The sequence below is a fragment of the Streptomyces sp. NPDC033131 genome (assembly GCF_055578365.1).
The window spans coordinates 140,264-196,437 of record NZ_JBVIPA010000009.1 but is presented as its reverse complement, the minus strand read 5'-3'; the positions used below and the strand labels follow the sequence as shown (position 1 = coordinate 196,437).

47 protein-coding genes and 1 pseudogene are annotated in these 56,174 nt (G+C 71.8%); 27 read left to right on the top strand and 21 right to left on the bottom strand.

All coding sequences use genetic code 11. The features are described 5' to 3' along the window. Positions 1–16: 16 nt before the first annotated feature. The 3 genes from ACZ5XS_RS14730 to ACZ5XS_RS14720 form a co-directional block, all read right to left on the bottom strand. Entirely contained in the window at positions 17–187 is a 171-nt protein-coding gene (locus tag ACZ5XS_RS14730; RefSeq protein WP_053747436.1) for a hypothetical protein, read from the bottom strand. Between the two features lie 42 nt (positions 188–229). Beyond that, positions 230–1,051, bottom strand: coding sequence for a methyltransferase domain-containing protein (locus ACZ5XS_RS14725; RefSeq protein ID WP_468651195.1), 822 nt, complete (start codon positions 1,049–1,051; stop codon positions 230–232). Between the two features lie 97 nt (positions 1,052–1,148). Next, positions 1,149–2,642: a phosphatase PAP2 family protein gene (locus ACZ5XS_RS14720; protein WP_468651194.1), complete on the bottom strand. Its 1,494-nt coding sequence runs from the start codon at positions 2,640–2,642 to the stop codon at positions 1,149–1,151. A gap of 66 nt (positions 2,643–2,708) precedes the next feature. Between ACZ5XS_RS14720 and ACZ5XS_RS14715 the strand changes: the two genes are divergently transcribed. Both ACZ5XS_RS14715 and ACZ5XS_RS14710 read left to right on the top strand, forming a co-directional pair. Next, on the top strand, positions 2,709–3,362 hold the full coding sequence (locus ACZ5XS_RS14715) for a histidine phosphatase family protein (RefSeq protein ID WP_468651192.1): 654 nt from the start codon (positions 2,709–2,711) through the stop codon (positions 3,360–3,362). A 50-nt stretch (positions 3,363–3,412) separates the two neighbouring features. Next, positions 3,413–5,032, top strand: coding sequence for an ABC-F family ATP-binding cassette domain-containing protein (locus ACZ5XS_RS14710; RefSeq protein WP_468651190.1), 1,620 nt, complete (start codon positions 3,413–3,415; stop codon positions 5,030–5,032). A gap of 122 nt (positions 5,033–5,154) precedes the next feature. Here the strand turns inward: ACZ5XS_RS14710 and ACZ5XS_RS14705 are convergent, their stop codons facing one another. Further along, positions 5,155–6,303: a baeRF2 domain-containing protein gene (locus ACZ5XS_RS14705; RefSeq protein WP_468651188.1), complete on the bottom strand. Its 1,149-nt coding sequence runs from the start codon at positions 6,301–6,303 to the stop codon at positions 5,155–5,157. A gap of 56 nt (positions 6,304–6,359) precedes the next feature. Here ACZ5XS_RS14705 and ACZ5XS_RS14700 point away from each other — a divergent pair, with 56 nt between their 5' ends. Then, the gene (locus ACZ5XS_RS14700; protein ID WP_468651186.1) at positions 6,360–6,638 is read left to right on the top strand and encodes a DUF6158 family protein; all 279 of its coding nucleotides are present in this window, start codon (positions 6,360–6,362) and stop codon (positions 6,636–6,638) included. Between the two features lie 130 nt (positions 6,639–6,768). On the opposite strand, the gene ACZ5XS_RS14695 is transcribed toward ACZ5XS_RS14700, so the two are convergent. From ACZ5XS_RS14695 to ACZ5XS_RS14685, 3 genes are all read right to left on the bottom strand, one after another. Further along, the gene (locus ACZ5XS_RS14695; protein WP_468651184.1) at positions 6,769–7,311 is read right to left on the bottom strand and encodes a type 1 glutamine amidotransferase domain-containing protein; all 543 of its coding nucleotides are present in this window, start codon (positions 7,309–7,311) and stop codon (positions 6,769–6,771) included. A gap of 230 nt (positions 7,312–7,541) precedes the next feature. Then, complete coding sequence (locus tag ACZ5XS_RS14690) at positions 7,542–7,967, bottom strand: CBS domain-containing protein (protein ID WP_468651277.1); 426 nt, start codon at positions 7,965–7,967, stop codon at positions 7,542–7,544. Between the two features lie 26 nt (positions 7,968–7,993). Beyond that, positions 7,994–8,377: a DUF2795 domain-containing protein gene (locus tag ACZ5XS_RS14685; RefSeq protein ID WP_468651183.1), complete on the bottom strand. Its 384-nt coding sequence runs from the start codon at positions 8,375–8,377 to the stop codon at positions 7,994–7,996. A 132-nt stretch (positions 8,378–8,509) separates the two neighbouring features. Here ACZ5XS_RS14685 and ACZ5XS_RS14680 point away from each other — a divergent pair, with 132 nt between their 5' ends. Beyond that, positions 8,510–8,698: a hypothetical protein gene (locus ACZ5XS_RS14680; protein ID WP_468651181.1), complete on the top strand. Its 189-nt coding sequence runs from the start codon at positions 8,510–8,512 to the stop codon at positions 8,696–8,698. On the opposite strand, the gene ACZ5XS_RS14675 is transcribed toward ACZ5XS_RS14680, so the two are convergent. Beyond that, complete coding sequence (locus tag ACZ5XS_RS14675) at positions 8,652–10,448, bottom strand: thiamine pyrophosphate-requiring protein (protein WP_468651179.1); 1,797 nt, start codon at positions 10,446–10,448, stop codon at positions 8,652–8,654. The two genes, ACZ5XS_RS14680 and ACZ5XS_RS14675, sit on opposite strands and share 47 nt — an antisense overlap. Before the next feature lie 247 nt (positions 10,449–10,695). Here ACZ5XS_RS14675 and ACZ5XS_RS14670 point away from each other — a divergent pair, with 247 nt between their 5' ends. The 4 genes from ACZ5XS_RS14670 (at position 10,696) to ACZ5XS_RS14655 (ending at position 14,836) form a co-directional block, all read left to right on the top strand. Then, positions 10,696–11,490, top strand: a complete 795-nt coding sequence (locus ACZ5XS_RS14670) for an RNA polymerase sigma factor SigF (RefSeq protein WP_468651177.1) — start codon at positions 10,696–10,698, stop codon at positions 11,488–11,490. Positions 11,491–11,649: 159 nt separating this feature from the next. Further along, positions 11,650–12,354, top strand: a complete 705-nt coding sequence (locus tag ACZ5XS_RS14665) for a hypothetical protein (RefSeq protein ID WP_468651175.1) — start codon at positions 11,650–11,652, stop codon at positions 12,352–12,354. 176 nt (positions 12,355–12,530) lie between these two features. Beyond that, entirely contained in the window at positions 12,531–13,778 is a 1,248-nt protein-coding gene (locus ACZ5XS_RS14660) for an aminotransferase class I/II-fold pyridoxal phosphate-dependent enzyme (protein WP_468651174.1), read from the top strand. After that, on the top strand, positions 13,775–14,836 hold the full coding sequence (locus ACZ5XS_RS14655; RefSeq protein WP_468651172.1) for an MBL fold metallo-hydrolase: 1,062 nt from the start codon (positions 13,775–13,777) through the stop codon (positions 14,834–14,836). Before ACZ5XS_RS14660 ends, ACZ5XS_RS14655 begins: the two co-directional genes overlap by 4 nt. Positions 14,837–15,217: 381 nt before the next feature. Here the strand turns inward: ACZ5XS_RS14655 and ACZ5XS_RS14650 are convergent, their stop codons facing one another. After that, a complete protein-coding gene (locus tag ACZ5XS_RS14650; RefSeq protein WP_468651171.1) occupies positions 15,218–15,847 on the bottom strand; it encodes a DedA family protein in 630 nt (209 codons plus the stop codon). After that, positions 15,844–16,617 carry an MBL fold metallo-hydrolase gene (locus ACZ5XS_RS14645; RefSeq protein WP_468651169.1) on the bottom strand — a complete coding sequence of 258 codons (774 nt, stop codon included), beginning with the start codon at positions 16,615–16,617 and terminating at the stop codon, positions 15,844–15,846. The genes ACZ5XS_RS14650 and ACZ5XS_RS14645 overlap by 4 nt, the downstream gene beginning before the upstream one ends. An 83-nt stretch (positions 16,618–16,700) precedes the next feature. Here ACZ5XS_RS14645 and ACZ5XS_RS14640 point away from each other — a divergent pair, with 83 nt between their 5' ends. The 8 genes from ACZ5XS_RS14640 (at position 16,701) to dnaK (ending at position 27,108) form a co-directional block, all read left to right on the top strand. Next, a complete protein-coding gene (locus ACZ5XS_RS14640) occupies positions 16,701–17,132 on the top strand; it encodes a hypothetical protein (RefSeq protein WP_217239106.1) in 432 nt (143 codons plus the stop codon). Positions 17,133–17,229: 97 nt separating this feature from the next. Next, the gene (locus ACZ5XS_RS14635; protein ID WP_468651167.1) at positions 17,230–19,332 is read left to right on the top strand and encodes a phage holin family protein; all 2,103 of its coding nucleotides are present in this window, start codon (positions 17,230–17,232) and stop codon (positions 19,330–19,332) included. A 135-nt stretch (positions 19,333–19,467) separates the two neighbouring features. Further along, the gene (locus tag ACZ5XS_RS14630) at positions 19,468–20,529 is read left to right on the top strand and encodes an ATP-binding protein (protein ID WP_468651165.1); all 1,062 of its coding nucleotides are present in this window, start codon (positions 19,468–19,470) and stop codon (positions 20,527–20,529) included. Then, positions 20,526–22,325 (top strand): vWA domain-containing protein, encoded by a 1,800-nt coding sequence (locus tag ACZ5XS_RS14625; RefSeq protein WP_468651163.1) that lies wholly within the window; start codon positions 20,526–20,528, stop codon positions 22,323–22,325. Before ACZ5XS_RS14630 ends, ACZ5XS_RS14625 begins: the two co-directional genes overlap by 4 nt. Before the next feature lie 61 nt (positions 22,326–22,386). Further along, positions 22,387–22,815 carry an OsmC family protein gene (locus tag ACZ5XS_RS14620; protein WP_217239109.1) on the top strand — a complete coding sequence of 143 codons (429 nt, stop codon included), beginning with the start codon at positions 22,387–22,389 and terminating at the stop codon, positions 22,813–22,815. 118 nt (positions 22,816–22,933) lie between these two features. After that, positions 22,934–24,343: a hypothetical protein gene (locus tag ACZ5XS_RS14615; protein ID WP_468651161.1), complete on the top strand. Its 1,410-nt coding sequence runs from the start codon at positions 22,934–22,936 to the stop codon at positions 24,341–24,343. A 33-nt stretch (positions 24,344–24,376) separates the two neighbouring features. Then, complete coding sequence (locus tag ACZ5XS_RS14610; RefSeq protein WP_468651159.1) at positions 24,377–25,135, top strand: glycerophosphodiester phosphodiesterase family protein; 759 nt, start codon at positions 24,377–24,379, stop codon at positions 25,133–25,135. Between the two features lie 92 nt (positions 25,136–25,227). Further along, the gene (gene dnaK / locus ACZ5XS_RS14605; protein ID WP_468651157.1) at positions 25,228–27,108 is read left to right on the top strand and encodes a molecular chaperone DnaK; all 1,881 of its coding nucleotides are present in this window, start codon (positions 25,228–25,230) and stop codon (positions 27,106–27,108) included. 191 nt (positions 27,109–27,299) lie between these two features. Here dnaK and ACZ5XS_RS14600 read toward each other — a convergent pair. Both ACZ5XS_RS14600 and ACZ5XS_RS14595 read right to left on the bottom strand, forming a co-directional pair. Beyond that, a pseudogene (locus tag ACZ5XS_RS14600) lies at positions 27,300–28,109 on the bottom strand (SAM-dependent methyltransferase); the annotation flags it as partial. A gap of 104 nt (positions 28,110–28,213) precedes the next feature. After that, positions 28,214–29,077, bottom strand: coding sequence for a helix-turn-helix domain-containing protein (locus ACZ5XS_RS14595; protein WP_468651156.1), 864 nt, complete (start codon positions 29,075–29,077; stop codon positions 28,214–28,216). Positions 29,078–29,501: 424 nt separating this feature from the next. Here ACZ5XS_RS14595 and ACZ5XS_RS14590 point away from each other — a divergent pair, with 424 nt between their 5' ends. After that, positions 29,502–29,927, top strand: a complete 426-nt coding sequence (locus ACZ5XS_RS14590) for a hypothetical protein (protein ID WP_468651154.1) — start codon at positions 29,502–29,504, stop codon at positions 29,925–29,927. Here ACZ5XS_RS14590 and ACZ5XS_RS14585 read toward each other — a convergent pair. Next, positions 29,909–30,748 (bottom strand): helix-turn-helix domain-containing protein, encoded by an 840-nt coding sequence (locus ACZ5XS_RS14585; RefSeq protein WP_468651152.1) that lies wholly within the window; start codon positions 30,746–30,748, stop codon positions 29,909–29,911. The genes ACZ5XS_RS14590 and ACZ5XS_RS14585 overlap by 19 nt on opposite strands. A gap of 158 nt (positions 30,749–30,906) precedes the next feature. On the opposite strand from ACZ5XS_RS14585, the gene ACZ5XS_RS14580 reads away from it, so the two are divergent. The 3 genes from ACZ5XS_RS14580 (at position 30,907) to ACZ5XS_RS14570 (ending at position 33,137) form a co-directional block, all read left to right on the top strand. Then, on the top strand, positions 30,907–31,995 hold the full coding sequence (locus tag ACZ5XS_RS14580) for an ADP-ribosylglycohydrolase family protein (protein ID WP_468651151.1): 1,089 nt from the start codon (positions 30,907–30,909) through the stop codon (positions 31,993–31,995). Positions 31,996–32,082: 87 nt separating this feature from the next. Further along, a complete protein-coding gene (locus ACZ5XS_RS14575) occupies positions 32,083–32,388 on the top strand; it encodes a 4a-hydroxytetrahydrobiopterin dehydratase (RefSeq protein ID WP_468651149.1) in 306 nt (101 codons plus the stop codon). Between the two features lie 5 nt (positions 32,389–32,393). Next, positions 32,394–33,137, top strand: coding sequence for a class I SAM-dependent methyltransferase (locus tag ACZ5XS_RS14570; protein ID WP_468651147.1), 744 nt, complete (start codon positions 32,394–32,396; stop codon positions 33,135–33,137). Here ACZ5XS_RS14570 and ACZ5XS_RS14565 read toward each other — a convergent pair. Continuing rightward, positions 33,106–33,582 (bottom strand): hypothetical protein, encoded by a 477-nt coding sequence (locus ACZ5XS_RS14565; protein WP_468651145.1) that lies wholly within the window; start codon positions 33,580–33,582, stop codon positions 33,106–33,108. The genes ACZ5XS_RS14570 and ACZ5XS_RS14565 overlap by 32 nt on opposite strands. Next, entirely contained in the window at positions 33,582–34,058 is a 477-nt protein-coding gene (locus tag ACZ5XS_RS14560; RefSeq protein ID WP_468651143.1) for a hypothetical protein, read from the bottom strand. The genes ACZ5XS_RS14565 and ACZ5XS_RS14560 overlap by 1 nt, the downstream gene beginning before the upstream one ends. A gap of 39 nt (positions 34,059–34,097) precedes the next feature. Between ACZ5XS_RS14560 and ACZ5XS_RS14555 the strand changes: the two genes are divergently transcribed. Continuing rightward, complete coding sequence (locus ACZ5XS_RS14555; protein WP_468651142.1) at positions 34,098–35,054, top strand: helix-turn-helix transcriptional regulator; 957 nt, start codon at positions 34,098–34,100, stop codon at positions 35,052–35,054. A 41-nt stretch (positions 35,055–35,095) separates the two neighbouring features. After that, positions 35,096–37,024, top strand: a complete 1,929-nt coding sequence (locus ACZ5XS_RS14550) for a rhamnogalacturonan lyase (protein WP_468651140.1) — start codon at positions 35,096–35,098, stop codon at positions 37,022–37,024. 75 nt (positions 37,025–37,099) lie between these two features. Here the strand turns inward: ACZ5XS_RS14550 and ACZ5XS_RS14545 are convergent, their stop codons facing one another. From ACZ5XS_RS14545 to ACZ5XS_RS14535, 3 genes are all read right to left on the bottom strand, one after another. Continuing rightward, positions 37,100–37,711 carry an MmpS family transport accessory protein gene (locus ACZ5XS_RS14545; protein ID WP_468651138.1) on the bottom strand — a complete coding sequence of 204 codons (612 nt, stop codon included), beginning with the start codon at positions 37,709–37,711 and terminating at the stop codon, positions 37,100–37,102. Between the two features lie 149 nt (positions 37,712–37,860). Further along, positions 37,861–40,518: a cellulose binding domain-containing protein gene (locus ACZ5XS_RS14540; protein ID WP_468651136.1), complete on the bottom strand. Its 2,658-nt coding sequence runs from the start codon at positions 40,516–40,518 to the stop codon at positions 37,861–37,863. A 283-nt stretch (positions 40,519–40,801) separates the two neighbouring features. Continuing rightward, positions 40,802–43,720 carry a glycoside hydrolase family 48 protein gene (locus ACZ5XS_RS14535; RefSeq protein ID WP_468651135.1) on the bottom strand — a complete coding sequence of 973 codons (2,919 nt, stop codon included), beginning with the start codon at positions 43,718–43,720 and terminating at the stop codon, positions 40,802–40,804. Positions 43,721–43,971: 251 nt separating this feature from the next. Between ACZ5XS_RS14535 and ACZ5XS_RS14530 the strand changes: the two genes are divergently transcribed. Next, positions 43,972–45,453, top strand: coding sequence for a cellulase family glycosylhydrolase (locus ACZ5XS_RS14530; RefSeq protein WP_468651133.1), 1,482 nt, complete (start codon positions 43,972–43,974; stop codon positions 45,451–45,453). Between the two features lie 107 nt (positions 45,454–45,560). After that, complete coding sequence (locus tag ACZ5XS_RS14525) at positions 45,561–47,270, top strand: glycoside hydrolase family 6 protein (protein WP_468651131.1); 1,710 nt, start codon at positions 45,561–45,563, stop codon at positions 47,268–47,270. A gap of 75 nt (positions 47,271–47,345) precedes the next feature. On the opposite strand, the gene ACZ5XS_RS14520 is transcribed toward ACZ5XS_RS14525, so the two are convergent. Next, complete coding sequence (locus tag ACZ5XS_RS14520; protein WP_468651129.1) at positions 47,346–48,116, bottom strand: phytanoyl-CoA dioxygenase family protein; 771 nt, start codon at positions 48,114–48,116, stop codon at positions 47,346–47,348. Between the two features lie 174 nt (positions 48,117–48,290). Between ACZ5XS_RS14520 and ACZ5XS_RS14515 the strand changes: the two genes are divergently transcribed. Further along, positions 48,291–49,226, top strand: a complete 936-nt coding sequence (locus tag ACZ5XS_RS14515) for a class I SAM-dependent methyltransferase (RefSeq protein WP_468651127.1) — start codon at positions 48,291–48,293, stop codon at positions 49,224–49,226. A gap of 117 nt (positions 49,227–49,343) precedes the next feature. Here the strand turns inward: ACZ5XS_RS14515 and ACZ5XS_RS14510 are convergent, their stop codons facing one another. Beyond that, positions 49,344–50,759 carry a glycosyltransferase family 39 protein gene (locus tag ACZ5XS_RS14510; protein WP_468651125.1) on the bottom strand — a complete coding sequence of 472 codons (1,416 nt, stop codon included), beginning with the start codon at positions 50,757–50,759 and terminating at the stop codon, positions 49,344–49,346. A 243-nt stretch (positions 50,760–51,002) separates the two neighbouring features. On the opposite strand from ACZ5XS_RS14510, the gene ACZ5XS_RS14505 reads away from it, so the two are divergent. Both ACZ5XS_RS14505 and ACZ5XS_RS14500 read left to right on the top strand, forming a co-directional pair. Beyond that, positions 51,003–54,395 (top strand): nSTAND1 domain-containing NTPase, encoded by a 3,393-nt coding sequence (locus ACZ5XS_RS14505; protein WP_468651123.1) that lies wholly within the window; start codon positions 51,003–51,005, stop codon positions 54,393–54,395. 129 nt (positions 54,396–54,524) lie between these two features. Beyond that, positions 54,525–55,226 carry an SDR family oxidoreductase gene (locus ACZ5XS_RS14500; RefSeq protein ID WP_468651121.1) on the top strand — a complete coding sequence of 234 codons (702 nt, stop codon included), beginning with the start codon at positions 54,525–54,527 and terminating at the stop codon, positions 55,224–55,226. Between the two features lie 13 nt (positions 55,227–55,239). Here ACZ5XS_RS14500 and ACZ5XS_RS14495 read toward each other — a convergent pair whose 3' ends face one another. After that, a complete protein-coding gene (locus ACZ5XS_RS14495) occupies positions 55,240–55,941 on the bottom strand; it encodes a glycoside hydrolase family 75 protein (protein ID WP_468651119.1) in 702 nt (233 codons plus the stop codon). Positions 55,942–56,174 lie beyond the last annotated feature (233 nt).

Below are 56,174 nucleotides of genomic sequence, written 5' to 3'. Positions count from 1 at the left end.
CATTCCCGGGGTCAGCTCACCACCTGTACCAGCGGCCCCTGCCTCCACCCGCGGTTGTGCTCCGCATCAGGAAGCCCAGAAGCCATAGCACCAGAACAGCCAGCGCAATCCACCAGAGAATCTTCACTGCGAATCCGGCACCGAAAAGGATCAGTACCAGAAGCAGTACCAGCAGGATGGGAACCATAGTGTGAACCTCCTGCATTCCGTGTTTCCCGGAAATGGGGATTCAGGCTTCCTTTCGGCACAGAATCTCTGCGTGCAGCACACTGAACCAGCCGTCCTCCTGCTGCCCCCATTCCCGCCAGGCCGCGGAGACCGCCCGCAGCTCCTCGTGACTCGCGTGCCCGCCCTCCACGGCCCGCTCGGCGTACGCCGAGGCCAGGGTGCGGTCGGCCCACAGGCCGCTCCACCACTCCCGCTCCTCGGCGGTGGCGAAGGTCCAGGTGCCGGAGGTCGCCGTGATGTCCGTCAGGCCCGCGCGCAGCGCCCAGGACTTCAGCCGGCGCCCGGCGTCCGGCTCGCCGCCGTTGGCGCGGGCGACCCGCCGGTACAGGTCCAGCCAGGCGTCCATGCCGGGCGTCTCGGGGTGCCAGGTCATCGCCGCGTAGTCCGAGTCCCGGACGGCGATCAACCCGCCCGGGGCGGTGACCCGCCTCATCTCGCGCAGCGCCTGCACCGGATCGCCGACGTGCTGCAGCACCTGGTGGGCGTGGACCACGCAGAACGTGTCGTCCGGGAAGTCCAGGGCGTGCACGTCCGCGACCGCGAAGCCGACGTTGGTCAGGCCCCGTCCGGCGGCGGTGGCCCGGGCCTGGTCCAGGATGCCCGGCGCGTGGTCGACGCCGGTGACGTGTCCGTCGGGGACCAGCGCGGCCAGGTCGGCGGTGATCGTGCCGGGCCCGCAGCCGATGTCCAGGACGTTCATGTGCGGCTTCAGTGAACCGAGGAGGTAGGCCGCCGAGTTGGCGGCGGTGCGCCAGGTGTGCGAACGCAGCACCGACTCGTGGTGTCCGTGCGTGTAGACGGCGGTCTCCTGCGGCTTCGACATGGACGGCTCCCTGTTCGGCGTCTCCTCGGTACGCCTCACGGTACGCGCGCATGTCGAATAATGAGATACGCGTTTTGCCATATGGACTGGCGGATGATCAGGCGGCGGGCAGCGGGCGGTACACGGTGAGCGCCCTGGGCAGCTTCTCCAGCGTCACCTCGCCCTCCACCTCGGTGACCTCACCGTCGTAGGCGAGGAGCGTGCCCGGGGCGACTCCGGACAGGTGCAGCCGGCCCACCTGGACCGCCGCGTGCGCGGGGGAGCGGGTCAGCGGACCGGCGACGGCGGCCGCCAGCAGGCGCAGCGCCGGCCGGCGCCCGCCGTGCACCACCCGTACATCGAGCCGCCCGTCCGCGAGGTCGCGGCGCCGACCGGGCGTGAGACCCATCCGGTGGTAGGTGCCGTTGCCGGCGAACAGCAGCCACAGCGGCCGTGCCTCGCCGCGGAACCCGGCCTCCAGCGGGTGCCCGCCCGCCCGCGCCACGCGCAGCGCCGCGAGGACTCCGGCCGGCCAGCCGCCGATCCGGTGCGACCAGCGCTCCCGCTCGCGCACCAGCTCCGGATACACGCCCAGGCTGCACGTGTTGACGAAGATGCCCTGCCGCTCCCCGCAGCTGAAGCTGCCCACGTCCGCCAGCATCCCCTCGCCCTGCCGGACGGCCCGGCTCAGATCGCGGACCCCCTCCACGCCCAGGTCGTACGCGAAGTGGTTCAGCGTGCCGCCGGGCAGCACCGCGAGCGGCAGGCCGTGCCGCAGGGCGATCCCGGCGGCGGTGTTGACCGTGCCGTCGCCGCCGCACACACCGAGCACCCGGGCGCGGGCCGCCGCCTTCTCCAGCTCGGCCGGGACATCGGCCGGTTCGCACTCGACGACCTCGGCCGCGGGCAGCGCGTCCCGCAGGGCGCGCACCCGGTCGGCGGTGCCCGAGGCGGTGTTGGCGACCACGACCAGGCCCTCGCCGTCCGGCAGCGCGGGAACGTCCGCGCGGGTCCGGGCCGGCGGCACGCCCTGGGCGCGGGTGGGCACCAGGCTCCGTACGACGAACGCGGCGCCCGCGCCCAGCGCCGCGCCCGCAAGTACGTCGCTCGGGAAGTGGACGCCGGTGTAGACGCGGGACATGGCCACCGAGAAGGCGACCGGCGCCACGACCGCGCCCCAGGACGGCGACTCCAGGGCCACCCCCGCCGCGAACGCCGCCGCCGACGCCGAGTGGCCGGACGGGAAGGACGTGGTGATCGGCTGCCGCTTCAGCTGCCGCACCAGCGGAACCGGGTCCAGGACGGGCCGCGGGCGGCGCACCGAGCGCTTGCCGAGGGTGTTGATGGTCAGGGAGGCCAGGCTGAGCGAGGCGAGACCCCGCACGGCCGCCCGGCGGGCGCGGGGGGTGCGGCTCGCGGCCATCGCGGCCGCCGTCGCGAACCACAGCACTCCGTGGTTCGCGCTTCGGCTCAGCCGCGGCAGGACCGGTTCGGCGGCGGGCCAGTCCCGCCCGGCGGCGAACTCGAACAACCGGCAGTCCAAGGACAGCAGCCGGTCACGCAGGGCATGGGGGCCGGGCTTCAGGACGGTGAGGTCGACGTCTGGGCTCATGCACTCCCGGATACCCTGAAGGGGCCGTTTCTTGTCCGGCGGGCCGTGTACCTGGAGGAACCCCGCATGCGTCTGCTGCTCATCCGTCACGGCCAGACCCCCACCAACGTGCGCTTCCTGATGGACACCGCCGTCCCGGGCCCCGGCCTGACCGAACTCGGCGAGCGCCAGGCCGCCGCACTGCCGCAGGCCCTCGCCGACGAGGACATCGAGGCCCTGTACGCCTCCACCCTCGTCCGCACGCAGCTCACCGCCGCGCCCCTGGCCGCCGCCCGCGGCCTCGATGTGCGGGTCCGGGACGGCATCCGGGAGCTGTCCGCGGGAGACCTGGAGATGCTGCCGGGACACTCGGAGCACGGCCGGACGTACATGGAGACCGTGTTCGCCTGGGCGGCCGGCGACACGGGGCTGCGGATGCCGGGCGGGGAGAGCGGAGCCGAGGCGCTGGCGCGGTACGACGCCGTGGTCGCCGAGGCCGCCGCGAGCGGGGCCTCGGCGGTCGCCATGGTCAGTCACGGGGCGGCGATCAGGATGTGGACGGCGGCCCGCGCGGACAACGTCGACGTGGCCTTCGCGGCCGCCCGCCCGCTGGACAACACCGGCGTGGTGATCCTGGAGGGATCGCCGTCCGACGGCTGGAAGGCCCTGTCGTGGGCGGGCGCGGTCGTCATCCCCGCGGGCGAGGGCGGTCCCGCGGGGCGGCCGGTCGACCCGGCCTGAGCGTTTACCGGTTTGCCCGTCCTCACCGGTGGCCCGCACAATGCGGCCTCATGGGACATCTGGAAGCAGCACACCTCGAGTACTACCTCCCCGACGGGAGGGCCCTGCTCGGCGACGTGTCCTTCCGGGTGGGCGAAGGGGCCGTCGTGGCCCTCGTCGGGCCCAACGGCGCCGGCAAGACCACCCTGCTCCGGCTCATCTCCGGCGAGCTCAGACCACACGGCGGGACCGTCACCGTCAGCGGCGGCCTGGGGGTGATGCGCCAGTTCGTCGGCTCGGTACGGGACGAGACGACCGTACGGGACCTGCTCGCGTCGGTGGCGCCGCCCCGTATCCGGGAGGCCGCCCGGGCCGTCGACAAGGCCGAGCACGCCATGATGACCGTCGACGACGAGGCCGCCCAGCTCCAGTACGCGCAGGCCCTGTCCGACTGGGCGGAGGCGCGCGGCTACGAGTCCGAGACGCTGTGGGACATGTGCACCATGGCCGCGCTCGGCGTGCCCTACGAGAAGGCGCAGTTCCGGGAGGTGCGCACGCTCTCCGGCGGTGAGCAGAAGCGGCTGGTCCTGGAGGCGCTGCTGCGCGGCACCGACGAGGTGCTGCTGCTCGACGAGCCCGACAACTACCTCGACGTGCCCGGCAAGCGCTGGCTGGAGGAGCGTCTGAAGGAGACCCGCAAGACGGTCCTGTTCGTCTCCCACGACCGCGAGCTGCTGGCCCGCGCCGCGCAGAAGATCGTCTCCGTCGAGCCCTCGCCCGCGGGCGCGGACGCCTGGGTGCACGGCGGCGGTTTCGCCACCTACCACGAGGCCCGGCGCGAGCGCTTCGCCCGCTTCGAGGAACTGCGCAGGCGCTGGGACGAGAAGCACGCCCAGCTGAGGAAGCTGGTCCTGAACCTCCGTCAGGCGGCGTCCATCAGCCACGAGCTGGCCTCCCGCTACCAGGCCGCCCAGACCCGGCTGCGCAAGTTCGAGGAGGCGGGACCGCCGCCGGAGCCGCCGCGCGAGCAGGACATCAGGATGCGGCTCAAGGGCGGTCGTACCGGCGTCAGGGCCGTCACCTGCAAGGGACTTGAACTCACCGGCCTGATGAAGCCCTTCGACCTGGAGGTCTTCTACGGCGAACGGGTCGCCGTCCTCGGCTCCAACGGCTCCGGCAAGTCGCACTTCCTGCGGCTGCTGGCCGGTGAGGAGGTGGCGCACTCGGGCGAGTGGAAGCTCGGGGCCCGCGTGGTGCCCGGGCACTTCGCCCAGACGCACGCCCACCCCGAACTGGAGGGCCGCACCCTCCTGGACATCCTGTGGAAGGAGCACGCCCAGGACCGGGGCGCCGCCATGTCCCGGCTGCGCCGCTACGAACTCACCGGCCAGGCCGAACAGCGCTTCGAACGGCTCTCCGGCGGCCAGCAGGCCCGCTTCCAGATCCTCCTGCTGGAGCTCCAGGGCGTCACGGCCCTGCTCCTGGACGAGCCGACCGACAACCTCGACCTGGAGTCCGCCGAAGCCCTTCAGGAGGGGCTGGAGGCCTTCGACGGCACGGTCCTCGCGGTCACCCACGACCGCTGGTTCGCCCGCTCCTTCGACCGCTACCTCGTCTTCGGCAGCGACGGCCGGGTCCGGGAGACGACGGAGCCGGTGTGGGACGAGCGGAGGGTGGAGCGCGCCCGCTGAGACGGCCGGGGCCGGATCTCGAAGGCACCCGGATGGCATGAAGGGGCCCGGTGACCCACAGGTCACCGGGCCCGCTTCGCACACGGCTCAGTCACACGGCGGCTCTCGGCCGCCCGGCCCGCTCACGTCCAGCGCAACAGCGCCCCCAGGCCGCCCACCGGGACCTCCCGCTCGGCCTCCTCGGCCTGGCCGGGACCGGCCTGGACGCTCTGCCCCGTCGCCGGTGTCACCGAGATCGCCGGGGCACCCGTCGCGACCGCAGAGCGGATCAGCGCGTCGTCCGCGCGGGCCGACCAGGAGTTCTGCTCGCCGAGGATCTTGAGGTCCGTACGGCGTACCGCCAGCTGGTCGGGATCCTCACCGATCCACACCTCACGGTGCGCGTCGGGACCGTCCGGACGGATCAGCAGCTCGTCGATACGGTGCTCGCGCGCCGCCTCGACCAGCGCCGGCACGCCCTCGACCGCCCCGGCTCGCCCGTCGTCGCCCGGACTGCGGGCCGCGAGGAACCGTTCCAGTTCCCGCTCGGCCCGCTGCCGCACATGCGTGGCGCGCGCCTGCTCCACGTCCTCGTCGAGCAGCCTGCTCCCGGTGCCGTGCGGAGCCTCCACCGCCAGCTCGTGCAGCCGCTTCGGCAGCCGCTCGTGCACGGTCCGCCGCTCCCGGTCGTCACCGACGAGGATCAGCAGATCGGCCTGGGTCTCCTCCTGGCAGACCGCGAGCGCGTCCGCGATCTCGGCCGCGTTGTGCTCCCAGGTGTTCTCCACCCTGAGCTGGAAGTGCCGCTCCGACCAGTCGGTCGTCCGCGTACGGTGTATCGGATACTGCCGGCCGGTGACCGTCCCCGCGTCCCGTCGGCCCAGACCGCTGCGCAGTTCGAAGTCGGCGCCCTTGCGGTCGACGTACGCCACGATGCACACGGGATCCTCACCGGCCAGCTCCAGCAGGGGCGCGGCGTGCGGCAGCGGCGCCCAGTGCGCGCTGTTGCCGGCCGGCGCCCTGGCCAGCGGCGGATCCAGGACCACCTCGCCGGCCCGCGCGAACAGGGCCCGCCCGTGGGGCTCGGAGGAGTGCCGCAGCTCCTCCACCGCGTCCAGCACCGCCCGGCACGTCTCCTCGTCGGCGCCCTGCCCGGCCAGTTCGCGGGACAGCGCTATCGCGGTCAGATGCCGTTCGTGGGGGGTGTCCTCCGTGTGCCGGGAGGTGTCGACGTAGACGGAGGCCCAGGGGCCCGATTGTTCGTAGAGTGGATGCAGAAAGGCGAGATCCATGGCTCCCTCCCGGGTGCCGCTTGGGGGTAGTGCTCTCGGGCGGGTACCCGAAGGGCATGAACGAACACGACGAGCGGAACATGACCATGACTGGAGTCGACGCCGACCGGCTGGACGACCAGCAGCTCATGAAAGAGCTGGAGACCATCCACCGCACGCGCCACGACACACTGCTGTACGCCTCGAACGACGCCCTGCGGGCCCACAACGACCGGATGGCCCAGCTCGAGGGCGAGTACCTGCGCCGCAACCCGCACCGCCCGGTCGCCGCGGGCCGCACGCGCGAGGGAGCCCGGGAACGCGGAAGCGGGGAGTCGGCGACTCCCCGCTCCTGAACGCCTGGACCGTCAGTGACGCGCAGACGGCCGGTGCCGATGCGCGCCGGCCGTCTCCACCGGCGCCCGGGCGAACCCCTCGCTCGCGACGCCCGGCGAGGTGTCCGTCACCACGGCCGTCACCACGGCCTCACGCGGCCTCCTGGGCGAACACGTCGAGGTACGCCTCGCTGAACGCCTTCAGGTCGTCCGGCCTGCGACTGGTGACCAGCTTGTTGTTTCCGTGGTCGCAGACCTTCACCTGCTCGTCCACCCAGCTGCCGCCCGCGTTGCGGATGTCGGTCTGAAGGCTCGGCCAGGAGGTCAGCACCCTGCCGCGTACGACGTCCGCCTCGACGAGCGTCCACGGGGCGTGGCAGATCGCGGCGACCGGACGGCCCTGCTCGAAGAAGTCCCGTACGAACGCGACGGCCTTCTCGTCCATCCGCAGGAAGTCCGGGTTGGCCACGCCGCCCGGCAGGACCAGCCCGCCGAAGGAGTCGGCCGACGTCTCGCCCACGACCTCGTCCACGGGGAACGTGTCCGCCTTGTCGAGGTGGTTGAACGCCTGGATCTGCCCGGACTTCGTCGACACGAGGACGGGTTCGTGCCCGGCGTCCTTCGCCGCCTGCCACGGATCGGTGAGTTCGACCTGCTCCACGCCCTCGGGCGCGGTCAGAAACGCGATGCGCATGATGGTTCAACGACCTTTCCTGGAAAGCTTCCTGGCGCGCGGCGAGGGCGGGGGCCCATGGGCCTCGTCGCTCCCCGCGCGCTTCTTCCTTGCTCCGGGCTCCGGCCGCGCCGGCAGCGCAGCGGCTCGCTCCTCGCCGGACGGCGGGAGCACGCGGGCGCCGGTCGCGGAGACGGCGGCCGTCCGCACGTCCCGCGGCGTGTTCGGCGCGGCCCGGTGGCGGCCCGGACTCACAGGGGGTCGAGGCCGCCGGCGCTGCGTGCGTCGTCCGGCAGGGCCCGGCTGATGTCGGCGAGCGCCGACTCCGGGTCCTCGGCCTCGGCGAGGTCCCCGAGAGTCACCATGCCGACCGGCAGCCCGTCCTCGATGACCGGCAGACGGCGTACGGCGTGCTCACGCATGAGCGCCGCCGCCGTCGACACCGTGTCCCCCGGGGCGACCACCACGGGATCCGGCGTGCACACCGTCCGGGCGCTCACCGTCATCGGGTCGGTGCCGTCGGCCACGGCACGCACGGTGATGTCCCGGTCGGTGAGCATGCCGACGACGTGCTGTCCGTCGGCCACCAGGACGTCGCCGATGTCCTGCGTGCGCATCAGCTGCGCCGCCTCGACCAGCGAGGCGTCCGGGCGTACGGCGACCACGCCCGGGGTCATGACGTCCTTCACGAAGTCGGCCGCCACTAGGCGCCCTCCCTCCTGGTCAGCGTCCGCGCCAGTTCCTGCACGGTGGCGTAGGACTCGTTGCGGGGCAGTCGCTCCACGGCCTCGACGAGGACGTCGGGAGCGTTCTTGCGGCGCAGGGTGCCTGCCAGTTCCACGGAAGTGCCCGGGAAGGAACTGCGGCCCAGGATCCTGGCCAGTTCCAGCCGGACCGTCTCCAGCGAAGCCCCGGCCCGGCCCGGTGCCACGGGCCCGCCCCAGACCGCCGGATCGTCGTCGGCGGTCGGCTCCGGGTCGTGCCACTCCTCGCTGCGCGTGGGGTGGCCGGACCTGAGCAGACCCTGCAGTTCGTGCTTCATCTCGTCATCGCGGTGACGGCTCAGCCGGTCGCTGCCTCGTTGCATGTCTCCCTCCAAGAACTTCGGGGTGGGCACCCGCGTACCCGAGGACCGGACACCGACACGGGGTTTGCCCCGCCGATGGCGGGAGACCCGGTCCCGCACCCCCCGCGCACATTCCTGGAAAAAGGACAGGCCATGGCGCTGCTCGCTGTGATCATCCCGCTCCTCATGCTCGGCGTGGTGCTGGCGCTGGGCCGCTACGAGGAACTGCTGCTGCCCGAGGACGGCGCCGACCGGTACGAACCCGTCGGCGCCCCCTCCCCGGCCGTCGCCGCGGCTACTTCTTCTCGCGGCCCGGCAGGAACTCCTGCATCTTCGCCTTGAACCCCCGCTTGACCACGGACCCGCGGTCCGCGTCCCCCTTGAGGATCGACGCGGCCGTGGCCTCCATCTGCTCCCAGGTGGCGTGCGGCGGGATCGGCGGCACGGCCGGGTCGGTGAGGAACTCGATCACCGCGGGGCCGTCCGCGTCCAGGCCGGCCCGCCAGCCCGCCTCGACGTCCTCCGGCTTCTCCACGCGGATCCCGGTCAGGCCGAGCGAGCGGGCGAACGCCGCGTACTGCACGTCCGGCAACGCTTGCGAGGGCAGGAAGGACGGGGCGCCCTCCATGGCCCGCATCTCCCACGTGACCTGATTGAGGTCGTGGTTGTTCCAGACGGCGACGACCAGCCGCGGGTCCTCCCACAGCTCGCGGTACTTCGCCGCGGTGATCATCTCGGCCAGGCCGTTCATCTGCATCGCCCCGTCCCCGACCAGCGCGATCACCGGCCGGTCCGGGTGCGCGAACTTCGCGCCGATCGCGTACGGCACACCACAGCCCATCGTCGCGAGCGTCCCGGACAGCGAGCCGCGCATCCCGGAGCGCATCGTCAGGTGCCGCGCGTACCAGTTCGCCGTCGACCCGGAGTCGGAGGTGACGATCGCGTCGGACGGCAGCAGCGGATCCAGGGTGCGGGCCACGTACTCGGGGTTGATCGGGTCGGCCGACAGCTGGGCCCGCCGCTCCATCACCTCGCGCCAGTGCGACACGTTGTCACGCACCGTGTCGGACCACTCGCGCCCGCCACGGTCCGTGTCCAGCATCGGGATCAGCCGCTGGAGCGTGGACTTCGCGTCGCCGACGAGATTCACCTCGTACGGATACCGCATCCCGACCATGTGCGGGTCGATGTCGATCTGCACGCCCCGCGCCTTGCCGAAGTCCGGCAGGAACTGCGTGTACGGGAAGGACGACCCGATGGTCAGCAAGGTGTCGCAGTCCCGCATCAGCTCATAGGAGGGACGCGTCCCGAGCAGCCCGATCGAGCCGGTGACGTACGGCAGTTCGTCGCTCAGCGCGTCCTTGCCGAGCAGCGCCTTCGCGACGCCCGCGCCGAGCAGTTCCGCGATCCGCTCCACCTCGGCCCGCGCACCGGCCGCGCCCTGACCGACCAGGATCGCCGGCTTGTCACCGGCGTTGAGGATGTCCGCCGCCCGCCGCAGGGACTCGTCGGACGGAACCGACGTCCAGGAACTGAGGTCCAGGCTGGAGGGCACCATCTTGAACTCGTGCGTGGGCGGCGAGTAGTCCAGCTCCTGCACGTCGCCCGGGATGATGACCGCCGTCGGACAGCGGCGGGCGTACGCGGTACGGATCGCCCGGTCCAGCACGTTCGGCAGCTGCTCGGGGACCGTCACCGTCTCCACGAACTCGGAGGCGACGTCCTTGAACAGGGAGTGCAGATCCACCTCCTGCTGGTAGGAGCCGCCCATCGCGGTGCGGTGCGTCTGGCCGACGATCGCCAGCACCGGGACGTGGTCGAGCTTGGCGTCGTACAGGCCGTTCAGCAGGTGGATCGCGCCGGGCCCCGAAGTCGCCGCGCACACCCCGACGCGACCGCTGAACTTGGCGTAGCCGACCGCCTGGAAAGCGGACATCTCCTCGTGCCGGGACTGGATGAAACGGGGCCGGTTGTCGGCCCGCCCCCAGGCGGCGAGCAGGCCGTTGATGCCGTCGCCGGGATAGCCGAAGACGTGCTCCACCCCCCACTCCCGCAAGCGCTCCAGGACGTGGTCGGAGACCTTGGTGCTCATGTACGGACCTCCCGGCATAGGCGACGCAGGCAGCAGCCCTACGAGTCACCCCGCGCGCCTGCGGAAAACCTGCCCGGGTTTGCGCCCGGGGGCCGGGGGCAGGCGCACTTCCAGTGCTTCGGACCGGAGGCACGTCCGTGGGAGCGGCCAGGCGCCGCCACGGCCGCGTCTGTCCGCACCGCAGACGCCCCCTCCCCACGGTGACCGTCCATCCCAGAGCACCCCTCCCAGGGAGTTGCGACGCACCATGGCGACCAAAGTGAGCGCGAAGCACCCGCACGACGACGCACCCGACACGGCGGAGGCGTTCCGCACGCTCGCCGGGCTTGCCCCCGGCCCGCGGCGCGACACTCTCCGCGGACAGATCGTCGAGGCCTGGCTGCCCATGGCCGACCGGCTCGCCGGCCGCTTCCGCAGCCGCGGCGAAAGCCTCGACGACCTGCGCCAGGTCGCGGCCCTCGGACTGGTCAAGGCCGTCGACCGGTACGACCCCGAGCGCGGCAACGCCTTCGAGAGCTACGCCGTGCCCACCATCACCGGCGAGATCAAGCGGCACTTCCGCGACCACATGTGGACCCTGCACGTGCCGCGCCGTGTCCAGGACCTGCGCAACCGGGTCCGCTTCGCCGGCCAGGACCTGTCCCAGACCATTTCGGGCCGCCGGCCCACCGTCGCGGAGATCGCCGAGTACGCCGACCTCAGCGAGGAGGACGTCCGGGCCGGCCTCGAGGCCCTGGAGAGCTTCACCGCGCTGTCCCTGGACGCGGAGCTGCCCGGCAGCGAGGACGGCTACTCGCTCAGCGACGCGCTGGGCTCGGCCGACCCCGCCCTGGACACGGTCGTGGACCGCGAGGCGGTCAAGCCCCGGCTCGCCGCCCTGCCCGAGCGCGAACGGGCGATCCTGTACATGCGGTTCTTCGGGGACATGACACAGAGTCGGATCGCGGAACAGCTGGGCATCTCGCAGATGCACGTGTCCCGGCTGATCAGCCGCTGCTGCGGGCGGATGAGGGAACAGATCATGCGGGACACCGCCGCCTGACACCGCGAGGGCGAGGAGGTTTCGCGGTGTCACCCGCTCGGCGGTTCCCGTCCCGCGAATGGTGTCCGGCCGCGCGCGGCCCCGCCGAGGGCGGGCTGTGATGGGGGCGGGGGCACGGCGGTCGTGCCCCCGCAGCCGTCGGCCGAAGGAGCCCTCCCCATGCGCCGCAGCGCCCGCGCCCTGTCCGCCGCCGCCCTGGCCGGTGCCGTCCTGGGCATCGCCGTACCGGCCGCTCTCGCGGAGCCGGCCGCCGAGGTCGCACCGAGCAGTGTCTCCCCGGGCGGCAGCGTCACCGTCTCCGTCACCTGCGACCCGACCGGCGGCCCACCGCCCGACACGATCGACGCCACCTCGGAGGCCTTCGAGGAGGGCACCGTCCCGCTGCGGCTGGTCGCCGGCGACGACGACGAACTCTCCGGCCCCGTCTACAGCGCCACCGCCACGATCGCCCCCGCGGAAAGCCTCGAGGGCGGTGCCGACGGGGCCGGCCAGGACACCGCGTGGACCGTCGACGGCACCTGCCCCACGGCACCCGGCGGGAAGGGCGCCCAGTGGAGCGTCACCCTCACGGTGTCCCACGGGAGCGGCACGCCGTGCGGCACCGGATCCCACGGTGACACCTGCGCCCCCGCCGAACCCTGCGCCGACTCGCACACCGGCTCCTGCGCCCCGACCCCCGCCTGCGTTGAGTCGCACACCGACGCCTGCGGCGGCGCGGTGGTCCCGCGCGGGGTGCGGGCCGGCGAGGGCGGCACCTTCACCGACTCGGTGCCCGCCCTGGTCGCCGGCGGCCTGCTGATCGCGGGGGCCTGCGGCGGCGCCGTGTACCGGCTGCGCCGGAAGGGGCCCGCCACCGAGGACTGACAGCGCCGGAGCCGCCGTGGCCGCCCTGTGACCGGCGCAACCCGGATCGGCGCCCATGGCAGGGCGCCTGCCGGGGTAGTCAGAGGCCGAGGGCACCACCCGCACCGCACGAGCCACCCGGCACACCCGGGCGACGACCACTGCACAAGAGAAAAGCCCCCACCCCGGAGGTACGCATGGAGCGGACGGACCCGGAAGGCCACGGCCCCGTCCGGTTCGGGCCGCCGCTTCCCGAGGACGGGCTGCCCGTGCTGCCCGAGCTGTCCGCCGTACTGGCCGCGGCCGCGGGCCGCGCCGGCAGCGAACCGGTCGGCGGCGGAAGGGCCCTCCTGGAGGCGGCGTGCGGCTACTGGGACCGGCGCGGTCTGCCCACCGAACCCGGCCGCGTGGTCGCCGCCCCCGGTTCCCCGTCCCTGCTCCTCGCGCTGACCGCCGCCCTCGGCGGCGACGTCCTCGTGCCGCGGCCCTGCGCCGCCTGGTGGGCGCCGTACGCACGCCTGCTGGGCAGACCCGCCTTCCATGTCGCGACACCGGCGGAGTGCGGCGGGATCCCGGACTCGTACGCCCTCCTGGAGACCGTCCGCCGGGTCCGTGAGGAGGGCGGGGATCCGCGGCTGCTCGTGCTGTCCGTCGCCGACGACCCGACCGCCACCGTGGCCCCGCCCGAACTGCTGCACGAGGCGCTGGAGGCCGCCGTGGGGGAGGGGCTGCACCTGGTCAGCGACGAGACCTGGCGCGACACCCTGCACGTCCCGCACGACACCGTCCTGGTCAGCCCGGCCGAGATGCTGCCCGGGAAGGTCACCGTCGTCACCGACCTGGCCGGCGCCCTGCTGCCCACCGGCTGGCCGGCCGCCGTCGCCCGCTTCCCCGGGGGCGAGGCCGGCGACGCCCTCCGCGCGCGCGTCCTCGACGTGCTCACCGCGCTCGGCGCCCGTGTCGCCGGCCCGGTCGCCGCCGCCGCCACGTACGCCCTGACGGAACCCGAGCCGGTGACCGCCCGCGTCGAAGCCGCCGTACGCCTGCACGCGCGCGTGGCCGCCGCCGCGCACACGGCCGTCGTCACGGCGGGCGCCCTGGCCCTGCCTCCGCAGTCCGGCCGGCACCTCTACGTCGACCTCGATCCGCTGCGGACCGCGCTCAGTGGGCACGGGGTCGGCGACGCCCAGGAACTGGAGGACTTCCTCACCGCCCGGCTCGGCATGCCCGCGCCCGGCGGCCACCGCTTCGGCGACGACCTCGGGGCGCTGCGCGTGCGGCTGTCCACGGGTTCGCTGCTGGGCGGCACGGACGAGGAGAACGCGCACTGCCTCGGTTCACCCTCGCCGTTGGAACTGCCACACGCGCAACGCGCGTTGACCCTCCTGGAATCGGTCTTCGACGATCTCCGCGACGACGCTCAGCGATGGGAGCCTCCTCGATGACGCAGCAGTCCGAGTCGACCACGAGCACGCCCGGCCCCGGCACCCACGCTCAGCCGGCCCCGTCCTCCCGCACGCCTCCCTCTCCCTTCACGCCCCTCACAGCCCCGAGGCCGCTCGGCGAACGCCGGGTGTGGCCGCGTTCCTTCCACGACCGGCTGACCTCCCCGCTGCCCGACCTGAAGTCCATGGCCCGCTTCGCCCGCGAGGGTTCCATCCGCCCCGGCCGCGAAGGCCTCGCGGACATCCCGCGCCTGCCCTTCGAACCGGCCCCGCTGCCCCGCGTCGACGCGCGCACGGTCGCCGTCTCCTGGGCGGGTCACGCCAGTTGGGTCGTGCGGATCGGCGGGCTGACCGTCCTCACCGACCCGGTCTGGTCCCGCCGCATCCTCGGCACCCCCGCCCGCATCACCCCCGTCGGTATCGCCTGGAGCGACCTGCCGCGCATCGACGCCGTCGTCATCAGCCACAACCACTACGACCACCTGGACGCCCCCACGCTGCGCCGACTCCCGCGCGAGACCCCGGTGTTCGCGCCGGCCGGGCTCGCCCGCTGGTTCCACCGCCGCCGCTTCACCAACGTCACGGAGCTGGACTGGTGGGAGGCGGCCGAACTGGACGGCGTCCGCTTCGACTTCGTGCCCGCCCACCACTGGTCCAAGCGCTCCCTCACCGACACCTGCCGCACCCTGTGGGGCGGCTGGGTGCTCACCGATCCCGACGGACAGCGCGTCTACTTCGCGGGCGACACGGGATACGGCCACTGGTTCTCCCGCATCGGACAGCGCTACCCCGGCATCGACCTCGCCCTGCTGCCCATCGGCGCCTACGACCCCCGCTGGTGGCTCAGCGACGTCCATTGCGACCCGGAGGAGGCGGTGCGCGCCGCGCGGGACCTCGGGGCACGCCGCATGGCCCCCATGCACTGGGCGACGTTCGTCCTGTCCGCGGAGCCCGTGCTGGAGCCGCTCACCCGGGTCCGGGCGGCCTGGGAGCAGGCGGGCCTGGACCGCGAGAACCTGTGGGACCTGCCGGTGGGAGGCTCCCGGATCCTCGACTAGGGCCTGTGCAGGGGGCGTCCCGCTCTCCCGGGAACGTCCGGGAGGGAAAGCCGTGCCTCAAACCTCAATGAGATCCGGCAACGATGTCATCCGGCTCGACCGCATTCTTGCGGCGCCGAACATGTCGTGAGAACTCCACCGCGCCGGTTACCGCGAACGCGAGGCCGACGCCGACGCCGACGCCGACGCCGACGGCGACGGCGACGGCAAGGAGCGTGTTCTCCTGGAAGAAGACGCCACCGAGGTATCCCCACAGTGCGGAGATGGCGTCCCACCGGAATGAATCGCGTGGAGACGAACGAGCGGGCCACCTGGCTGTGGCGGGCGTAGCCCGTTGACGCCCGGCCGGTACCCGGCCGGTACCCGGCCGGGCGAGCCGTGTCAGCCTTGCTCGGCGGGCCGGCGGACCCGCTTCCACACACTCGGCGCCACGCTGATCACCACGGTCAGCGCGACCGCCGCGAGCACGCCCTGCCAGGGCTCGCTGAACAGCGATCCCCCCAGGATCCCGATCAGCTGGTACGTCACCGCCCAGGCCAGGCAGGCCGGCAGGTTGCCGCGGGCGAAGCGGCGCATCGGCCACTCGGCCATCAGACAGGCCAGCATGACCGGTATCCGGCCGGCCGGCACCAGCCGTGACAGCACCAGGACCGCCACGCCATGACCGGCCAGTTTCCCCTGCGCCTGCGTGAGCCGGTCCTCGGGCGCACGCGAGCGGATCGCCTCCAGCCAGCGCGAGCCGTTCTTCGACCCCATGCCGCGCCGCCCCAGCCAGTACAGGGTCATGTCACCGAGGAACGCGGCCGCCGAGGCCGTCACGAAGACCAGCGCCAGCGCGAACGGCGCCGTCTGGTGAAAGGCCACCACGGCCGCCGAACTCACCAGCGCCCCCGTCGGCACCACCGGCACCAGCGCCCCGAGCAGCACCAGCACGAACAGCGTCGGATACCCGATCGCATGCTGCGTGGACTCCGGTGTCACCCCGGTCGAGACGGCCGCCAGCCATGTCACCGCGCGACCTCCAGCCGCACGCTCTCCCCGTGCCCGAGCCGGTGCACCGACACCCCCGGCGCCCGCTCGGCCGCGAGGCGCACGAACTCGTCACCCGGCGTGTGGAACTCGTGCGGGCGCACCGCGTCCAACCCGATCGGCCAGTACGTGCCGTAGTGCACGGGCACCGCACTGCGCGGCGCCAGCCGGGCCAGCGCCTCCGCGGCCCGCCCCGCGTCCAGGTGTCCCTCGCCGAGGTACGGGCCCCAGCCGCCCACCGGCAGCAACGCCACGTCGACCGGGCCGACCTCCTTCGCCATCTCGTCGAACAGGCCGGTGTCCCCGGCGAAGTAGGTACGGCCCTCGCCCTCCACGACGAAGCCGAGCGCGGGGGAGTGGTGCGGCCCGAGCGGCAGCCGTCTGCCGTCGTGCCGGGCCGGCACGACCCGGACCAGCAGATCACCGATCCTCGTCTCGTCCCCGGGCGCGACCTCGCTCACCCTCAGATGCGCGAGCCGGCGCAGCCCCGGCACCGACCGTGGTGCGCCCCGGGGCACGAGCAGGCGCGTGCCCGGAGCCAGCCGCGCCAGCGAGGGCACGTGCAGGTGGTCGGCGTGCAGATGGGACACCAGCGCGACGTCCGCGCGCCGGGCACCGGGCGGCGGCAACGCTCCGCGACGGCGCCGCAGATGAGCCAGGCGGCGGGCGAACAGAGGGTCGGTGAGCACACGTACGTCCGAATCGGTGACCGTGCAGGTGGCGTGACCCCACCAGGTGATCTCCACCGGCACCTCTTTGCCTCCTTCGCGCGACTCCCCGAAGCCTACGGGCAGGAGTAGGGTCGGCGGCGAAACCCGGAGGTGAGGGGGGCTCCATGGGAGAGGTTCGCGGTGCCTCGGGCACGCGCCCGCCGTTGCGTGTCACGGCGATCGCCAGCCTGACGCCCCTGGAGGCGCTCGACGACGACCCCTTCCTGGTGGACTCCCGCAGCCAGCACGCGATGTGCGCCCGCTGGGCCGTCGAGCGCGGCTACGTCGTCACCCGGGAACTCCTGGTGTGCGGGCTTCGGCCCGACCACGGCGTCCTGTGGGAGGGCGTCCGGCCCGGCCGCGACGTCTTCGTCGCCCCGAGCCTGCGCGTCCTGCGAAGCGCCCTGTCATCGGTCGACGAGTTCACCGCCGAGTGCGCACGCCGCGGGGTACGGGTCGAGACGGTCGGACGCGCCGAACCGTCGTACGACGCCCAGATGAAGGCCCGGGTGCACCGGAGACTGTCCATGCCGACCGCCGGGTACGACGGGCGCTAGGCCCGCCGGCAGCGGCCTGCCCGGACGGACCCGTATGACAGGCTTGCCCCAGGCCCGCACCGAGGACGGGCCGGGCCGGACGTGAGGTGTGCTGGGCGTGCGTGGAGGGCGTTGGCGGCGGGTCGCCAGTCAGGTCGGGCGGAGCGTCGCCGTATGGGCCGTCTCCACCCTCACGATGCTCGTCCTGGCAGGCATCCTGCCGGACTTCCGGCTCCAGTCCCCCGACGGCGACAGCGCCACCCGGATCGCCGTCACCGCCGCGTTCGGGGCGGGCGCCTTCGGTCTGCTGTCGGCCCTGGTCTGGCCCCTTCTGGTACGCCTGCTGCTGCTCGTGCCCGCGCTCGTGCTCGGGCTGCTGGTCTTCTTCCTCAACGGCGCGCTGCTGCTGCTCGCCCTGCGCCTGAACCCGGCCGAGCAGGGGGACGCCGCCCCGGAGACCGCGGTCGTCGTCGCCGCCGTGATGTCCGCCGTCGCCTCCGCCACCGGCGCCACGCTCGCCGTGCGCGACGACGACGCCTACCGGCGCCGCCTGTACCGCCTCGCCGACCGCCGCCGCAGAGGCGGCGCCCCGGCCTGCCCCGCCGGCCCCGGCACCGTCTTCATACAGCTCGACGGCGTCGGCCACGACATCCTGCTCGACGCCGTCCGCCAGAGCCTGATGCCCACCGTCGCCCGCTGGCTCTCCGCCGACGACAGCGCCGGCCCCGGCGGCGGCCGGCGCCGGCCCACCCACCGGCTCACCCCATGGCGCACCGACTGGTCCAGCCAGACCGGCGCCAGCCAGCTCGGCATCCTGCACGGCAGCAACCACGACGTGCCCGCCTTCCGCTGGTACGAGAAGGACCGCGGCGAGGTCATGGTCTGCAACCGCCCCACCAGCGCCGCCGAACTCCAGCGCCGCGCCGTCGAGGCCACCGGCGACGGCGGACTGCTCGGCGCCGACGGCGCCAGCCGCGGCAACCTCTTCTCCGGCGGCGCCGACGAACAGGCCCTCGTGCTGTCCATCGCGACCCGCCGCCGCAGCCGCGAGAACCGCTCCCGGGCGGGCTACTTCGCCTACTTCTCCGACCCGGCCAACGCCGTGCGCACCGCCATGTCCTTCGTCGCCGAGGCCGGCCGCGAGATCGGCCAGTCCACCCGGGCCCGCACCCGCAAGGTCCGCCCACGCGTGGGACGCGGCGGCCTCTACCCCTTCATCCGTGCCTTCGCGACCGTCGTCGAACGCGACGTCGTCGTCGCCGCGGTGACCGGCGACATGCTCGCCGGCCGCACCGCCGTCTACGCCGACCTCGTCGCCTACGACGAAGTGGCCCACCACTCCGGGCCGACGAGCCGCGACGCCCTCAAGGTCCTCGAACGCCTCGACCGCTCCCTCGCCCTGATCGAGAACGTCACCGAGCACGCCCCGCGCCCGTACCGCATCGTCGTCCTGTCCGACCACGGCCAGAGCCCCGGCGAAACCTTCCGCACCCGCTACGGCCTCACCCTCGGCGACCTGGTCCGGGCCGGCTGCGGGCTGCCCGTGCCCCGCAGGGCCCGGCGCACCCACAGCGGCGCCGAGGCCCGCGCGGCCGTACGGACCGCACTGCACCGGCCCGTCGAGGAGGGCGGCGAACAGTACCGCCCCTCCGGCCCCCGCTCGGAGCCCATCGTGCTGGCCTCCGGAAACCTCGGCCTGATCTCCTTCCCGGACGTACCGCACCGGATGAGCAAGGAGGAGATCGACGCCCGCCACCCCGCCCTGCTGACGACCCTCGCCAACCACCCCGGCATCGGCTTCCTGCTGGTGCGCAGCGAGGAACACGGCGGCGTCGTCCTCGGCCCGTTCGGCACCGAGATCCCCCTGGACGAACTCGACGACAACCCCGGCCCGCTCGCCGACTTCGGACCCGGCGCCGCCGACGCCGTCCGCCGCACCCACTCCTTCCCGCACACCGCCGACATCATGGTCAACTCCTGGTACGACCCCGCCGACGGCGAAGTCCTCGCCTTCGAGGAACAGATCGGCTCGCACGGCGGCCTCGGCGGCGCCCAGACCAAGGCCTTCCTGCTGTCACCGCTCGCCCTGTCCGCACCCGCCGAGGACGGCACGCACCTCGCCGGAGCCGAACACATCCACCGTGTGCTGCGCCGCTGGCTGCGCGAGACGGACGGCCCGCAAGTACCGCTGGCGGCGCGCGAGGACCGACGCGCCGCCTGACCTGCCACTCCCGCCGCTCCATTCCACGGCGGCCCCCGGAAAATGGGCTGCGCCCGCCGGCCACCGCACCCACACTGTTCGTACCGGACGCCGCACACCGGCGCGCCCTTCTCGAACATCCCCAGGAGCCGCTCCTTGCAGCCAGCCGTCACCGTCACGCCCTCCCGCCTCCCCGAGCTGCTGCTCGGCCTGGCCACCGTGCGGCCGGTGTTCGTCTGGGGCGCGCCCGGCATCGGAAAGTCCTCCCTGGTACGGGACTTCGCCGACTCACTGGGCCTGGAGTGCGTGAGCCTGCTCGGCACCCAGCTCGCACCCGAGGACCTCATCGGCGTCCCCCAGATCCGCGACGGCCGCTCGGTGTTCTGCCCGCCCGAGACCATCGCCCGCGACCAGCCGTACTGCCTGTTCCTGGACGAGCTGAACGCGGCCACCCCGGACGTGCAGAAGGCGTTCTACTCGCTGATCCTGGACCGCCGTATCGGCACCTACGAACTCCCCCACGGCTCCATCGTCATCGGCGCCGGCAACCGCGCCACCGACAACGCCCTCGCCCGCCCGATCGCCTCCGCCCTCGTCAACCGCCTCACCCACGTCCACCTGGAGGCGTCCCCCAGGGACTGGCTGGCCTGGGCCGCGGGCAACGGCATCCACCCCTGGATCGTCGACCACCTCACCGACCGGCCCGACCACCTGTGGTCCAAGCCGCCGAAGACCGAGGAACCCTTCTCCACGCCCCGCTCCTGGCACATGCTCTCCGACGCCCTGCACTCCTTCGGCCAGGGCCTCGACGAGGACACCCTGAAGGTGCTGGCCCACGGCACGCTGACCCCCGCGCACGCGACCGCGTTCTGCGGCTACGTCAAGATCGTGCGCAGCCGGTTCGGCATCGAGGCGATCCTCAAGGGCGACGCCCGCTGGCCGAACCGCATCGAGGACCGCGACCTGCTCTACTACCTCGCCGAGTCCTTCCGCGGCCGCCTGATCAAGGAACTCCCGGCCGGCAAGGAGCACATGTCGGCGAACGGGCGGCAGACCGCCCACCGCGCCAAGTCACTGCTCGTACAGCTCGCGGAGATCTCCGTGGAGGTCGCCCAGAGCGTCATCGCCTCCGATCCCGACGGCAACCCCCTGCTGCCCGCCTGGTTCCTCATCGAGGCGGCCCGTGACATGCCCCGGCTGGTGGAGGCACGCCGGTGAGCCGAGGCGGCAAGCGGGACCGGCCCAAGAAGGACCCGGCCGCCGAGGCGTGCGAGGAGGGCCTGCGCCTGGTGCGGTCGAACCCCGCGCTGGCCGCGATCGACGCCACGACGTGCCGCGACAAGGACTGCGAACTGGCCCCCCGGGACGGCCTCGCCCGCGTCACCTCCAACGGCCGCGTGCATCTGCACCCCACCCGCCTCGCGGAACCCGAGGACTGGGCCTGGGCCATCGCCCACGCCCTGATCCACCTCGGCTTCGGCCACGTCCCCGCCGCGCACGGCGAGCGCGTCCAGCCCGACCGCCACGACCTCGCCGCCCGCTGCACGGTCGTCAACCGCTTCCTGCTGACCTGTCCCGTCGGCCGGGCGCCGGACCATCTGCCGCCGTCCTACCCCGGCGGTGACGAGGAACAACTGGCCGCCGGCTGGCGCCGAGCGGGCATCCCGGACGCGTACGAGCACTGCGGTACGGCGGGCGGAGAGGCCGACCAGCTCCTCCTGCCCTGGAGCAAGTGGGACCCGCACGTGCCGGACTGGCAGGCGGCGTTCGCGACCGCCCTCACCCGCAGCATGTCCACCGCCCTCGACCTGGCGGGCGGCCGCCGCGACGCCATGACGGGCGGCCCCACCCGGCTGCGCCCCTGGGAACGGGCCCTGAGCTGGTTCGTGTCCTCCTATCCGCTGCTGGGCGGCGTCGCGGCCGGCATCCGACTCGTCGCCGACGCCGAACTCGCCCGCGCCCACGGCATCTCCGTCGCCGCGGTGAACGCCGAGGCGGGCGAGATCTACCTCAACCCCCTGCGCGAACTCGACGACGAGGAATGGCGGTTCGTCCTCGCGCACGAGATGCTGCACGCGGCGCTGCGGCACGGCGACCGCTGCGGCACCCGCGACCCTTACCTCTTCAACGTCGCCTGCGACTACGTCATCAACGGCTGGCTGACCGAGATGCAGGTCGGCACCATGCCGGCGGGCCTGCTGCACGACCCGGAACTGACCGGCCTGTCCGCGGAGGAGGCCTACGACCGCATCGCCGTCGACCTGCGGCGGACGCGCCGCCTGTCCACCCTGCGAGGCAAGGGCCGCGGCGACATCCTGGGCGGCCCGATCCGCCCGCCCGGCGCCCCGGTCGACCTCGACGAGTTCTACCGGCGCGGCCTCGCCCACGGCCTCGACCTGCACCAAGGGCAGGACCGCGGTTTCCTGCCCGGCGGCCTGGTCGAGGAGATCCGCGCGCTCAGCCACCCCCCGCTGCCCTGGGACGCCCGACTCGCCCGCTGGTTCGACGAGTTCGTACCCCGTCCGGAGCCCGTGCGGTCGTTCGCGCGCCCCTCCCGCCGCCAGGCGGCCACCCCCGACATCCCGCGCGCGGGACGCTACCTCCCGCCCGAGGAGATCGCCCGCTGCACGTTCGGCGTCGTCCTCGACACCTCCGGCTCCATGGACCGGACCCTGCTCGGCAAGGCGCTGGGCGCGATCGCCTCGTACGCCGAGGCCCGCGACGTACCGGCCGCCCGGGTCGTGTTCTGCGACGCCGCCCCGCACGACGCCGGCTATCTGCCCGTCACGGACATCGCGGGCCGGGTACGGGTGCACGGCCGCGGCGGCACCGTGCTGCAACCCGGCATCGACCTGCTGCACCGCGCGGACGACTTCCCGCCCGCCGCACCGATCATGGTGATCACCGACGGCTGGTGCGACGTCCTGCGGGTGCGCCGCGAGCACGCCTACCTCATCCCGCAGGGGGCGCGGCTCCCGTTCAGCGCCCGTGGACCGGTCTTCCGCGTGAGCTGAGCCGGAGTGTGATCGTATGGAGTCCGCAACCCGGTTCCGGGACCATAGGAAAGGAATGACCGTGGCTACCACGCGCTCCGCACACACCGTCTGGGAAGGCAACCTGCTCGAGGGCAACGGAGTCGTCACCTTCGACTCCTCGGGCGCCATCGACCAGCAGCCGGTGACGTGGGCTGCCCGCACGCAGGAGGCGAACGGCAAGACCAGCCCCGAGGAGCTGATCGCGGCCGCCCACTCCAGCTGCTTCTCCATGGCGTTCTCGCACGCCCTGGCCGGGGCGGGCACCCCGCCCACCAAGCTCGTCACCTCCGCCGACGTCACCTTCCAGCCGGGAGAGGGCATCACCGGCATCCACCTCACCGTCGAGGGCACCGTGCCGGGCCTGGACGAGGACGGCTTCGTCGCCGCGGCCGAGGACGCCAAGGTGAACTGCCCCGTCAGCCAGGCCCTGAAGGCCGTACCGATCACCCTGTCCGCGAAGCTCGCCTGACCGGACCGGCACACCACGACCGTCGCGCGGGCGGCGGCCCCACCCGGGGCGGCCCGCGCGACGGTCGGTTCGCACCCCGGGGCGGGGGTGTCAAGATGACGGTGTCGAAAGGGACGTGATGGGGCCGGGAACATCCAGCGGGTCGACGGCACTCGACTCCGCCACACGTCAACTCACCCGCGCGGTACTGCTGTTCAGCCTGGCCGGCCGGATACGCCCGGGCGACTCCCCGCCGGGCGGCGCCCTCGTCGACCGCTACGACTTCGGCCGCTTCGAACCGCACCTGAGGTCCAGCGAGAAGGTGCTCCCCGTACCCGTCCTGGCCGTCCCCGCCGCCCCGGACGACCTCCACCTGCCGCACGGCAGCCACGGCCTGCCCCTCGCCACCGCCGAGATCATGGTCGTCGCCACCCCACGCGGCGACGTGACCCTGCTCCTGGACTGCGGCTTCGCCGCCGACACCGAGCCCGCCGCGCTCGCCGCCTGGCTCGCGGACACCTGCTTCCACCGCGAACACATCCGCCTGGGCGGCAGACCGCTGCTGGACGTGCTGAACGAGCGGCTCGCCCTGCCGGCACCGCTCGCCCACGGCCAGAACGTGCACCAACTCGTCTTCCCCGGCGGACGGTTACTGCACGACCTGCTCGCCGACGGCGACAGCGGCAGCGACCGCGGGGACCCTGCCCGCCGGCCGGCCCTGCTCAACGAGATCGTCTACCGCGGCCGGATGCCGGCGACCCACACCCCCGACCCCGACGCCACCACGCCGCCCAACCTGCGCCACCACGGCGTCACCCTCTCCTCCCACGGCCGCGGGGTCTCCGTCCAGGCCGGCTGGGCCCCGCACGTGGAGAACGGCCTGACCCTGGTCGCGCTCGGCATGATCTCCGCGCTCGCCGTCCTCCAACGCACCCGCCTCGCCGCCTTCGAGACGATGCGGGCCAACGAACGGGCCCTGACGGACTCGCCGTACGAGGTCCGCTCCCTCATCTCCCGCCTCTCCGCCGGCGTCAACGAACTGCAACTGGACCTGGCCTTCGGCGTCGAGGCCTACGTCGACAGCCTGCTGATCCCCGAAATGCTCATGGAGAGCTTCCAGTCCTCGCTGCGCGACGCCCTCGGCATCCGCGACAGCCTCGACAACTCGGCCCGCATGGTCGAGCGCCTCACCTCCGTGATCAGCGCCCGCTCCGCCGCCCTGGACGCCGAACTCGCCGAACGCGACGACCGCCGCGACCGCACCGTCTCCGGCCTCGCCGCCGCGGCCACCCTCATCGCGCTGCCGCCGACCCTGCTGCTCACGTTCTTCGGGATCAACGGCACGAACGTCGACGCCGGCCGCTCCATCCTCGACCTGCGCGAGTACGGCACGGCGTACGCGCTCGCCTGGCTTCCCTTCGTGGTCCTCGTCCTGATCGGCTACGTCCTGCTCAGGCGGGTCAGCCGACGCTCCGGCACCCTCCTGTCACCGCCCGACGGCCGGCCGCCCGCCCCGGTGCCCCCGCCCCGGTCCGCCTCCGGGAGCTGACTCGACCATGCGCCTGCCGAAGGTGACCTGACCATGCCGCCACGACCCGCCGTATCGGCCCACCGGGGAGGATCCGAACGCGCCGCCGCCGCCACCTGGGCGGCCTACGAGGACGCCATCGCGTCCGGCGCGGAGTACGTCGAGTTCGACATCCGGCGTACCGCCGACAACGTCTTCGTCGTCTACCACGACCCCCGGGTCGCGCACACCGGCCCGCTGCTGTCCCGGATCACGCACGCCGAGCTGAGCGAGCGCGCCGGCTACGCCGTGCCGGCCGTCGACGACGTCATGGCCCTGATCGCCGGGAAGCTCGTGGGGCACCTGGACCTGAAGGAAGTGGGCCACGAGCGCGAACTGATCGACCGGGCCATCGCCCTGCTCGGCATGGACGGCTTCGTCGCCACGACCCTGGAAGACGCCTCGGTCGCCGCCATCAGGCGGGCGTTCCCCGCCGTACGCACCGCCCTGTCCCTGGGCCGCGACCGCAGGGACACCGGCCCGGTCCGGCTGCCCGGGACCCGGCTGAGCGAGCTGCTGCCCATGCGGCGGGTCCGCGCCTGCGGTGCGACCGGGGTAGCCGTGCACCAGGGTCTGGCACGCGCGAACGTCCTGCGCCAGGCGGCCCGGCACGGCCTTTACACCATGGTCTGGACGGTCAACGAGGACGCCCCGATGCGCGCGTTCCTCGCGGACCCGCGCGTGGACGTCCTGGTCACCGACCGGCCCCGGCGGGCGGTCGCCCTGAGGGGCGGAAGACAGGACGAGCGCCGACTGGGGTACCCGTCCGTCTGAGGAGCCCTCCACTCGACCGGACCCGCCCTTGACAAGAACGCACTCAAGTTTTCTGCTGGAGTGCGGGAGGCTCCTGGCGGAAGGGGACAGCGATGGGACGTGCGGTCGGAATCGATCTCGGGACCACGAACTCGGTGGTGGCCGTGCTGGAGGGCGGCGAGTCCACCGTCGTCGCGAACGCGGAGGGGGCCAGGACCACACCGTCGGTCGTGGCCTTCGCCAAGAACGGCGAGGTGCTCGTCGGCGAGGTCGCCAAACGGCAGGCCGTGACGAACGTCGAGCGCACCGCGCGCTCCATGAAGCGCCACATGGGCGACGCGAATTGGCGCTTCCCCGAGCAGGGCGGCATCGACGGCACCCGTTACCGGGCACAGGAACTGTCCGCGCGGGTGCTGCAGAAGCTGAAGCGGGACGCCGAGTCCTACCTCGGCGAGGACGTCACCGACGCGGTGATCACCGTCCCCGCCTACTTCGACGACGCCCAGCGACAGGCCACCAAGGAGGCCGGTGAGATCGCGGGCCTGAAGGTGCTGCGGATCATCAACGAGCCCACGGCCGCCGCCCTCGCCTACGGCCTGGACCGGGGCGAGGAGCAGACCGTCCTGGTCTTCGACCTCGGCGGCGGCACCTTCGACGTGTCGCTGCTGGAGATCGGCGAGGGCGTCATCGAGGTCAAGGCGACGAACGGCGACACCCACCTCGGCGGCGACGACTGGGACCAGCGGGTCGTCGAGTACCTGGTGAAGAAGTTCAAGGGCCAGTACGGCGTCGACCTCGGCAACGACAAAATGGCTTTGCAGCGACTGCGCGAGGGCGCCGAGAAAGCCAAGATCGAACTGTCCAGCTCCTCCGAGACCACGATCAACCTCCCCTACGTCACCGCCTCCGCCGAGGGCCCCCTGCACCTCGACGAGAAACTGACCCGTGCCCAGTTCCAGGAGCTGACCGCCGACCTCCTCGACCGCTGCAAGAACCCCTTCCACCAGGCGGTCAAGGACGCCGGCATCAAGCTCGCCGCGATCGACCACGTCATCCTCGTCGGCGGCTCCACCCGCATGCCCGCGGTCACCGACCTGGTCAAGGAACTCACCGGCAAGGACCCGCACAAGGGCGTCAACCCCGACGAGGTCGTCGCCGTCGGCGCGGCCCTCCAGGCGGGCGTCCTGCGCGGCGACGTCAAGGACGTCCTCCTGCTCGACGTCACCCCGCTGTCCCTCGGCATCGAGACCAAGGGCGGCATCATGACCAAGCTCATCGAACGCAACACGACCATTCCGACGCGGCGTTCGGAGATCTTCACCACCGCCACCGACAACCAGCCCTCGGTCGGCATCCAGGTCTACCAGGGCGAACGCGAGATCGCCGCCTACAACAAGAAGCTGGGCGTCTTCGACCTAACTGGCCTGCCGCCCGCGCCCCGGGGCGTGCCACAGATCGAGGTGGCCTTCGACATCGACGCGAACGGCATCATGCACGTGTCGGCGAAGGACCTCGCCACGGGCCGCGAACAGAAGATGACGGTCACCGGCGGCTCGGCCCTCCCCAAGGACGACATCGACCGCATGATGCGGGACGCCGAACAGTACGCCGAGGAGGACCGCAAACGCCGCGAGGCCGCCGAGACCCGCAATCAGGCCGAACAACTCGTCTACCAGACCGAGAAGTTCGTCCGCGAGAACGGCGACAAGGTCCCCGCGGACACCAGGTCCGAGGTCGAGTCCGCCGTCGCCGAGCTCAAACAGCTCCTGGAACGGAACGCCGAGACGAACGACCTGCGCACAGCCGTCGAGAAACTCGCCTCCGTCAGCCAGAAGATGGGCCAGGCGATGTACGCGCAGGCCGCCGCCCAGCAGACCCCCACCGAGGACACCGGCAGCGGCCGGCACACCGCACCGCAGGACGAGGAGGGCGTGGTGGACGCGGAGATCGTCGACGACGAGCGGGATCGCGACGGGAGGGACGGCAAGGACTAGACGGGCGGTGGGGAGGTCAGGACTTAGGGGTCCTTTCACTATGAGCGTCCGATCAGGTCGCGTGGTCTGGTGCCGTGCATCGCAAGGCGCCGGAGCGGCCTCGATGGGGGAGGAGCCACGTGGGCGTTTCGGCAACGCGGCGAGGTGCGGTGCCAGGCCGCGCGACCCGGACGGGCATAGTGAAAGGACCCCTTACGGCCCACCCCCGCGTACACCGGCACGATGCCCTCCGCCTGCACCGCCACGTCCTCCGGCTCCGGCCGCCACCCGGAGACCGGGATCACGCCGGGGCCGAGAAGTTCCAGGCCGTCGAAGAAGCGCGAGAACTCGGCGAGCGAGCGGGGGTGGAAGGGGGTGCCGCTGCGGCGGAAGTGCTCAGCGGCCTTCCCGATCGCCTCGGGGTTCAGATCAGGAGTGACCTGCGACAGGATCAGCCAGCTGCCAGGAGCGAGGAAATCGACGTAACGCCTCAGCAGACCGTGCACGTCGTCGCCGTCGGCCGCGTCACCGAGGTAGTGCGTCAGGGCCACCAGCGACAGGGCGACGGGCTGCCCGAAGTCCAGGGACTGTGCCGCCAGCCGCAGGATCGTGTCGGGGTCGCGGACGTCCGCGTGGATGTAGTCGGTCGAGCCCTTCGCCGAACCGTGCAACAGGGCCTCCGCGTGCCGGAGCACGATCGGGTCGTTGTCCGCGTACACGACCTTCGACCCCGGCGCGACACCCTGCGCCACCTGATGCAGGTTCGGCTCGGTGGGAATGCCGGTGCCGATGTCCAGGAACTGACGTAATCCCGCCTCGGCGGCCGCCCTGGTCGCCCGCTGCATGAACCGGCGGTTGGCCCGCGCCCCACGCAGCACCGTGCCGTCCACGGCGAGGATGCGCCGGGCCAGCTCCTCGTCCACCGGGTAGTTGTCCTTGCCGCCCAGCCACCAGTCGTACACCCGGGCGGGGTGCGGCCGGCTGGTGTCGATGCGGACGGGCGCGGCGTCGGATCCGGTCATACGGCGTCGTCTCCTCGGGGCTGGGGCTGGGGCTGGGGGTGGGGGTGGGGGTGGGGAGGGCGCGAGGCCGGCGTGGACCTACGGGGCGGACCGTGCGCGGGGCCTCAGAAGTCCTGGCGGCGCTCCCGGAGCAGCTTCTTGGTGCGCTCGGCCGACGCGGCGCGCGCCGACATGTGGTCCAGGACCTCCAGATGCGTCGCGACCTCCTTGCGGGAGTCGAGATACAGGGCGCCGGTCAGGTACTCGGTGAAGACCATGTCGGGCAGCTCCGGCTCGCCGAAGCGGAACAACGAGAACGGCGCGTAGGTCCCCGGATGCGGGCCCTCCTCGAACTCCGCGACCTGCAGCGTGACCCGGTCGCGCTCGGCGAACTCCAGGAGCCTGTCCAACTGGTCGCGCATGACCTCGCCGTGGATGCTCACCGGCCGCCGCAGTACCGTCTCGTCCATGATCACCCACAGGTGGGGCGGGTTCGGGCGCTCCAACAGCCGCTGCCGCTCCATGCGCAGGGACACATGCCGCTCGGTCGTCTCCGGCCTCGTCTGCCCTATCGTCCCGGCCTCCAGCACCGCACGCGCGTACGCCTCGGTCTGCAGCAGACCCGGCACGAAGTGCGGTTCGTAGGAGCGGATGATCCCGGCGGAGCCCTCCAGACTCACGTACAGGCTGAACCAGTCCGGCAGCACGTCGTGGAACCGCTGCCACCAGCCCGGCCGGTTCGCCTCCTCGGCCAGATCTATGAAGGAGGCCGTCTCGTCGTCGCCGACACCGTACGTCTCCAACAACACCTGGACATACGGTATTTTCAGCGCGACCTCGGCCATTTCCATCCGCCGTACGGTCGCCGGGGCCACCCGCAGTATCTGCGCGGCCTCCTCGCGTTTGAGGCCGGCCGTCTCCCGCAGTTCCTGCAGGCGTCTGCCGAGCACCACCTGACCCACGGTGGGCGCAGGACGCCGCTCACTCACGCCACGCCTCCCCTACGCGTCGAAGCTTGCGTGCAGTGTGCCATGTTCGATGGCTGTCTCATCAGTCCCAGGAGGCCCCGCGACAAAGCCTCTGCGGGCGGGGGAGATGCGTTTCCTGGCGGGCGGCCGGGATTACCCCTGAGGTAATCGACCGGGCTGCCGGTAGGACGGGATGGTGGTGGCAACGGGTTCCGGGCCGGCGCACTCCGGCCCGGGATCCGGGATCCGGGATCCGGGATCCGGGATCCGGGATCCGGCATCCGGGATGCAACGCGTATGCGGTGTCCGGGATCCGGAAGCCAGACGGATGCTCTCGGCACTCGGCACTCGGCACTCGGTATTCGGTATCGGGATCCGGCAGCCGGTGCGCATCCGGCATTCAGGATCCCGCTCCTCAACTCGACCTCGACGAAGGGTGATCGCCATGTCCGCGACCCAGCTCGCCGCACTCGCCCGTAGCTCCGACCCGCACACCATGCTGCGTCGCTTCCTCGTCCTGGACGCCGTGGTGACCGGGGCGAACGGCCTCGCCTACCTGGCAGCCTCCGGCCCGCTGGGGCGGCTGCTCGGAACGGACTCGGGGCTGCTCCTGGCGCTCGGTGTCTTCCTCACCGCGTACGCGGTGGCCGTCGGCCTCGTCGCGGCCCGCGCCCACCCGGCCGCCCTGCCCGTCAGGGCCGTGATCGAGGCCAACCTCGCCTGGTCGGCGCTGAGTCTCCTCGCCCTGGGTCTGTGGCTGTCACCGACCACGGCCGGCACCGTGTGGACGGTGCTCCAGGCCCTCACCGTCGCCGGGTTCGCGCTGCTGCAGTACACCGCCCTGAGGCACCGTCAGGACATGAGTGAGTGAAGGTACTTGACCGTCGCCGGATCGGCCGGGAGCAGCGTCTCGATGGCCAGCTCGGCGACGGTCACGTCCATGGGGGTGTTGAAGGTGGAGATGGACGAGATGAACGACAGCGTCCGTCCCTCGTGCTCGATCTGCATCGGCAGTGCGAAGTAGGCGAAGGGCTCGACCGGTTGGTCGTCCCGCCCTTCGGCCGCAGCCTCCGGCACGGGGTACGCGGCGACCTCTTCGTACAGCGCCCGCAGCGGCTCGGAGCGGTGCAGGGCGATCTGGCGGCCCATCTGGGCCAGCAGATGCCCTCGCCACTCACGGAGGTTGCGGATGCGTGGCGCCAGGCCCTGTGGATGCAGGGTCAGCCGCATGGCGTTGAGCGGTGGCGCGAGCAGGGACTCCGGGATGCCGTCGAGCAGCATCAGGATGCCCCGGTTCGCCGCGACGACGTTGTACATCGCGTCGACCACGAGGGCCGGATACGGCTCGTAACCCTGGATCAGCCGTTCCATGCCCTCGCGCAGGGCATCCAGGGCCGGGTCGTCCAGCGGGGTTTCGGGGTAGTGCGGAGCGTAACCGGCCGCCAGCAGCAGCGCGTTGCGCTCGCGGACGGGGATGTCGAGGTGTTCGGCCAGCCGCAGCACCATGTCCTCGCTCGGCCGGGAGCGGCCCGTCTCGATGAAACTGATGTGCCGGGCCGAGGAGTCGGCGCGCAACGCCAGCTCCAGCTGGCTGACCCGCCGTTGCTCCCGCCAGGCCCGCAACAGCGGGCCCACCCCCTTGTCGGCGGGGGTACCGGCGGACGCGGCGGAACCGGACGCGAGAATGGTCATACGGACGACCGTAACCGAGGAACGGCCACGGTCGACGGGCGGTCGCAACCGGGATGGCGGCGACCGTCGGCGAACGACCCTGGTCGAACGACGCTGGTCGAAGGACGGGCGACTGTGGACAGTGGACAGTCGCCCGTGGTGAGTGGAGGAATGGGCGCATGAGCCGGCCGCAGAAGCAGACACTGGAAACCGCCGCGGTCTACCGCGCCAGAGTGCGCGGCTGCCTCCTGGGAGGGGCCGTAGGCGACGCCCTCGGCTACCCCGTCGAGTTCTCCTCCCTGGACCGTATCCGCGCGTCCCACGGCGAGCGCGGGGTGACCGGCTTCGTGCCCGGCGCGCACGGTGTGGTCGGCCGCATCAGCGACGACACACAGATGACGCTGTTCACCGTCGAGGCCATCGTCCAGGCCCACGCGCGGGAACGGGAGAAGGGCATCGGCGGCGGGTGGGCGCTGCTGCTGCGCCGGGCGTACGAGCGGTGGCTGGAGACCCAGACGAAGCCGGGTCCGGAGCAGGCCGCACCACCCCCGGGCGGTGCTCCCGCCGGTGGTCTGATCACCGAGGCCTGGCTGTACTCCCGCCGTGCCCCCGGCAACGCCTGTCTGTCCGGGGTCGCCCAGATGTACGCCCCCGACCCGTGGCTCGAACTCGACGGCAAGCCGGGTCAGGTCAACTCCGGCTCCAAGGGCTGCGGCGCGGTGATGCGCTCGGCCCCCTTCGGTCTCGTCAACCGCGCCGACGCGGCCTTCGCCATGGCCGCCCGCGGCGCCCAGATCACCCACGGCCACCCCACCGGCTACTACGCGGCGGGCGCGTTCGCCGCGATCGTGGCCCACATCGTCGACGGGGACTCTCTCGAAGGCTCGGTCCTGCGCGCCCTGCGCGAGCTGGAGCGCCACCGGGGTCACGAGGAGACCTCGGCCGCTCTGCGCCGGGCCGTCGACCGGGCGGCGCAGGGCGCGCCGACGGCGGAGAAGGTCGAGTCCCTCGGCGCGGGCTGGGTCGCGGAGGAAGCCCTCGCCATCGGCGTCTACTGCGCCCTCGTCACGACCGACGTGACGGAGGCCCTGCTCCTTTCCGTCAACCACTCCGGCGACAGCGACTCCACCGGCTCCGTCTGCGGCAACCTCCTCGGCGCCCGGCACGGCGACGTCGGACTGCCGCACGCGTGGGTGGAACAGGTCGAGGGCCGTACCCGGATCGCGGCGCTCGCCGACGATCTCGCGGCCGAATCCGGCCGCGGCTGACCAACGGGGACCCTCCTGACCAGGGCCGAAGCGGCCCGGCTGTGGCAGGCTGAAGAAACACCCCCACATCCACGAAGGAGCCAGGTCATGCCCCTCGAACCGCTGTCGCAGAAGGACATCGAGGACCGGCTCACGGAGCTGCCGGGCTGGTCGCTCGACGGCGACCGCCTCGCCCGGTCCTACCGGCTCCGCACGCACTTCGCCGCCACGGCGATGGTCGTCCACATCGCCCAGGTCCAGGAGGAACTCGACCATCACTCGGATCTCACCCTCGGCTACAACACGGTCTCCCTGACGGTGAACACCCACAGCGTGGGCGGGGCCGTGACCGAGCTGGACTTCGAGCTCGCGGCGAAAGTGGAGGCACTCGCTCCCGGTCACGGAGCCCAGTGACGCGGGTGCTGGACTATGACCGGGAATCCGACGCCTACGACGCCACCCGCGGCGGCGAGCCCAGGGCCGCCGCGGCCGCCGACGCCGTCCTCGCCCTGATCCCCGACGGAGCCCGCCGCCTCCTCGACGTCGCCTGCGGCACGGGAATCGTGACCCGTCGCCTGGCGGCGGCCCGGCCCGCCCTGCGGGTGACGGGCGCGGACCTGACGTACGGGATGGCCCGGAGGGCGGACGAACGGCTGCCCGGAGCGATCGTCCTCGCGGACGGCCGCCGGCTGCCGTTCCCCGACGGGGCGTTCGACGCCGTCACCAGTGTGTGGCTGCTTCATCTGCTCGACGGGCCCGGCGACGTCCGGGCCGTCGTCGCCGAGTGCGCCCGTGTGCTGCGGCCGGGCGGCGTGTACGTCACCACCGTCGACAAGGCCGCCGCACACGATGTGGGCAGCGACATCGACGCGGTGCTCGCGCCGCGCCCGCGCCGGCCGGCCCGGGACGCGCCACAAGCCGTTGTGTCGTATGCGGTCGACTGTGGGCTGGATCCGGCAGGGAGGGGCCGTTTCCCCGGCCTCGGCCAGGGCCGCAGCCCGCGCAGTACGGTCGCGGACCTGCGCCGCGGCTGGTTCACGCGGATGCCGCCCGGCCATCCCCTGGTCGACCGGTTCGCCACCCGCCTGGAGACGCTGCCCGACCAGGACCGGCCGCGGCCCGACCCGGTGTTCACGGTGCTGGCGTTCCGGAAGGCCGGCTGAAGTCCATGAACCAGTTGGTCACCCAGGTGTCCCCGTCGTCCACCGAGAAGGCCTGTTCCCAGCGGGCCGTGGTGGCGGAGACCTCCGACCACACGAACCGCACCCGCACGTCCTTTTCTTCGTGGGTGTCGTCCCCGTGGAACTCGCCGCGCCCGCCCTCGAAGCGGCCGATGACCGGCGGGAACAGCTTTCCGCTGCGGCTGGAGGACCAGTTCAGCGACCACCGGCGGGTCTCCGGGTCGAAGAGCCGCAGCGTCAGCCCCTTCCACCCCTGCCCCGGCACGTCCAGTTCGTCGATGTTCGCGGCCCCGTCGAACAGGCTCCAGCAACGGCTGCGGGCCCCGAACTCCTCCCAACCGCTGTCCTGATCGAGGAAGTCGGTACGGCGGCGATGGCGGACCTCCCACTCGCCGTGCAGGAAGTCGAAGTCGTGCGGGCTGCTCATCAGCGGTCTCCTGTGGTTCCGGCGGGCAGGGAATCGGCCAAGTAGGCGTCCAGATCAGGGGCGTCGGGGGCGAGCAGGTGCCGTACCCAGGCGTCGCGTTCGTGCAGGATCGGCGGGAGCTCCCAGACGCAGCCGATCCACGGCCGGTCCGGTGTGACGAAGTGGGTGGGGTCGTCGTCCGGGCAGCCGAGGACGGGCTGGCCAGCCGCGGCGCTCCGGAAGTGCAGGACGTTGTCCCACACCCAGCTGTACGCGTTCAGGTAGGCGCCGTTGTCGCCACCGCGGTGCAGCACCACGAACGTCGCCGGCGGCGTCCCGTCCGGCTCCGGCAACAACTGCGGCAGAATCTCGTACGCCGCCTTCTCCACGTCGGACGCGATGCCCGCCGGGTGCGCGGTGACGTGGTAGCGCTTGATGCGCCGCCCTGCCACCTCGATCGGCGACGGCACGGTCAGCAGTTTCTCCGTGAAAACCATGACGCGACGCTAGGGCGAGTCCACTGACATCCTGTGGCAGTGAAGTCGAGCCGACTGGTGTCCATCCTGCTGCTGCTCCAGACCCGCGGCCGGATGACCGCCGCCCAGCTCGCCGGGGAACTGGAGGTCTCCGTCCGCACGGTATACCGGGACGTCGAAGCGCTCAGTGCCGCCGGTGTCCCGCTGCACGGCGACGCGGGCCACGCCGGCGGCTACCGACTCCTCGACGGCTACCGCACGCGTCTCACCGGCATGACCGCGGGGGAGGCGCAGGCCCTGTTTCTCTCCGCGGTTCCCGGTCCCGCCGCGGACCTCGGTCTCGGGTCCGTCCTGGCAGCCGCGCAGCTCAAGGTGCGCGCCGCCCTGCCGGCGGAACTGCGCGCCCACGCGGACCGGATCAGCGGCCGCTTCCACCTCGACGCGCCGGGATGGTACGCGGACGGGGACGAGACGCCGTACCTGTCCGCGGTCGCCGACGCGGTATGGAACAACCGTATCCTGGATATCGTATACCGTCGCTGGCGTGCGCCCACCGACGTGGAGCGCCGCCTCGAACCCTACGGACTGGTCCTCAAAGCGGGCCGCTGGTACGTCGTCGCCGGCCCCGGACCACGCACCTACCGCGTCGACCAGATCCTCCAACTCACACCCATCAGCGAGCAGTTCACCCTCCCCGACGACTTCGACCTGGCCGCGTACTGGACGGCGTACCAGCGCGACTTCCACGCCCGGCTCCAGCAGGGCGAGGCGGTGGTACGCCTGGCGCCGGGCGTACAACTCGCCGGGCAGACAGTGGCCGCCACACGCACCGACGACGAAGGCTGGACCGTGGCCACCGTCCCCATCGAGTCCCTGGACCACGCCCACGCCGAGTTCCTGCGCCTGGGCACCGGCGTCGAGGTGCTCCAACCCCCCGAGCTGCGCGCGAGAATCGCCCGCACGGCCGCCGAATTGGCCGAAAGGTACGGCAACTCGGGTGTGCCCGGCGGCGACTGAAGAGGAACGGAACCCGCCCGTCCTCTCAGGAGGTTCGCCCCGTGCACAACCCGCACCCGCACCCCCGGTCACACCCCCGGACACCCCCGCCCGCGCAGCCGCTCCCGCACCCGCACCGCAGACGCCGAGCGCTCCTCTCGGCGGCCACCGCCGTCGCGGCCCTCGTGGGCGCCGGACTCACCACGTCACTCGGCGCCGACACCGCCGAGGCCGCCACCGCCCGCCAGGTCGAGAAGCTCGACCGCGGAGTCGTCAGCGTGCACACCGACAGCGGCAACCTGGTCAGCTGGCGCTGGCTCGGCACCGACTCGAACGACGTCTCCTTCAACGTCTACCGGGCCGGCACGAAGGTCAACTCCACCCCGGTCACCGGCTCCACGAACTACTTCCACTCCGGCGCCCCCGCCCAGGCCGACTACACGGTCCGCGCCGTCGTCGGCGGCGTGGAGCAGGCCGACTCCGTCCACGCCGTCCAACTGCGCACCGGCTACAAGGACGTGCCCATCACCCCGCCCGCCGGCGGCACCACACCCGACGGCGTCGCCTACACCTACGAGGCCAACGACGCCTCGGTCGCCGACCTCGACGGCGACGGCGCCCTCGACTTCGTCCTCAAGTGGCAGCCCACCAACGCCAAGGACAACTCCCAGTCCGGCTACACCGGCAACACCTTCGTCGACGGCGTCAGGCTCGACGGCACCCGGCTGTGGCGCATCGACCTGGGCCGCAACATCCGCTCCGGCGCGCACTACACGCAGTTCCAGGCGTACGACTACGACGGCGACGGCAAGGCCGAGGTCGCCATGAAGACCGCCGACGGCACCAGGGACGGCACCGGCGCGGTCATCGGCAGCTCGTCGGCCGACCACCGCAACTCCGGCGGCTACGTCCTGTCCGGCCCCGAGTTCCTGACCATGTTCAACGGCCAGACCGGCAAGGCGATGCAGAGCGTCGACTACGTCCCGGCCCGCGGCACCGTGTCCTCGTGGGGCGACTCGTACGGCAACCGAGTGGACCGCTTCCTCGCGGGAACGGCGTACCTGGACGGCTCCCGCCCCTCGCTCGTCATGGCGCGCGGCTACTACACCCGCTCGGTGATCGCCGCCTGGGACTGGCGGGGCGGCGCCTTCACCCGCCGCTGGACCTTCGACACCTCCTCCTCCACCAACGCCGGCAAGGGCTTCGACGGCCAGGGCAACCACAGCCTGTCCATCGCCGACGTCGACGGCGACGGCAAGGACGAGATCGTGTACGGCGCCATGACCGTGGACGACAACGGCTCCGGGCTGTGGACGACCAGGACGGGCCACGGCGACGCCGGCCACGTCGGGGACCTCAACCCCTCGCGGGCGGGCCTGGAGTACTTCAAGGTCTCCGAGAGCACCAGCCGGCCCGGCTCGTGGCTGGCCGACGCACGCACCGGCGCCCTCCTGTGGCAGACGGCCTCCGGTGTCGACAACGGCCGCGGAGTCGCCGCCGACGTCTACGCCGGCAGCGCGGGCGCGGAAGCCTGGTCCGCCTCCGACACCACCCTGCGCTCCGCGACCGGCGCCTCCCTCGGCCGCGAGCCCTCCAGCATCAACTTCGTGAGCTGGTGGGACGGCGACCCGGTCCGCGAACTCCTCGACGCCACCCGCATCGACAAGTACGGCACCTCCGGCGACACCCGCCTGCTGACCGGCGCGGGCGTCCACTCCAACAACGGCACCAAGGCCACGCCGTCCCTGTCCGGCGACATCCTCGGCGACTGGCGCGAGGAGGTCGTCTGGCCGACGTCGAACAACACGGCACTGCGGATCTACTCGACCCCGACCGAGACCAGCACCAAGATCACGACCCTGCTGCACGACACGATGTACCGCACGGCACTGGCCTGGCAGAACACCGCGTACAACCAGCCGCCGCACCCGAGCTTCTTCATCGGCAACGGGATGGCGACGGCACCGCGGCCGACGGTCTACACCCCGTGACCACAGGTGGGTGCGCGCCCCTGAGCAAGACGCGCACCCACCGCTCTGCTCCGGTCCGGCCGGATCCGCTCCGGTCTAGCTGAAGCCGCCGCTGAAGTCGCCGTTGAGCTGGGCGGAGCAGATGTTGTAACCGCCTTGTGCCCGGCCGGACTTCGTCTTGCCATCGATGGTGACGGAACACTGGATGTCGCCGCCGCCCATGAGCTGGGCCGTCACCTGGTAGTAGAGGGCGTCGTCCTGCACGGTCAGGGTCTTCTTCATCGGCAGGCCCTTGCCCTGCAGGTTGGTGCCGTCGCTTCCGTAGGTGATGTCGACACCCGAGGAAGCCGAGCCCCACACCTTGAACACCGCCTTGCCCTCGGGCGCGGTGTCGGTGTCGGTCGTTTCCTTCGCCGGCCGGGCCTGGGCCGTGGTGGTCTTCGTGACGGTCACCGTGGGCGCCGGCTCCGCCTCGGCGGCCGCCTGCGCTCGGGCGGTGACGGTGACCGTGGGGACCGGCTCGGCCGCGGTCTTCTCACCGTCGCCGCCGTTGCCCGCGGATCCGATGCCCGCACCGATGAGCAGGATGACCGCGGCCCCTGGGATGAGGACGCGTTTGCGGGCCCAGGCCGGTACGGGAGAAGGCGGGACGGGCGGGGGCCCGAAGCCGGGCGGCGGCAGAGGTGGCGGCGGTTGGGTGTACGACATGGGCCCCCCTGAGGTGTTTCGTGGGGACTGAGCGTAACGAGGGATGTGAGGAAAGTGTGATGGATGCGTAGAGAAGGTGATGCAGTTTGATCGTCAGTCCGAGGCAAGCGGGAGAGGGCGCGCCCCGGTGTGGGGCGCACCCTCGCACCTCAGGCGAGCGCGCAGGTCTGGTCGCCGCCCAGCTTGAACGCCGCCGGTTTCGTGTTCGTGCCCGACCAGCTACCCGTGAAGCCGAAGCTCACCGACGAGCCCGCCGCCACCGTCCCGTTCCAGCCGACGTTCTTCGCCGTCACCGCCGTACCGGACTGGGCGGTCTCGGCGTTCCAGGCCTGGGTGACCTTCTGGCCCTCGGTGAAGGCCCAGCCGAGTGACCAGCCGTTCCAGGCACTCGACCCGGTGTTGGTGAGCCGCACGTCCGCCTGGAAGCCGCCCGACCACTGATTGGTGACCTTGTACGTCACCGCACAGGCACCGGTCGGGCCGGGGCCCGGTCCCGGATCGGTTCCGCCGCCTCCGGCGTCGGAGCTGTCGCCGTAGATCACCCCGCGGCCGTTCGTCGCCACGTACACGCGGCCGTACACCCGCGGGTCACCGGTGATCGCCGCGCCCGTCCAGCCCCACTCGTGGGCGTCGTCGTTGATGCGGGTCCAGGTCGCGCCCTTGTCCGTGGAGCGGAAGATGCCACGCACTCCGGCGATCTTCGCGCTGGTGTAGAGCGTCTGGTACGACGCCCCCGTCGCCGCCTTGCCGAAGCCGACGGTGTCGGCCTGCTCGACGCCGGAGAGCTTGGTGAAGGTCGCGCCGCCGTCGGTGGAGTGCCACAGCCCGTACGCGCCGTCGCTCGCACCGCCCGCCAGCCACACGTCGCCCTTCGTGCCGGGCAGCGCCTTGAAGCGCACGCTGTCGCCGCTCGGCAGTCCGGTCGCCGAGGACGCGGTGAAGGTCGCGCCGCCGTCCGAACTGACATAGAACTTGCCCGACTTGAAGCCGTAGAAGACCTTCGGGTCCACCCGGTCCGACTCGACGACCGCGCCCGCGGGGATGCCGCTCGACGCCGCCCAGGACGAGCCGAAGCCCGTCGCGTACTGGACGCCCGTGCCGGCCGGGCTCCACACGAACCGGCTGCCGTCGGCCGCCGCCGCGACCGTGCCGCCGCCGCTGACGCCCGAAGGGTCGGTGCCCGCGAACCAGTTGGCGCCGTTGTCCGTCGAGAACGCGATGTGCGGCCCCGAGTCGAGGTTGCCGACCCGGACCACCGTGTTCGGGGTAATCTCGGCGAAGTCCAGGCTGGTCGTCGAGGTGAAGTTCGGCGAGGTGAACATCATCGACGGGACCTTCGTCAGGTCCGTGTGCCGGAAGCCGCCGATGTCACCGAGGGCGCTCAGCAGCGGGGCGCCGGAGGGCGGCGACGCGAGGTCGTTGACCGCCGTCTCCTCCAGTCCCCGCACCATCGGCTCGATGGTGAACCGGCCTCCGCTGTCCCAGTTGGTGAGGTTCTCCGTACCGTAGACCGTCGCGCCGGTCCCGTACATCATCCGGTCCGAGTCGAACGGGTCGATCTCCAGCGCCTCGGTCATCCAGCCGAGTTTCGGGGCCTGCTCGGGCGGCGAGGGGTTCGCACCCCAGGTCAGCCACGGTGAGGACGACACGTCCATCGTGTAGCGGTTCGAGCGGGTGGGATACGAGGTGTAGTCCCACGCCTTCGTCCAGGTCCCGCCGCTGTCCGTGGAACGGAAGATCTGGGTGTCCGGCCACCAGGAGCTGTAGGCGGTGGCCATGACGGTACCGGGCTTCAGCCGGTCCACCGTCAGCCCGCTGAAGCCGTAGTAGGTGTCGGCCTCGGCGACCGGGCTGATGTTCGTCCAGGTGCCGCTCGCGGTCGCGTACCGCCACAACTGGCCCTTGCCGCCGTCGTACGGCCCGCCCTTGTCGCTGTATGCGAGATACAGAAAGCCGTTCGCCGTATCCAGTACGCCCTTGTGCGCGAGGTACCCCGTCGGCTGTCCGGCCAGCCGCGTCCAGGTCGCGCCCGCGTCCGTCGAGCGGTACACCGCGTTGTCCTTGTCGGCGACCCCGACGTAGATCGTCTTCGTCGCGTTCTGGGAGGTGCCCGTCGACTCGTCGAAGGTGACCCACACGATGCCCTGGTTGTCGCTGGCGTACCCGCTGGTGTCGCTCGGGTCCTGGGCGTAGTTGCCGACGTTGGGGAAGCCGGTCACCTGCGACCAGGTGACGCCGGAGTCCGTCGACCGCCACAGGCCCTTGCCGCTCGGCGCGCCGAGGTACAGCACGCTGTTCTTGTTCGGGTCGATCGCCAGCCGCTCGCCCATGCCCCGCCCGGGCATGTTGCCGCCCAGCTTGAAGGGCAGGTCGGTCTTCTGCCAGCTGGCGCCCCGGTCGGAGGACCTGAGCACGGCCCCGTTCCCCGGATCCCAGCTGTTCGTGTACGTGCCGACAGCCGCGTACACCTTGTCCGGGTCCACGGAGTCCGAGGCCAGAGCGGCCACGCCGGTGTGCCCCCAGTCGTCCCAGCCGACGGAGTCCAGCAGGGGCGTCCAGGTCTTCGTCGACTCCTGCCAGCGGTAGGCACCGCCGATGTCGGTACGGGCGTACGCCAGGTTCTTCTCGGTGCGGTTGAAGACGATGCCGGGGACGAAGCCGCCGCCGTCGACGCGCGCGTTCTTCCAGGTGTACGTGTCGGCGGCGATCGCCGGCTTCGCGGGGTCGGCGGCGAGTGCGGGCGGGGTGCCCGCGAGCAGGCCGGCCGCGAGTGCCAGTACGGCCGTGAGGATGCGGGTTCTTCGCACGGTGGGGGACCTTCCTTTCGGGAGGGCCTTGCGGGGAGGGCCGTTCAGAAGGAGTCAGAAGGAGAGCGTGCGAGGGGCCGGGCGGCCCCCAGTGCGGGTGGGGGCCGCCCGGCCAAGTGGCCCCGTCGTCAGGTGACGAGACCGCGCACACGGAGCTTTCAAGCGGTTCCGGGGAAGCGCTGTGAGCTACCGGGCCCCGTCAGGGCGCCGGTGACTGCGCGACCAGCCACACACGGCCGGCAGCCTAAGAACACAGCCCTTCCCGCGGAGCGCTCGGCGGGGGCTATTCGAGAAGCTCCGCGTACGAGCCCATGGCCAGGGCGATGTCCGCCTGGGCCCAGAACCGGTGGTACGTGAAGGAGGGCGCGGCTCCGCCCGCCAGGTAGGCCTCGATCTTCGACCAGGCCGGGTCGTCCTCGTAGAAGGAGCGGATGGAGTCGAAGGTCGACGACGCGTTGATCGCGTCGCCGTTCGGCATGGTGCCGGTCCAGCCGCTCGGGACGGTCACGGCGTCGTCGAAGCGGTTGTAGTCGGCGCGGGTCTCCGGGACGGCGATGCCGAGGTCGTCCTGGTAGTTGTCCCACATGCCGTCGAGGAGCGCCTTGGCCGTGGCCGCTGCCTGGGTGTCACCGGAGCGGTCCGCGTAGTACGTCAGGGTCTTGGCGTACGCGGCGGCCACACCGACGTCGTTGGTGTAGTCGGCGACGGTGACGTGCAGACCGTTGTTGGCGCCGGGGTTGGTGGCGTTCCAGGTGTCGGGCTGGCCCGACCACTGGAGCGTCGAGGGGATCAGATAGGTGCCGTCCGGGTTGACCGTGGTCTTGGACAGTGCCCAGTCGACCCACTTGTCGAGGACGACCTTGGCGTCCGCGTCACCCGTCTGCTGGTAGTACTCGGCGACCCGCTCCATCGACCACGCCTGGAAGCCGAACCACTGGTTGGACGGCGGGTCGTGGTAGACGGGCTGCTGGTCGTAGTACATGCCGTAGAACGTCGACTTCCCGGCCGGCGGCGTCGCGTAGCGGCCCGCCCAGCTGTTGGTCGCACCGCCCGCGATGGCCCCCTCGTCCGACTGCAGCCAGCGGTAGAACTCCAGCTGCCGGTCGAGCGACTTGGCCCAGTCCGCCTGCCCCGTCGCCGACTTGGGCTTCAGGTCGGCGTAGCTGCTCAGCGCGTACGCGGCCAACGGGTTCTGGTAGCCGCCGTGCGCGTGGCTGGAGCCGATGCGCCAGGCCCAGCCGGCCGAGGTGTCGGTGGCGCCGCCCCAGGCGTAGTACCAGGACATCAGGTACATCGAGGCGTCCTTGCCGGTGCCGGCCGCACAGGTCGACGGCCCGACGCAGTTGCCGATCTTCTTGAAGTACTTGTCGTACATGGAGTAGCGCAGGTAGTCACCCATCTTCGCGGCCTTGCCGACGGTCGCGGAGACGTCACCGCCCTTGCCCTGCTCCTTCGCCCAGATGTCCGCCCAGTACGCGGCCTGCACGGCCCGCGCGTCGGCGTCCGGGGCGTTGGTGAACTTCCACTGCTTGGCGTACGACGCGTCACCCGTGAACAGGTCCAGGTAGCCGTTCTTCCCGCCGTACTTGAAGGCGTCGCACGTCGGCTGCGGCACCGTCTCCCACACCGACTCCTGCGCGCCGCGCTGGAAGGTGTTGATGTACGACGGCCCGGTGTCCGTCGGGCCCGCCTCACACTTGCCCGGCGAGTTGCCGTAGCCGTAGACGTTGTCGACGTCCTGCAGCCAGTGCATACCGTAGACGTCGTCCGTACCGTATGCGGTCTTCAGTTCACCGGCGATGGGATCCGAACCGACCGAGGCCGACGCGTCGAGCTTCGCCGGGTACTCGCCCGGGGTGTCCAGCTCGGGCGCGTACGTCGCCGGCTTCGAGGCGTTGTAGAAGGAGTTGGTGGGCTGGTCGGCGTGGGTCGGGATCATGAACTTCTCCATGATGTCCCAGGCGCCGTTGAACTTCGTCCAGTCGCCGGTGACCTTGCCGTACATGGCCTGCAGCCACAGCAGGTAGCTGTATGCCTCCGACGTCGTCTCGTGCCCGTGGTCCGGAGCCTCGACGATCAGCGTCTCGACCGAGTGGTAGGGGATGCCCTCGGGGGAGAAGTAGCCGCTGGCCGGGTTGGTGATCTTGCCGTACAGCTCCAGGAAGCGGGCGTCGTACTCCTTCGACGCCGCGATCTGCGTGACCGTCACCGTGGACTTCCCGTGCCCGGCGGCCGTCGACTCGAAGGTCGCCGCACCGGTGCCGGAGGCGTCGGCCGTGATGGTCACCTTCTGCGCGGTGTTCCAGTTCGACGGGGTGAAGGTGAGCGACGCCCCGCCGGTCACCGACAGACCCGTGTTGCCGCCGGTGCGGGCGGTCGTGACCGTCACGTTGGCGGACGGCTGGGTCGACAGCTTCACGTCGAACGTGCCCGTCTTGCCCTGCTGGACGGCCAGCTGGTTGGTCGAGGCCACCACCGCGGGACCCGACGCGACGGTGATGCCGACCGGCGTGGACTCCGCGGACGCGCCCAGACTGTCGTACCCCTTCGCGAGGAGCGAATGACTGCCCACGGTCAAACTTGAGACCGAGAGTGAGTACGGCGCCGTCGTGTCCGTGCCCAGCAGCGTGGTGTCGTCGTAGAACTCCACCTTGCTGATCGTCGCGCCGTCCGCGGCCGCGGCGGTCGCGGCGAGCGGGACCGCGTCCCCCCGCGTGTAGACCGCACCCGCCGCCGGGCTGGTCAGCACGGTGATCGGCGGCTGGTGCGCACCCGTACAACTGGTGCCGTTCACCGCGAAGCCGGCCGGATTCGCGTTCGTGCCGCTGTAGGTGAACTGCGCTCCGGTGGAGACGGCGGCACCCACGGCGATCGTGCCGTTGTACGACGCGTTCTTCACCGTGATCGCCTGGCCCGACTGGGACCAGGAGCCGTTCCAGCCGGTGCCGCTGAGCTTCTGGTTGCCCGCGTAGCTGTAGGTCAGGGTCCAGCCGGCGATGGGATCCGTGCCGCGGTTGGTGATCGTCAGGTCCGCGGTGAAACCGGAGCCCCAGTCGTTCGTCCTGTAGTCGACGCTGCACTGAAGCGGCGCCGCCTGCGCGGGAGTTGAACCCGTACTCAGCATCGTGAACGGAAGTGCCAAGGCCGCCACGACGGCGGTCCACAGACGCCGGGCGGTCCGGCGTCCTGTTCTGGGGGCCATGTGCTGGTTCCTCCTCGCGGGTCGGAACTGTCAAGGCTTGAACCAGTGGGAGCGCTCCCATAGTGGGGACGGGGGTGGGAGGGGTCAAGGTGCTTGAAGAGTCGAAAAGATTCGACAAGAGACGTTGAGGGAAAGTCAGTTACTCCTCTGTTCTTTGCCGTCACTTGGCGCTAGCTTCGTTGACACCAGTGGGAGCGGTTCCATCAGTCGACGCGTCCGTCACGACGCGCCCGAACTGCAAGGAGTCGCTCATGCGACACCCCCCGCGTTCAGTACTTTTAGCCGTCGCCGGAGCGATCGCACTTGTCGGGTCCATGACCGTCACGGCGGTCACGGCGTCCGGCGCCGCACCCGCCTGCACGGTGGACTACTCCGTCACCAGCCAGTGGGACTCCGGCTTCCAGGGCGCTGTCAGGATCACCAACAACGCAGCATCCGTAAGCAGTTGGAAGCTGACGTTCGACCTCACAGGCGGCCAGAAGGTCAACCAGGGCTGGAACGCCAAGTGGTCCCAGTCCGGTACGACCGTCACCGCCGCCAACGAGAGCTACAACGGCTCGCTCGGCACCGGCGCGAGCATCAGCGCCGGGTTCCTCGCCTCCACGTCGGGGAGCAGCGCCGTACCGACGTCGTTCCAGCTGAACGGCACCACCTGCAACGTCGACACCGAACCGTCGCCCACGCCGGATCCGACAAACCCCCCGGATCCCGGTGACGGCACGGCACCCGTACTACGCGTTCTCGGCAACAAGCTCGTGGACGCCGAGGGCGACACCCGCCGCATGCTCGGCGTGAACCGGTCCGGCGGCGAGTTCATGTGCGTCCAGGGCCGCGGCATCTTCGACGGCCCGGTCGACGACGCCTCCGTCAAGGCGATCGCCGACTGGAACGCCAACACCGTCCGCATCCCGCTCAACGAGGAGTGCTGGCTGGGCCTTTCAAACATCCGACCCGAGTACGCCGGCGCCCACTACATCAACGCCGTCAAGGACCTGGTGGCGAAGGTGAGGGCGCACGGCATGACGCCGATGCTCGAACTGCACTGGACCCACGGCCAGTACACCGGCAACTCCGCGGGCTGCGCGGACGTGTACGCCAGCTGCCAGAAGCCGATGCCCGGCATGCGGTACACCCCGGACTTCTGGTCCTCGGTGGCGAACACCTTCAAGGACGACCCGACCGTCGTCTTCGACCTGTTCAACGAGCCCTACCCGGACCGCGCCACCTCCACGACCACCCAGGCGTGGCAGTGCTGGCGGGACGGCGGCACCTGCTCCGGCATCGGATACGAGGTCGCCGGTATGCAGGATCTCGTGGACAGCATCCGCGAGACCGGCGCCAAGAACCTGATCCTGGCCGGCGGGCTCGCGTACTCGAACGACCTGAGCCAATGGCTCACGTACAAGCCCACCGACCCGGCGGGCAATCTCGCCGCCGCCTGGCACGTGTACAACTTCAACGCCTGCTCCAACGAGAGCTGCTGGAACTCCACGCTCGCCCCGGTCGCAGCCCAAGTGCCGCTCATAGCCGGGGAGATCGGCGAGAACACCTGCTCGCACGGCTTCATCGACCAGGTCATGAAGTGGTTCGACGACCGCGGCCTGTCGTACCTGGGCTGGACCTGGAACACCTGGAACTGCAACACCGGTCCCGCCCTGATCTCCGGTTACGACGGCACACCCACGGCGTTCGGAATCGGGCTGCGCGACCATCTGCGCGCCCTGAACGGCTGACAACTCCCGCAACCGGGTGACCCGCGACCGAGTCACCCAGAGCCAAGTCACCCGCAACCAAGCCACCCGCAACCGAGTCACCCGCAACCGCGAAGGAACCCGCACTCATGAGTCGTACCAGAACCGCGATGCTCGCTGCCCTGGCGCTGGTCGCCGGGGCCTCCGGGACGGCCTTCGCCGTCGTTCCCGGGGACGTCGGCGCCGCCGCCATCCCCTGCACCGTCGACTACAAGGTGCAGAACCAGTGGGACACCGGCTTCACCGCCGCCGTCACCGTCACCAACAACGGGGCCGCCAAGTCCAGTTGGGCGGTGAAGTGGTCGTACGCCGGAAACCAGAAGGTCACCAGCGGCTGGAACGCCAAGGTCAGCCAGAGCGGCACCGCCGTCACCGCCGCCAACGAGTCCTACAACGGCACGCTCGCCACCGGCGGTTCGGCCAGCTTCGGCTTCCAGGGCACCTACAGCGGCACCAACGCCCTCCCCGCCACCTTCACCCTCGACGGCGTGACCTGCAACGTCGACAACGGCGGCGGCGGTCCCACCGATCCGCCGGACCCCACCGGCCCCAAGGTCGACAACCCGTACTCCGGCGCCAAGGTCTACGTGAACCCGGAGTGGTCCGCGAAGGCCGCCGCCGAGCCGGGCGGCAGCCGCATCTCCAACCAGCCCACCGGAGTCTGGCTGGACCGCATCGCCGCGATCAACGGCGTCAACGGCGGCATGGGCCTGCGCGACCACCTCGACACGGCGCTGACGCAGAAGGGCACCGGCGAACTCGTCGTCCAGCTCGTCATCTACAACCTGCCCGGCCGCGACTGCGCCGCCCTCGCCTCCAACGGCGAACTCGGCCCGACGGAGATCGACAAGTACAAGACTCAGTACATCGACCCGATCGCCGCGATCCTCGCCGACCCCAAGTACGCCGCGCTGCGGATCGTCAACACCATCGAGATCGACTCGCTGCCCAACCTCGTCACCAACACCGGCAGCCGCCCCACGGCCACGCCGCAGTGCGACGTGATGAAGGCCAACGGCAACTACCAGAAGGGCGTCGGCTACGCCCTGAACAAGCTCGGTGACGCACCCAACGTCTACAACTACATCGACGCCGGCCACCACGGCTGGATCGGCTGGGACGACAACTTCGCCCCCAGCGCCGCCCTGTTCAAGGAGGCGGCGACCACGGAGGGCGCCACCGTCAACGACGTCCACGGCTTCATCACCAACACGGCCAACTACAGCGCACTGAAGGAGAACAACTTCACCATCAACGACACCGCGGGCGGCAAGTCGGTCCGCGAGTCGAAGTGGGTCGACTGGAACCGGTACGTCGACGAACTGTCCTTCGCCCAGGCGTTCCGCAACCAGCTCGTCACCACCGGCTTCAACTCCGGCATCGGCATGCTGATCGACACCTCCCGCAACGGCTGGGGCGGCACCGCACGGCCCGCCGCACCGGGCGCCACGACCACCGTGGACACCTACGTCGACGGCGGCCGCTACGACCGCCGTATCCACATCGGCAACTGGTGCAACCAGGCCGGAGCCGGCCTCGGTGAGCGCCCGCAGGCCAGCCCGGCCGCCGGGATCGACGCGTACGTGTGGATGAAGCCTCCGGGCGAGTCCGACGGTTCGAGCCAGTTCATCGAGAACGACGAGGGCAAGGGCTTCGACCAGATGTGTGACCCGGCCTACAAGGGCAACCCGCGCAACGGCAACAACCCGTCCGGCGCTCTGCCGAACTCCCCGCTGTCGGGGCACTGGTTCTCGGCACAGTTCCAGGAGCTCATGAAGAACGCCCACCCGGCGCTCTGACCCACCGCTGGATGCCTCAAGTCCCGTGAAACACCGGCCAGTTCACTGAAAGTTGCCTGACGTGATCCGCCGGGGTCAGCCCTCCCGGGCCAGACCCCGGCGGATCGCGAACTCCACCGCCGAGTAGTCGCCGTCCTCACGCTCCAACTCGTAGGGCACGGCGGGATACAGCGGCGGCTGCGCCATGAAGCGGGGCCGCGTGCCGTGATGCGGCTGCGCGGCATGCACCAGGAACGGATGACAGACGTACACGTCGCCGGGGCGGCCGGTGGCGTACGCCACCGGCCGATGCGCGGAGGCCGCCGCCACCTTCGGACCGAGCTCCATGAACGAGGCGCCCTCATCGCCGTAAGGCTCCAGCACCCGCGGTACGTCCAGGTGCGAGCCCACCCGGACACGGGTCGGCGCGTCCGCCTCGGTGACCTCGGTGAACAGAAACAGCATCAGCAGAGCGCGATCCCTCGAGCGCAGGTTCGTGTGATACGCCGCGGCGCCCTCGGGGAGATAGCTGCCCTCGATGTGCCAGCCCGCGTCGTCCGGCTCCTCCTCGTGCGGGAAACGCAGCGGAAAGCTGCCCAGCGAATAACGCGGCTCCCAGCGCCCCTCGCCGACCAGCAGGTCGAACGCCTCATGCAGGGCAGGGGAGTTGGCAGCCGCCGCGAACGGCCCCTGCGCCAGGCCGGCCACCCAGTGCACCGGGGCCTTCCAGGTCGCCGGGTCCTCGGCGTCGTATCCCGTCTCCTGCCACAGCAGCCGGACGCAGTCCTCGGCGACGCGCGGCGGGAAGGCGCTCTCGATTTTCACCAAGCCGTCCGCGAGGAAACGCTCCACCAGCTCGTCGTCCATACGGTCATCCTGGGCATCCGGTCTCCCACGGCGCACCTCATTTTCGCAGCCGCCCGCCGCCTGTCGCCCGCCGCTTGCCCAGGACGCCGTCTTTTTGCCGTCGCGGCAACAGCGGTGGCCTCCCGGCGGTGCGTCGGCGCACTCTGGCCGCATCCGGACGAGAGGCTGACTTCCATGGCGCACCACCACGAGCACGATGCCGACGACGGGCACGACTACGAGCACGAGCACGACGTCAGTCATGGCCACCGTCATGGCCACGGCGACACGGACATCGACTGGAACGAGATGGCCCCTCGGCTGGAGAGCCAGGCGGAGCTGTTCACTCCCCTGTACGAGCGGGCCCTGGCGTGGCTCGGTCACAAGCAGACCGAGCCCGGACTGATCGTCGACGCGGGCAGCGGACCTGGCGTCGTCTCCTGCCTGCTCGCCGACGCCTTCCCCGGCGCCCGGGTCGTCGCCGTCGACGGCACCGAACCGCTGCTGGAACGGGCCCGCGCCCGCGCCGGACGCCTCGGCGTCGCCGACCGTTTCGACACCCTCGCCGGTGAACTCCCCGGTGTTCTCGACGACGTGGAGTATCCCGCCGACCTGCTGTGGGCCAGCCGCAGTCTGCACCACCTCGGCGACCAGCGTGCCGCCCTCACCGCCTTCGCGGCCCGGCTCGCACCCGGCGGCACGCTCGCCCTTCTGGAGGGCGGCCTGCCCGCCCGGTTCCTGCCCCGCGACATCGGCATCGGACGGCCCGGACTGCAGGCACGCCTCGACGCGCTCGAGGAGGAGTGGTTCGCGAGGATGCGCGCGGACCTGCCCGGTACCGTCGCCGAGACCGAGGACTGGCCGGCGCTGATGACAGCCGCCGGCCTCCGGCCGACCGGCACCCGCAGCTTCCTGCTCGACCTGCCCGCCCCGACGACGGACCGGGCCCGCGCTTACGTCGCCGCCTCACTCCAGCACCTCCGCGACGGCTTCGGCGACCGCCTCGACGCCACCGACCGTGCCACCCTCGACCGGCTCCTGGATCCAGAGGACCGGGCGAGCGTGCACCTGCGGCCCGATGTCTTCTTGCTGGCGGCGCATACGGTGTACACGGCTGTACGTGTGGGATGAAGGCGTGTACCGGATTCAGTCGCCGGTCGCCGGTCGACCGTCTGCCGTCGCCCGCGTACGCGCCGCATCCCGTATGCGCTTCCTGTATACGGGATGCGGTCGACCGCGGGCGGTCGGTCAGCAACGGCCCGGCCGGGCGTACACCGTGATCCGGGCCCCCAGGGCATGCCGTGTACGACATGCGACGAAGTACGTGGCGAGCACCCGCCGCTTGACCGCCTCCTGCGGCACGTGATCCACCGGTTGCCCGGCAGGGTCGCCCACTGCGAGGATCCGCGCCGCCGCGAGCATGCGGGCGCGTAGGACGGCGGCCGGCACCTCCGTGCCGTACAGCGTGTACGAGGCGACCGGACCGCGGTCCAGGGCGAGATCGCGCAGGCCGCGAACGGACCCCGGGTCGGGAAGCGTCCACACGCGGCGCCGGGAAGGCAGGAAGACGACCCCGTCGGCGTCCCCGCCCACCGAGCGGACGGCCGCGGCTATGGCGGTGGCGTCGTCGGTACGGCTCTGTGGTGCGCGCAGTTGCAGGGTGGTCGGCAGCAGCGCCAGTACGGCTGCCCCGGCGGCGAGTACGGCGACGGTCCGGATCCGGCCGGCCGCGCGGACGAGCCGGTCGAGTGCGGCCCCGACCAGCAGGGCGGTGCCCGCATGGCCGTAGAGGACGTAGCGGTCGACGTACAGCGGCTTGACCAGTGAGACCAGCAGGAGCAGAAGCCCAGGCAGGGCGAGCAGTGGCAGCGCCAGTGCGGTGAGCCCCATGTTCTCCGGGCTTCGGCCGCCGCCCCGGAGCAGTGCCGCACAGGCCACTCCGAGCACGGTCACCCCGGCGAAACCGATGAGGGCGCCGGCCCCGACGCCACCGATCCACGCCACCTGGTCCGACTGGCGCATGCTCAGCGCGACCAGTGGAGCGATGCCCGTACAGACCGCGAGCGCCACCAGGAAGCCCGTGCGGCGGGCCGCGCGGGGCAGCGCCACCAGGTGTGCGGCCAGGACCAGCACGGCGAACTCGTGCAGCAGGCATGCCGCCAGCACGACCATGCCGTAGGCGGCCCAGGCTCCGCCCGTGCGCCGCCGAGCGGCTCGCACCAGCAGGTAGGACGCCCAGACGACCAGGGCGCAGACGAGTGCATACGATCGACCCTCTTGTGCATACCGCTGGACCGGCGGCAGCAGCGCGAAGACGACCCCGGCGACAAACCCCGCTCGCGGTCCCGCGAGACGCCGCCCCAGCAGCACCAGCGTCCCCGTCGCCGCGGCGGTCGCCAGCACCGACGGCAGACGCAGCACCAGCAGCGGATCCGTCCCGTCGAACAGCCGGAACAGGCCGTGCTGAAGCAGGTAGTACAGCCCGTGCACGGCGTCGACCTCGGCCAGCGTCGCCCACAGGTCGGGCAGCGAACGCCGTGCCATGTCGTACGTCACCACCTCGTCCCGCCACATGCTCCCCTCCCGCCGGAGGCCCCACAGACCGAGAGCGAGGGAGAGCGCGACCGGAACGAGCGTGTGCCACGGGGTCAATGGACGAGGCACGACGGCAGGCTCGGGCGGCAACCGGTCGGGCCCGAGGAGAAGTCCTGGAGTGTGTGTGGTGGCGATGGCTGACTCCGGTGCGAGGCGGGAGGCGCGAGGCCCCGGGTGCGGGCCGGGCGACGGCGTGCACCGACGAGTCCAGGCGACGGCGGATTGTTGGGCAGCCCCGGTTCGGAGCACCAATCAATCGGCTCAGGCTGGTTGTTAGCGTGTGGGACGGCCGGGAACGAGGGGGAGACACGCATGGGGCGCCGGGAGAAACCGCTGGATCCTGGGGCGGGAGCGGTACAGCGCTTCGCCTACGAGCTGCGCAAGCTGCGCGACGAGGCGGGCACCCCGACCTACCGTGCGATGGCAGACCGCGCCGGCTACTCCGCGCCCACGCTCTCCGCCGCCGCGTCCGGCGAGCGGCTGCCGACCCTGCCGGTCCTCCTGGCCTACGTCGCCGCGTGTGGGGGCGACCCCGGTGAGTGGGAGGGCCGCTGGCGGGAGACCGTCTCCGACTCGGCCGACGCCCGCGCGTCCGACGGCACCGACGGCGACAGCCCTTATCCGGGGCTCGCCCGTTTCGAGACCGGCGACGGGGAGCACTTCCACGGCCGGGACGATCTGGTCACCGAACTGCTCCGGCTCACCTCTCGCACGCGGTTCGCGGCGATCGTCGGCGCCTCCGGGAGCGGTAAGTCGTCGCTGCTGCGGGCGGGGCTGGTGCCGGCGTTACGGCTGACAGAAGGCAGTCGACTGCATACAGTCGACCCCCCACCGCGCATCGCCGTCATTCGCCTGTTCACCCCGGGCCCGCACCCCGCCCGCACCCACGAAGCCCTGTTCACCCCGCACGACACACCGGGCGACACACTCCTCGTCGTCGACCAGTTCGAGGAAGTCTTCACGCTGTGCGCGGACACCGCCGAACGTGCCCTCTTCCTCTCCCGGCTGCTCGCGGCGACGGACCCGGACTCCGGGCTGCGCGTCGTGATCGCCGTACGTGCCGACTTCTACGGCCGCTGCGCGGATCACGGGCCGCTCGCCAAGGCGCTGCGGGACTCCGTACTGCTCGTCGGGCCGATGTCGGCGCGGGCGTTGCGGGAGGCGGTGGTACGGCCGGCCGTCGCGCGTCGGCTCGTGGTCGAACGCGCCCTGACCGCCCGGATCGTGGCGGACGTGGCCGGAGAACCGGGCGGTCTGCCGCTGATGGCCCACGCGCTGCGTGAGGTCTGGCGCCGACGCGTCGGCAGGACGCTGACCCTGGCCGCCTACGAGGCCGTCGGCGGCGTCCAGGGAGCCGTCGCGCACACCGCGGAGGCCGTCCACGCCCGGTGCACGCCCGCCGAAGCCGCCGCCCTGCGCGCACTGTTGCTGCGGCTGGTGAACCCCGGCGACGGCACCGAGGACACCCGCCGCCCCGCCGGCCGCAAGGAACTCGACGCCGACGAGACGACCGCCCGCGTCCTGGAACGCCTCGTCGCGAGTCGGCTGTTGACCGTCGACGGTGACACGGTGGACCTCGCGCATGAGGCACTGCTCGGCGCCTGGCCACGCCTGCGCGGCTGGCTGGACGAGGACCGCGAACGGCTGCGTCTGCACCGCCGGCTCACCGAAGCGGCCTACATCTGGGCCGAGTTGGACCGCGACGCGGGCGCGCTCTACCGGGGCACCCGGCTGACCGAGGCCCGCGAGACCTTCGGTGACGGGGGCGAAGAGGGCGTGCCGCACGCGGAGTTGAACCGGCTCGAGCGTGCGTTCCTGGCCGCGAGTGTCGCGGCGTACGAGCACGGTCGGCGGGTCGCGACCCGGGCGGCGCGCCGGCTGCGTGCGCTGTCCGGTGCGCTGGCCGTGTTGCTGTGTCTGGCCGTGGTCGCGGGCCTGGTGGCCTGGCGGCAGAACGAGGTCAGCGCACGGCAGCGCGACGAGGCCGAGGCCCGCAGCGCCGCCGCGCTGGTCGACACGCTGCGTTCCACCGAGCCGCGCACCGCGATGCGCCTGGCGCTCGCCGCGTGGCGCACCGCCGACCTGCCCGAGACGCGGGAGTCCCTGCGGACGGCGGCGGCGCAGAGCGAACAGGACGTGTTCGTCCAGCCCGAGGTGGGCTCACGCGCGCTCAACGCGCCCGCCTGGCTCAGCCGGGACGGCAGGATCCTGACGACCGTCGTCCATGACCAGGCCGTGCAGTGGGACGTGGCGAAGCACCGGCGTATCCGTTCCGTGGAGCGCAAGGGCCTGTCGGAGCGGGTGGTCGGCGCCGGCCCGGACGGCCGGTCGGTCGCGTACCGTAGCGCCGACGGCGGCGGCATGGTGATCGCCGGGCTGGCGGACGGCAGCACACGTCATCTGCCGACCGGCTCGTGGGGAGACACCGACGTCGCCTTCGGGGAGAGCGGGCGCACGTTCCTGGTACGGCGTCCCGTCCGCGGCTCGGACAGCGGCCGGGCGACCCTCGACCTGTGGGACATACGGCGGCAGAGGCTGCTGTTCCGGTACGAGCGGGGCAGCGACGACGGCCCGCTGCCCGTGCTGAGCCGCGACGACCGTCATATCGCCTGGTGTGCGCGGGACGGCGACCAGTTGAAGGTCCTCGACGTCGCCGAAGGGCGCCTCGTCGCCACGCCGGTGCCCCGGGCGACCGAGCGGGCACTGTGCCAGGGGGATCTCACCTTCACCTCCGACCAGCGGGCGCTGGCCTCCGGCACCTCCGAGGGGATCGTGACGTGGGACTTCCGTGCCGGCCGGGAACGTCCCCGGCTGCCGATGGCGGGCGGCGCGCACGTCGTGGAGTTCGCCGGCGCCTATGCCCTGGCCTGGGGAAAGGGCGCCTTCACCCTGTGGCGTACGGACCTTCCGGACCCGGCGGACGACAGCCCACGCGAGCCGCTGCTCACCTATCCCGTGGCCGGTTCCGGGATCGGTGACCTCCGGCTGGATCCCGACAAGGGTGTGCTGCGCTACCGGGAAGGCGGACGGACCAACATCGTGAACACCCTCTCGCTGCACGGGCTGATGGACAGGGGCTGGCGGGACGAGCCGGCGCCCGAGGCGACAGAGCCCGTCACCGTCGCCGGGGCGCAGATCGTGGCGCTCGACACCACCGGCCGTACCGGACTGACGCCGGAGGGAACGCTCGTCGACGCGTCGACGGGCAAGCGCCGCAAGGGGGCCGGGGGAGTCGACGGCGAGGACTATCTCACCACCGCCGTCTTCAGCCGGGACGGCGGATACCTCGCCGCAGCCGACTACCAGGGCCGCCTCACCCTGTGGGACGCGCACGCCTGGCGCAGGATCGCCGTCCTGCGGGCCGTCGGGTCCACCGTGCAGGGGGTGGCGCCGGCGTTCTCCGCCGACGGTTCGCTCCTGGCGGCCGGCGCGCCCGACGGCTCCGTGCAGGTGTGGGAGACGGCCTCGCCCGCCCTGTCCCCGGCCACGCTGCCGGCCGGGGACGGGCCGGTCCGAACGCTCCGGTTCACGGCGGACGGCGGCCGGTTGCGCATCGCCACGCCCCATCTCGCCGAGCGCACCCGCCCGTCGGCGGCGAAACGGGCGGCGGACGAGGTGTGCGTACGAGCGCAACGCGGACTGACCGAGGCCGAGTGGCGCCGCTACTTCCCCTCGGCCGAGTACCGCGGCACCTGCGGCTCGTGAACCGCCCCTGCCCACTGCCCCTCCCGAACGGAACTCCACCGCGGGCCCCTTGACTTCGAGAGCGCTTCAACTGATGGACTCCCCGTCGTCAACCCGAAGGCAAGCTCCACCGAAGTTCCAGGGGGAACCATGACCGACTCTCCGGTCGCGCTCATCACCGGCGGCGGCAGCGGTATCGGCGCCGCGGTCGCCCGGCGGCTGCTCGACGCCGGCGGGCGCGTGGCCGTCACCGGCCGCAGCGAGGCACGACTGCGTGGCTTCGCCGAGGAACTCGGCCGTCCCGACGGTCTGTTGACGCTCGTCGGCAACGCGGCCGAGTACGACAGTATCCAGTCGGCTGTCGACCGTACACTCAAGGAATACGGCCGACTGGATACCGTCGTCGCCAACGCCGGCTTCGCCACCCACGACTCCGTCGCGGACGGCGACCCCGCCGGATGGACCGAGATGGTGCTGACCAACGTCCTCGGCCCCGCGCTGCTCATCCGCGCATCGATCGACGCCCTGAAGGAGACCCGGGGGCGGATCGTGCTCGTCGGCAGTGTCGCCGGTTTCGTGCCGACTCCGGGCAACATCTACGGGGCGACGAAGTGGGCGGTGACCGGTCTGGCCGAGAACACCCGCCGGCAGGTGACGGAGTTCGGCGTGGGCGTGACCCTGATCGCGCCCGGCCGGGTGGAGACCCCGTTCTGGGACGGTTACGGCAGCCTGCCGCCCGGGCATCTGCTCACCGCCGACCAGATCGCCGACTCCGTCGTGTGGGCCATGGGGCAGCCCGCCGGCGTCGACGTCAACACGGTCGTCGTACGGCCGATCGGGCAGCCCAACTGAAGAAAGACGGCGGTCAGTTGTCGCGGAGGAACCGCTTCGCCAGCCGCTCGCCCAGGGGTACCGCCGCCGTGCGGCTCTCGATGGGGGACACCCGGGAGTTCTTGAACAGGAGGTACGTCACTCCTGAGCCCGTGCCGCCCGTCGCGGGGTCCGGGTCGATGCCGAGGGCCCGTGCGGTGGCGTAGGAGGCCTCGCCGATGATCCTTGTGGGGCCGGTGTCGCCGACGACGGCGTACTGGACCTTCCCGTCGTGGATCACCGCGACCACGCCGCCGCCCCTGATGCCCGCGCGGGCGGGGTTCCAGATGCCGCTCGCCGCGGGCACGACGACGTACGGCAGGGTGTCGGAGCGCAGGGGCCTGCCGTCGGACTGGTGGAAGGCGGTGTCGGCGTGGAACCAGGGGTCGGTCCGCTCGTTGCACTTCGCGGTGCGTCGGCCGTCGCAGTCGATGTCCATGTCGGCCTTCCAGAACACCGCGCCCTTCTTGCCGCACACCGGGACGGTGGCCCGGGTGTTCGCGTCGGTGCGGTACCTGCCGCGCGAGATCTGCTTGCAGGACGTCACCTTCGCGAGCAGGTCGGCCGCGCTGACCGGGCCTCCCCGTGCGTGCGCCGGGCGCGGGGCGGCGTGGGCGCTCGCGGAGGGCGGCAGTTGCCCGGCTGCGAGCAGGGCGGCGGCGGGGAGCGCGGCGAGGGTCAGGGTGCGCAGGTGCACGGCGAGGGGCCCTTCCTTAGGGAAACGCGGTAAGGAAATCGGTTGATAACGAGTCCCTACCATGTGGATCCGGGGTGGCCCGCCGACATGGCCGCGTCCGTCCCCCGCGTGGGGGGCGGACATGGCAGCGGGGGGGGGGGGGGGGGGGGGGAGGAGGGGGGGGGGGGAGGGGGGGGGGGGGGGGGGGGGGGGGGGGGGGGGGCGGGGGTGGGGTTGGTGTTCCCCCCCTCTCC

Excerpts from the sequence above, each read along its gene's own strand:
- ACZ5XS_RS14730 (WP_053747436.1), bottom strand. The coding sequence starts at position 187 with ATGGTTCCCATCCTGCTGGTACTGCTTCTGGTACTGATCCTTTTCGGT.
- ACZ5XS_RS14725 (WP_468651195.1), bottom strand. The coding sequence starts at position 1,051 with ATGTCGAAGCCGCAGGAGACCGCCGTCTACACGCACGGACACCACGAG.
- ACZ5XS_RS14720 (WP_468651194.1), bottom strand. The coding sequence starts at position 2,642 with ATGAGCCCAGACGTCGACCTCACCGTCCTGAAGCCCGGCCCCCATGCC.
- ACZ5XS_RS14715 (WP_468651192.1), top strand. The coding sequence starts at position 2,709 with ATGCGTCTGCTGCTCATCCGTCACGGCCAGACCCCCACCAACGTGCGC.
- ACZ5XS_RS14710 (WP_468651190.1), top strand. The coding sequence starts at position 3,413 with ATGGGACATCTGGAAGCAGCACACCTCGAGTACTACCTCCCCGACGGG.
- ACZ5XS_RS14705 (WP_468651188.1), bottom strand. The coding sequence starts at position 6,303 with ATGGATCTCGCCTTTCTGCATCCACTCTACGAACAATCGGGCCCCTGG.
- ACZ5XS_RS14700 (WP_468651186.1), top strand. The coding sequence starts at position 6,360 with ATGAACGAACACGACGAGCGGAACATGACCATGACTGGAGTCGACGCC.
- ACZ5XS_RS14695 (WP_468651184.1), bottom strand. The coding sequence starts at position 7,311 with ATGCGCATCGCGTTTCTGACCGCGCCCGAGGGCGTGGAGCAGGTCGAA.
- ACZ5XS_RS14690 (WP_468651277.1), bottom strand. The coding sequence starts at position 7,967 with ATGACCCCGGGCGTGGTCGCCGTACGCCCGGACGCCTCGCTGGTCGAG.
- ACZ5XS_RS14685 (WP_468651183.1), bottom strand. The coding sequence starts at position 8,377 with ATGCAACGAGGCAGCGACCGGCTGAGCCGTCACCGCGATGACGAGATG.
- ACZ5XS_RS14680 (WP_468651181.1), top strand. The coding sequence starts at position 8,510 with ATGGCGCTGCTCGCTGTGATCATCCCGCTCCTCATGCTCGGCGTGGTG.
- ACZ5XS_RS14675 (WP_468651179.1), bottom strand. The coding sequence starts at position 10,448 with ATGAGCACCAAGGTCTCCGACCACGTCCTGGAGCGCTTGCGGGAGTGG.
- ACZ5XS_RS14670 (WP_468651177.1), top strand. The coding sequence starts at position 10,696 with ATGGCGACCAAAGTGAGCGCGAAGCACCCGCACGACGACGCACCCGAC.
- ACZ5XS_RS14665 (WP_468651175.1), top strand. The coding sequence starts at position 11,650 with ATGCGCCGCAGCGCCCGCGCCCTGTCCGCCGCCGCCCTGGCCGGTGCC.
- ACZ5XS_RS14660 (WP_468651174.1), top strand. The coding sequence starts at position 12,531 with ATGGAGCGGACGGACCCGGAAGGCCACGGCCCCGTCCGGTTCGGGCCG.
- ACZ5XS_RS14655 (WP_468651172.1), top strand. The coding sequence starts at position 13,775 with ATGACGCAGCAGTCCGAGTCGACCACGAGCACGCCCGGCCCCGGCACC.
- ACZ5XS_RS14640 (WP_217239106.1), top strand. The coding sequence starts at position 16,701 with ATGGGAGAGGTTCGCGGTGCCTCGGGCACGCGCCCGCCGTTGCGTGTC.
- ACZ5XS_RS14615 (WP_468651161.1), top strand. The coding sequence starts at position 22,934 with ATGGGGCCGGGAACATCCAGCGGGTCGACGGCACTCGACTCCGCCACA.
- ACZ5XS_RS14610 (WP_468651159.1), top strand. The coding sequence starts at position 24,377 with ATGCCGCCACGACCCGCCGTATCGGCCCACCGGGGAGGATCCGAACGC.
- dnaK (WP_468651157.1), top strand. The coding sequence starts at position 25,228 with ATGGGACGTGCGGTCGGAATCGATCTCGGGACCACGAACTCGGTGGTG.
- ACZ5XS_RS14590 (WP_468651154.1), top strand. The coding sequence starts at position 29,502 with ATGTCCGCGACCCAGCTCGCCGCACTCGCCCGTAGCTCCGACCCGCAC.
- ACZ5XS_RS14585 (WP_468651152.1), bottom strand. The coding sequence starts at position 30,748 with ATGACCATTCTCGCGTCCGGTTCCGCCGCGTCCGCCGGTACCCCCGCC.
- ACZ5XS_RS14580 (WP_468651151.1), top strand. The coding sequence starts at position 30,907 with ATGAGCCGGCCGCAGAAGCAGACACTGGAAACCGCCGCGGTCTACCGC.
- ACZ5XS_RS14575 (WP_468651149.1), top strand. The coding sequence starts at position 32,083 with ATGCCCCTCGAACCGCTGTCGCAGAAGGACATCGAGGACCGGCTCACG.
- ACZ5XS_RS14565 (WP_468651145.1), bottom strand. The coding sequence starts at position 33,582 with ATGAGCAGCCCGCACGACTTCGACTTCCTGCACGGCGAGTGGGAGGTC.
- ACZ5XS_RS14560 (WP_468651143.1), bottom strand. The coding sequence starts at position 34,058 with ATGGTTTTCACGGAGAAACTGCTGACCGTGCCGTCGCCGATCGAGGTG.
- ACZ5XS_RS14545 (WP_468651138.1), bottom strand. The coding sequence starts at position 37,711 with ATGTCGTACACCCAACCGCCGCCACCTCTGCCGCCGCCCGGCTTCGGG.
- ACZ5XS_RS14535 (WP_468651135.1), bottom strand. The coding sequence starts at position 43,720 with ATGGCCCCCAGAACAGGACGCCGGACCGCCCGGCGTCTGTGGACCGCC.
- ACZ5XS_RS14530 (WP_468651133.1), top strand. The coding sequence starts at position 43,972 with ATGCGACACCCCCCGCGTTCAGTACTTTTAGCCGTCGCCGGAGCGATC.
- ACZ5XS_RS14525 (WP_468651131.1), top strand. The coding sequence starts at position 45,561 with ATGAGTCGTACCAGAACCGCGATGCTCGCTGCCCTGGCGCTGGTCGCC.
- ACZ5XS_RS14520 (WP_468651129.1), bottom strand. The coding sequence starts at position 48,116 with ATGGACGACGAGCTGGTGGAGCGTTTCCTCGCGGACGGCTTGGTGAAA.
- ACZ5XS_RS14515 (WP_468651127.1), top strand. The coding sequence starts at position 48,291 with ATGGCGCACCACCACGAGCACGATGCCGACGACGGGCACGACTACGAG.
- ACZ5XS_RS14505 (WP_468651123.1), top strand. The coding sequence starts at position 51,003 with ATGGGGCGCCGGGAGAAACCGCTGGATCCTGGGGCGGGAGCGGTACAG.
- ACZ5XS_RS14500 (WP_468651121.1), top strand. The coding sequence starts at position 54,525 with ATGACCGACTCTCCGGTCGCGCTCATCACCGGCGGCGGCAGCGGTATC.